Below are 49870 nucleotides of genomic sequence, written 5' to 3'. Positions count from 1 at the left end.
GCCCAGAGAAGACTGTGATTTAGTCAGGTTGTTCTGGGTCGTCAGCGACAGGGTGTTAGTATTAATAACAGCCATGATAGTTATCCTTAAGTAAGAAATTTATATTCCGGTAAGCGCCAGCGGCTTCATCACCGTCCAAGTAGTTATCGACGGGCCTTGCGAACTCTTTAGTTCTTTTTGCTTCTTTTTATCTTTTATTTTTCAGACAAATAAAAAGCGCCGACAAGCGGCGCTTTTTTGTACTGCGTAAGCGGTGATTAACGCAGCAGGGAGAGCATGGTCTGCGGAACCTGGTTGGCCTGGGCCAGCACGGAAGAACCGGCCTGCTGCAGGATCTGCGCGCGGGACATGTTCGACACTTCGGTCGCATAGTCGGAGTCCTGAATACGGCTGCGGGCAGACGACAGATTGCTCACGGTGTTGTTCAGGTTGGTGATGGTGGATTCAAAACGGTTCTGGGATGCACCCAGCAGGCTGCGCTGGGAGTCAACCGATTTGATCGCCGCATCGATATCCGCCAGCGGAGAGCCGTTGGTAGCGCCGCCGCTGCTTACGGTACCCTGAAGCACATCGAAGCCTTCGGCTGCGGTGCTACGGGCGTTGCCGTTGATGGTCTGGCCGGTAGTCTGTGCAGTGGCGCCGGTGGCGTTGTACAGGTTGTAGGCATTAGAGGAGCTCAGGCTGATAGAGATAGTTTCGTTATCTTTCGCGCCAACCTGGAAGCTGTAGCTGCTGGTGCCGGTACCGGTGTTCAGCACTTTGATGCCGTTGAAGTCGGTCTGGGTGGTCACGCGGTTGATCTCTTCCATACGCTGGTTAACTTCAGCCTGGATGGAGTCGACATCGGACGCGGAGTTGGAGCTGTTCTGTGCCTGAACGGTCAGGTCACGGATACGCTGCAGGTTGTTGTTGATTTCGCCCAGCGCGCCTTCAGCGGTCTGTGCCAGCGAGATACCGTCGTTGGCGTTACGCGCTGCGACGGACAGGCCATTGATGTTGGAAGTAAAGCGGTTGGCGATAGCCTGGCCCGCGGCATCATCTTTCGCACTGTTGATACGCAGACCGGAAGACAGGCGCTCAATAGCGGTGCCCAGAGAAGACTGAGATTTAGTCAGGTTGTTCTGGGTCATCAGCGACAGGGTGTTAGTATTAATAACAGCCATGATGTATTTCCTTCATAAAAAAAAGTTATCAGATTCAGGCATCTGCCTACGGCTTTCTCACCGTTAACCAGATTATCGACCGGACGAAAACAACCTTTAGAAAAAAAGATCATTTTTTTAAAGCGACAAACTGCCCCTGATTCACCCTCTTTATTTCGCCATTGCTTTAAAAAAAAGCTTCTAATCTTTTCACCATCGCTGCCGATACTCTCCACAGTGATTGTCTAAAACTGAAGGATGATGAAATGGCAACTATTAGTTCACTCGGCGCAGGCACCAGCCTGGATCTCAATACGTTGTATGACAATTTGCAGACGGCAGAGCAGACCAAGTTGACGCCTATTACGGCTCAGCAGTCCTCTTATAAAGCCAAGCTGACTGCCTGGGGCGTGGTGCAAACCTCCCTCAACAAACTGCAAACGGCGGCGGACGCACTGAAAAATACCTCGGCGATCGCAGGGACGAAAGTGTCGAGCACCAATACCGCGTTTACCGCCACGCTTTCCAATAGCGCGTCGGCGGGAACGTACTCTATTGAAGTGAGCGCGCTGGCGGCGTCGCAGTCGCTGCTGAGCCCGAAAGTGGCCAGTAAAGATACCGATTTAGGCGACCAGAGCCTGGATTCGCGCACAATTACCATCACGCAGCCGGGACAGAAAACCCCGATGACCGTGACGCTGGATAAAGATAAGACCAGCCTTGCGGATATGCGCGATGCGATTAACGCCAAACAGGGCAGCGTTACCGCCAGTATCATCAAAGCGGACGATAACAGTTACTACCTGTCGCTGACCTCGCGCGACAGCGGCACCACCAACCAGATGACCATCACCACTAATGATGCGGAACTGGCGAAATACGTTAGCTACGATTCAACGAATACCGGCAGTGCCAGCAATGTGATGACGCAGCAGGTGGCGGCTAACGATGCAAAAGTCAAAATCAACGGCATCGATATCACCCGTAGCAGCAACACCATCACCGATGCGCCGGAAGGCGTGACGCTGACGCTGAACAAGCTGACTACCGGTACGCCGGAAACCCTGTCGGTGACGAAAGATAACGCACCGATGACCGCAGCGATTCAGGCATATGTTGATGCGTATAACTCACTGCAAACCACCATTGGTAACCAGACCAAATATACCGCGGTGGATCAGGGCAGTAACACTCAGAACACCTCTAACGGCGATCTGCTGGGTGACGGTACGCTGCGTAACATTCAGACGCGTCTGCGCTCTCAGCTCTCTGCATCACAGTCTGGTAACGATAGTTTTGCCGTGCTGTCGCAGTTGGGCATTACTCAGGATGTGAACGGAAAACTGGCCGTTGACAGCACCAAGCTTGAAAAAGCGCTGAATGAAAAATCCGCCGATGTGGTGACCTTCCTCTCCGGCGATGGCAAAACAACGGGCTTTGCTACCCAGGCCAGCAATCTGCTGAAAGATATTCTGGGCAGTAACGGCAGCATCCAGAATGCGACCGACGGCATCAACAAAACCCTGAAGCGCCTGGATACACAATATAAAGCGGTGAGTGACCAGATTACGGCCACCATGGCGCGCTACAAAACGCAGTTCACCAGTTTGAGCCAGTTAGTCTCCTCCATGACATCGACAGGGAACTATCTGACCCAACAGTTTAATGCAATGAGTTAATAACCATTAGTTGAGGTTGGACATGTATACGAAATCGGGAATTCAGGCTTATGCTCAGGTCGGCGTCGAAAGCGCCGTGATGAGCGCGAGCCCGCATCAACTCGTGGTATTGCTTTTTGATGGCGCGCTAAGCGCCATGAAAAAAGCCGCGATCCTGATTGAGCAGGGAGATATCCCCGGTAAAGGACAGGCGCTTACAAAGGCAATTAATATCATTAACAACGGTTTGCGTGCAGGTCTCGACCATGAAGTCGGTGGCGAACTTACGGCAAACCTGGACAGTCTTTATGACTACATGACACGACGTCTTTTACAGGCAAATCTCCATAATGACCTCGCCGCTATTGATGAAGTCACCCTGTTGCTGAGCAATATTGCTGATGCCTGGAAAGAGATTGGCCCCACTCATCAAAACGCGCGGGACACTTACTAATGGAAGCAAATCTCGGGTTGCTCCACCACTATCAGCAACTGTTGGCCACCAGCCGTACCATGCTCAACCTTGCTAAGGAAGGGCGTTGGGACGAACTTATCAGCTACGAACTGGGGTACGTTACCTCGGTTGAGAAGCTGACGCAGTTCCAGGACTCGAGCGAAGCAGCGCCTCATGTGCAGGCGCAAATTCGTCCGATGCTTAAGCAAATCCTGGATAATGAAGTGTTATTGAAAACATTGTTAAACCAGCGAATGGACGAGCTGAGGACATTGGTTGGTCAAACTTCCCGACAACATAACCTGAATTCGACATATGGACGTCTTTCCGGAAATATTCTCTTCCCCAATGAGATGTAAATCTCATTAGCGGCGGGTGCTGTGGTTTCCCCCTCACCCGCCACGCTTTCCTCTTTTAAGCACGATCTAGCGTTTAATATCCAGACCCGCTTTCTCCAGCGCCTGTTGGCACTCGACGGTCGGTTTATCGGTACGCGACAGCGTCAGGCCATCAAACTCCAGCGTATTGCCTTCCTGATTTAAACGGTAAACGTCCAGCTTCTGCGTAACGTTATAGAAAGTACCGCCATCCAGCATCAGTTTGCCGGGAACCGCAATTACGCGCTGCCACTGGCGGCAATCAAGAGTATCGCCCTGCGGCGTCACAATCAGGCTGGCGATCGCCTCCGGGCTGACCAGGCTGCTCTGCGGCCCCGTTGATTGCCAGTAACCCGCTAATCCTGCGGGCGCCGGGTGTTTCACCACCGCCTGATAGTTATCCACCTGCACGCAGCCGCTCAGCAGCAGCATCGCGCCGAGAATCATACGCTTTTTCATTCTTCATCCTGCTCGTGAAAAAAAGCGATTGTGGCATTAAAGGCCGCGCCTCGCCACCCTTTCGCCGCGAGAGAACAACTTTGATCTGCGCCAGGTTTTTGCCCTATTGTGCAGCGTTTCAGGCGCGAAGACGTGTATCATCCCGCTTCTTTTGTACGACTTTTCTGTACGTCCCCATACCTTCTGAGTTCAGAGGCTTTTTACTATGTCATGGCAACACTTCAAAGACCGCTTCCTTATTAAGTTCTGGTCTCCTGTTCCGGCGGTGATCGCGACCGGTATTCTCTCTACCTACTATTTCGGCATTACCGGCACCTTCTGGGCGGTGACCGGCGAGTTTACCCGCTGGGGCGGTCAGTTATTGCAACTGGCCGGTGTGCACACCGAAGAGTGGGGCTACTTCAAAATTATCCACCTCGAGGGCACGCCGCTGACGCGCATCGACGGCATGATGATTATCGGCATGTTCGGCGGCTGTTTTGCCGCCGCGCTGTGGGCCAATAATGTGAAACTGCGTATGCCGCAGAACCGCATTCGTATCGCGCAGGCGATTGTTGGCGGCATTATTGCCGGGTTTGGCGCGCGCCTGGCGATGGGCTGTAACCTTGCGGCCTTCTTTACCGGGATCCCACAGTTCTCTCTCCACGCCTGGTTTTTCGCCATCGCCACGGCGATTGGCTCCTGGTTCGGCGCGCGCTTTACCCTGCTGCCGCTGTTCCGTATTCCGGTGAAGATGCAGAAAGTCTCTGCCGCCTCGCCGCTCACCCAGAAGCCGGATCAGGCGAAGCGCCGTTTTCGTCTCGGTATGCTGGTGTTTACTGGCATGCTCGGCTGGGCGCTGTTAACGGCGATGAATCAGCCGAAGCTGGGGCTGGCAATGCTCTTCGGCGTCGGTTTTGGTCTGCTGATTGAGCGGGCGCAAATCTGCTTTACCTCGGCGTTCCGCGATATGTGGATCACCGGGCGCACGATGATGGCGAAGGCGATCATCTTTGGCATGGCGGCGAGCGCCATCGGCATTTTCAGCTATGTGCAGCTGGGGCTGGAAGCGAAAATCATGTGGGCCGGCCCCAATGCGGTGCTCGGCGGCCTGCTGTTCGGTTTTGGTATTGTGCTGGCGGGCGGGTGTGAAACAGGCTGGATGTACCGTGCCGTCGAAGGCCAGGTGCACTACTGGTGGGTCGGGCTGGGTAACGTGATTGGCTCAACCATTCTTGCGTATTTCTGGGACGATCTCGCGCCGACGCTTGCCACCAGCTGGGACAAAATCAACCTGCTTAACACCTTCGGGTCGCTCGGCGGTCTGCTGGTCACCTATCTTCTGTTACTGGCCGCGTTTCTCTTTGTGGTCGGCTGGGAGAAACAGTTCTTCCGCCGCCAGAAACCTGCCGCCAACCCTGCGAAGGAGCCTGCATGAGCATTGTGCCTGATTACCGTCTCGATATGAGCGGCGAACCCTGCCCCTACCCGGCGGTAGCAACGCTTGAAGCGATGCCGCAGCTGAAAAAAGGGGAAATTCTTGAAGTGGTGAGTGATTGCCCGCAGTCGATTAACAACATTCCGCTGGATGCACGCAACCACGGCTACACGGTGCTGGATATTCAGCAGGATGGGCCAACCATCCGCTACCTGATCCAGAAGTAGCCCACTTTTGCGCCGCAGCCCGCGGCGCAAGCAATAAAAAAACCAGGCGGGAGTGTTCCGGCCTGGTTTTTTTTATCTCTGCGTCTGTGAACTACAGCTGCATATTCATGATGTCCTGGTAAGCAGAAACCAGTTTATTACGCACCTGGATGCCCATCTGCAGCGAGATCGAAGATTTCTGCAAATCGGTCATCACGTCATTCAGCGCCACGCCCGGCTCGCCAAGCGTAAATTTCTCCGCCTGTACACGTGCGGCGTTCTGCGTGTCGCTGATGCGATCCAGCGCCGCGTGCAGTTGCCCGGCGAAGCTGATAGACGGTTCGCTCTCCACGCTCTGAGCACGCGCAATACCTGCAGTTGCCTGCAGCTGACTGACGACGCTCTCAATGCCCTGTATAGCCATTGTTATTCCCCGGATGGATTGATACCTGACAAGGCTAACAGTTTGTCAATGAGATGATGGCGGTAAATAGCGTCAAAAAACCAGGTTATTTGAGGCATAGAAAAATCCATTTCATCAAATAATGACATCGCCATCTTAATGGTCATTTGTCGAGTTTGCCGACCCGGGAGTCCGATTTGTTTCTCAACTCACATAACAACATCCACCCAGAGTCACGAGGTGCACAATGAGTGCGACTGCAACAACTGCACCGCAGAATAAATCTCTTGAGTGGATCAACCGCTTACGCGCGAACCCAAAAATTCCGTTGATGGTGGCCGCGGCAGCAGCCTGCGCCATCATTGTCGCTATGGTGCTGTGGGCGAAATCGCCGGATTACCGCACCCTTTATAGCAACCTGTCCGATCAGGACGGCGGTGCCATCGTTACGCAGTTAACGCAGATGAATATCCCCTACCGCTTTGCTGACGGCAGCGGCGCGATTGAAGTGCCCGCTGACAAGGTGCACGAGCTGCGCCTGCGTCTCGCCCAGCAAGGTCTGCCGAAAGGCGGCGCGGCGGGTTTTGAACTGCTGGATCAAGAGAAGTTTGGTATCAGCCAGTTCAGCGAGCAGGTTAACTACCAGCGCGCGCTGGAAGGCGAACTGGCCCGCACTATCGAAACGCTCGGTCCGGTAAAAGGCGCGCGTATTCACCTGGCGATGCCAAAACCGTCGCTGTTCGTGCGTGAGCAGAAATCCCCTTCCGCGTCGGTCACGGTCAATTTACAACCGGGCCGTGCGCTGGATGATGGTCAGATCAGCGCTATCGTTCACCTGGTCTCCAGCGCCGTTGCGGGCTTGCCGCCGGGCAACGTGACCGTTGTCGATCAGAGCGGTCGCCTGCTGACGCAGTCTGGCGTTGCCGGTCGCGATCTGAATGACGCGCAGTTGAAATACACTGCCGATGTCGAAAACCGCGTTCAGCGTCGTATCGAAGCGATCCTCGGCCCTATCGTCGGTAACGGTAACGTTCACGCTCAGGTAACTGCCCAGCTGGACTTCGCCAGCAAAGAGCAGACTGAAGAGCAGTACGCACCGAACGGCGGCGACCCGGCACAAGCGGTGCTGCGTTCACGCCAGGTTAACAGCAGTGAGCAGATTGGTGGTCAGTATCCGGGCGGCGTGCCTGGCGCGCTCTCCAACCAGCCGGCTCCGGCTAACTCTGCGCCGATTACTACGCCGCAGAATGGTCAGAACGGTCAGCAGAATGCGCAGGGCCAGCAGCAGGGTCAGCAGACGACCTCGACCAATACCGCAGCAAGCGGCCCGCGTAACACGACGCATAATGAAACGAACAACTATGAAGTCGATCGCACCATTCGTCACACCAAGATGAATGTTGGCGATGTGCAGCGCCTCTCCGTCGCCGTGGTGGTGAACTACCGCACGCTGGCCGATGGCAAAACTGCCGCACTGACCGCCGATCAGCTGAAACAGATTGAAGATTTGACCCGCGAAGCGATGGGTTACACCGAGAAACGCGGTGACACGCTGAACGTCGTGAACTCACCGTTCAACATGACCGATGATGTCGGTGGTGAGCTTCCGTTCTGGCAACAGCAGTCGTTTATCGACCAGCTGATGACCGCAGGTCGCTGGTTACTGGTACTGATTGTCGCCTTCATCCTGTGGCGTAAAGCGGTCCGTCCGCAGCTGGTTCGCCGCCAGGAAGAAGCGAAAGCGGTGCAGGAAGCGGCACAAGCGCGCAATGAAATTGAAGAGTCCGTGGAAGTACGCCTCAGCAAAGATGAGCAACAGCAGCAGCGCCGCAGTAATCAGCGTCTGAGCGCCGAGGTCATGAGCCAGCGTATTCGCGAAATGTCAGATAACGATCCGCGCGTCGTGGCGCTGGTCATTCGCCAGTGGATGAGTAACGAACATGAGCAATAATCTTACCGGAACGGACAAGAGCGTCATTCTGCTGATGACCATTGGTGAAGATCGCGCGGCTGAGGTGTTCAAGCACCTCTCCGCCCGCGAAGTCCAGCACTTAAGTACCGCAATGGCCAGCGTGCGTCAGATCTCTAACAAACAGCTGATGGACGTACTACAGGAGTTTGAGAACGAAGCGGAACAGTTCGCGGCGCTGAACGTCAACGCCAACGACTACCTGCGCTCCGTCCTGGTAAAAGCGCTCGGCGAAGAGCGCGCCTCCAGCCTGCTGGAAGATATTCTCGAAACGCGCGATACCACCAGCGGCATCGAAACGCTCAACTTTATGGAGCCGCAGAGTGCCGCCGACCTTATCCGCGACGAGCACCCGCAGATTATCGCCACCATCCTTGTGCACCTCAAACGGTCGCAGGCGGCGGATATTCTTGCCCTGTTTGATGAGCGTATGCGTCACGATGTGATGCTGCGTATCGCCACCTTCGGCGGCGTACAGCCTGCCGCGCTGGCGGAGCTGACCGAAGTGCTGAACAACCTGCTCGACGGCCAGAACCTCAAGCGCAGCAAAATGGGCGGCGTGAGAACCGCAGCGGAAATCATCAACCTGATGAAGACGCAGCAGGAAGAAGCGGTTATTACCGCAGTACGCGAATTCGACGGCGAGCTGGCACAGAAGATCATCGACGAGATGTTCCTGTTCGAAAACCTGGTGGATGTCGACGACCGCTCTATCCAGCGCCTGCTGCAGGAAGTGGATTCCGAATCGCTGCTTATCGCCCTCAAAGGCGCCGAGCCGCCGTTGCGCGAGAAGTTCCTGCGCAACATGTCGCAGCGTGCGGCAGATATCCTGCGCGACGACCTGGCCAACCGCGGTCCGGTTCGCCTCTCGCAGGTGGAAAACGAACAGAAAGCTATCCTGCTCATCGTTCGCCGTCTGGCGGAAACCGGCGAGATGGTAATTGGCAGCGGCGAGGATACCTATGTCTAATGAATTGCCGTGGAAACGCTGGACGCCGGATGATCTGGCGTTCCCGCAGGCAGCTAAATTCGCTCCCCTGCTGAAGCAGGAAAAAACCACTTCGCTCTATGAGAGCGAAGAGACAGAGCAGGACGAACTGAGCGCCGAGCAGTTGCAACAGCAGCAGCTGGCGCAGATCCAGATGCAGGCGCACGAAAGCGGCTACAACGCCGGTCTCGCCGAAGGACGCAAAGCGGGTTATGACGCGGCGTTTCAGGAAGGGCTTGCCCAGGGTATGGAGCAGGGTCTTAACCAGGCTCGCCAGCAGCAGGCCCCGATCCACGCCCGCATGCAGCAGCTGGTGAGTGAATTCCAGTACACGCTGGATGCCCTCGATAGCGTGATCGCCTCCCGCCTGATGCAGATGGCGCTGGAAGCCGCGCGCCAGGTGCTCGGCCATGCGCCGGTGGTGGATAACAGCGCACTAATCAAACAGATCCAACTACTATTACAGCAGGAGCCGCTGTTTAGCGGCAAACCGCAGTTGCGCGTCCACCCGGACGATTTGCAGCGCGTTGAAGAGATGCTTGGCGCAACGCTCAGTCTGCACGGCTGGCGTCTGCGCGGCGACCCGACCCTGCATCAGGGCGGCTGCAAAGTTTCCGCCGATGAGGGCGATTTAGATGCCAGCGTCGCCACACGCTGGCAGGAACTGTGCCGCCTGGCGGCACCCGGAGTCGTGTAATGACCGCACGTTTAACCCGCTGGCTGACCACGCTGGATAATTTCGAACACAAAATGACGCAGCTCCCGTCGGTGCGTCGTTACGGTCGGCTGACCCGCGCCACCGGTCTGGTGCTGGAAGCAACCGGGTTACAGCTGCCGCTCGGCGCAACGTGCATTATTGAGCGTCAGGATGGTCTGGAGACCCGTGAAGTCGAGAGCGAAGTCGTCGGCTTTAACGGCCAGCGCCTGTTTCTGATGCCGTTAGAAGAAGTGGAAGGCATTCTGCCCGGCGCGCGTGTCTATGCCCGCAGCGCATTAGGCGATGGTTTACAAAGCAGCAAACAGCTGCCGCTCGGCCCTGCCCTGCTCGGCCGCGTACTCGACGGGGCCGGCAAACCTCTCGACAGCCTGCCCGCACCTGATACCGGTGAAACCGGTGCGCTGATCACGCAACCTTTTAACCCGCTGCAACGTACCCCGATTGAACATGTGCTTGATACCGGCGTGCGCGCCATCAATGCGCTGTTAACGGTCGGGCGCGGCCAGCGTATGGGTCTGTTCGCCGGTTCCGGCGTCGGTAAGAGCGTGCTGTTAGGCATGATGGCCCGTTACACCCAGGCAGACGTGATTGTCGTCGGTCTTATTGGTGAACGTGGCCGCGAAGTAAAAGACTTTATTGAGAACATCCTCGGCGCTGAAGGCCGTGCGCGTTCCGTGGTGATCGCCGCGCCTGCGGATGTCTCTCCTTTATTACGTATGCAGGGTGCGGCGTACGCCACGCGTATTGCGGAAGACTTCCGCGATCGCGGCCAGCATGTGTTGCTGATCATGGACTCCCTGACCCGTTATGCGATGGCGCAGCGTGAGATCGCCCTGGCGATTGGCGAGCCGCCGGCGACCAAAGGCTATCCGCCTTCGGTATTTGCCAAACTGCCGGCGCTGGTAGAGCGCGCGGGTAACGGTATTCACGGCGGCGGTTCCATCACCGCGTTTTACACCGTGCTTACCGAAGGGGATGACCAGCAGGATCCGATCGCCGACTCGGCGCGCGCCATCCTCGATGGCCACATTGTGTTATCCCGCCGACTGGCGGAAGCCGGACACTATCCGGCGATTGATATCGAAGCGTCCATCAGCCGTGCGATGACCGCTTTGATCTCTGAGCAACATTACGCGCGCGTGCGCAACTTTAAACAGTTGTTGTCAAGCTTCCAGCGTAACCGCGATCTGGTGAGCGTCGGCGCTTACGCGCGCGGCAGCGATCCGATGCTGGATAAAGCCATTTCACTGTGGCCGCAACTGGAAGCGTTTCTGCAACAGGGCATTTTCGAACGTGCCGGGTGGGAAGATTCAATGCAGGCTTTAGAGCTTATCTTCCCGGGTGTCTGAGGTAGTGGAGAGCTGACTTTATGACGCAAAACAGCGCATTAACGACGCTAAAGGATCTGGCGGAAAAAGAGGTCGACGACGCCGCACTGAAACTGGGTGAGATGCGACGCGCCTGCCAGCAGGCTGAAGAGCAGTTAAAAATGCTGATCGATTATCAGCACGAATATCGCAACAGCCTGAACAACACCATGAGCCAGGGGATAGATAACCAGCGCTGGCAAAACTACCAGCAGTTTATTCAGACGCTGGAGAAAGCCATTGAACAACATCGTCTGCAACTGAAGCACTGGAACGAAAAAGTCGATTTCGCGCTCGGCTGCTGGCGAGAGAAGAAACAGCGTTTACAAGCCTGGCAAACCCTGCAGGATCGCCAGAGCGCTGCGGCGTTACTGGCGGAAAACCGTCTTGATCAGAAAAAAATGGATGAGTTTGCACAACGAGCGTCATCGAGGAAAATAGAATGATCACTCTGCCAAAACTGGTAGTTACTCAAACCGACGATGTCGCAACCGGCGCATCAGCGGGTAAAGCAGGCGCTGATGGCGCACAAGATTTTCTCGGTCTGCTGACCGGTGCGCTTTCGGGTATGCAAAATCCAGGCAGCGATGCCCCGGTGACGCTGGCCGATCTGCAGGCGGCCGCCCTGAGCGGTAAGTTGCCAAAAGGTGCCCTCAACGCAACAGGCGTGGCGGCGGCTGGCGTTGACGCACGCGCGCAAACCCCGGCGCAGAAGCTGGCGGATCTGCTCGCGCGCCAGGATGCAAAAGCGGAGATTGTTGCCAGCGCTCAGAGCGATGAAGAGATTGCGAAACTCTTCTCCGGCCTGACACCCGCGGCAAAAACCGATGTGCTCGCCGCGTTAAGCAAAACGGCGAAAGCCAGCGATGTTAAAGCCGACAGCGACACGCCGAATGAAGATTTAGCCGGACTGAGCGCGCTGATGGCGATGCTGCCGCATCAACAAGCAGCGCAGCTCAGCACAGAGGCAAAACCGACGGCTATGACCACCGCCATTGATGCTGGCGCAAGCGCGAAAACCGCCCTTGCAGGCCGCACGCTGAGCGACGCCGTGGATAGCGATCAGCCGCGCGGCAACGGGAAAACCGATACCGCAGCAAACGGCGTACCGTTTAAAGCGGCGGATGACGGCCAGCAAAATGCGCCGATCGCCTCGACCTTTACCGTTAAACGCGAGCACGAAACCGCAGCGCTGCAAACTACCAACACCACCGCCAGCATGGCACCGGTGTCGAGCGCCGTCAGCGGCGCACAGGCCAGCGCCCCGGTGGCCGCGTCGGTTATCAGCGCCCCGTTGGGCAGCCACGAGTGGCAGCAGAATATTAGCCAGCACGTGACGCTCTTTACCCGCCAGGGCCAGCAGAGCGCCGAGTTGCATCTGCATCCGGAAGATCTGGGCCAGGTGCAGATCTCGATTAAGCTTGAAGATAACCAGGCGCAGCTGCAGATGGTTTCCGCGCACAGCCATGTGCGTCAGGCGCTGGAAGCGGCGCTGCCGATGCTGCGTACCTCCCTTGCGGAGAACGGTATCCAGCTTGGTCAGAGCTATATCAGTAGCGAAAGCTTTGCAGGCCAGCAGCAGCAGGCCTCTCAGCAGCAACAGCAGCCTTCCCGCACCGGTAATAATGGCGCGTTTGGCGGCGAAGAAGATGAAGCTATCGTTGCACCTGCAAGCCTGCAATCCGCCGCTCGCGGTACTGGCGCAGTCGATATCTTCGCCTAAACGCCAGAGGTAGCATGATTATCCCCGTCTTTTCCACCCTTTGACCGGAGCAGGACACGGGATAATCATCGCATAAGCTGTTAACAGGAAGCCCGTATCAGATGACTGACTCCGCTATCACAAAAAAACGCAAGCGCTCTATCTGGATCCCGCTGCTGGTTTTAATCACACTCGCGGCATGCGCCGCAGCTGGCTATAGTTACTGGCGTATGCAGCAAAAACCTGCGGCTGATGCCAAGGTAGAAGCGCCACCGCCGCCGGCACCGGTCTTTTTCGCACTCGACACCTTTACGGTGAACCTGGGTGATGCGGATCGCGTGCTTTACGTCGGCATTACGCTGCGTCTGAAAGATGACGCCACGCGTGCACGACTGAGCGAATATCTGCCGGAAGTACGTAGCCGCCTGCTGATGCTCTTCTCACGTCAGGATGCCGCACAACTTGCGACCAACGAAGGCAAGCAGAACCTTGCTAACGCGATTAAAGAGACAATCGCAACGCCACTAGTGCCAGGACAACCGAAGCAGGAAGTCACTGACGTTCTTTATACAGCTTTCATTTTGCGGTAAAGACATGGGCGATAGTATTCTTTCTCAGGCAGAAATCGATGCGCTACTCAACGGCGACAGCGATAACAGCGATGATCCGAAACCGGGTAAAACGGGCGATAGCGATATTCGCCCCTATGACCCGAATACCCAGCGCCGCGTCGTTCGTGAACGTCTGCAGGCGCTGGAGATCATCAACGAACGTTTCGCGCGCCAGTTCCGTATGGGGTTGTTCAACCTGCTGCGTCGTAGCCCGGACATCACCGTCGGCGCGATCCGCATTCAGCCCTATCATGAGTTTGCGCGTAACTTACCCGTACCGACTAACCTTAACTTGATCCACTTAAAACCCCTGCGCGGTACCGGCCTGTTTGTTTTCTCGCCGAGCCTGGTGTTTATCGCAGTGGATAACTTGTTTGGCGGCGACGGGCGTTTTCCGACTAAGGTAGAAGGCCGCGAATTTACGCACACCGAACAGCGCGTGATCAACCGCATGCTGAAGCTGGCGCTTGAAGGCTACAGCGACGCGTGGAAAGCGATTCACCCGCTGGATGTCGAGTATGTGCGTTCTGAGATGCAGGTGAAGTTTACCAACATCACCACGTCGCCCAACGATATCGTTGTGAATACGCCGTTCCATGTTGAGATCGGTAACCTGACAGGTGAGTTTAATATCTGTTTGCCGTTCAGCATGATTGAACCGCTGCGCGAAACGCTGGTGAACCCGCCGCTGGAGAACTCACGTAATGAGGACCAGAACTGGCGTGACAACCTGGTGCGCCAGGTTCAGCACTCTGAGCTGAATTTGATTGCCAATTTCGCCGACATTCCCCTGCGCCTGTCGCAGATACTTAAGCTCAAACCCGGCGATGTGCTGCCGATTGATAAACCCGATCGCATTATCGCTCATGTGGACGGCGTACCGGTGCTTACCAGCCAGTACGGCACGGTCAACGGACAATATGCGTTACGTGTAGAGCACTTGATAAACCCGATTTTGAATTCGCTGAATGAGGAACAGCCCAAATGAGTGATATGAACAATCCGTCCGATGACAACAACGGAGCACTGGACGATCTGTGGGCTGACGCGTTGAACGAACAAAAGAACCCGCCGGCAACCAAGAGCGCGGCAGATGCCGTGTTCCAGCAGCTGGGCGGTGGCGAAGTGGGCGGCAATCTGCAGGATATCGATCTGATTATGGATATCCCGGTGAAGCTGACCGTCGAACTGGGCCGTACGCGGATGACCATCAAAGAGCTGCTGCGCCTGACGCAGGGTTCGGTGGTTGCCCTTGACGGTCTGGCGGGCGAGCCGCTGGATATCCTGATTAACGGTTATTTGATTGCACAGGGTGAAGTGGTGGTGGTCGCCGATAAATATGGCGTGCGCATTACCGATATCATCACCCCGTCCGAGCGTATGCGTCGTTTGAGCCGCTGAGGCACGTATGAAGACACAGGCCACGGTTTCGCAACCGTCCGCCGTTTCCGGTTCGCCACTTATTCAGGTGAGTGGCGCACTGTTTGGCATCATCGCCGTGATTTTACTCGCGGCGTGGCTGGCCAAACGCTTCGGCTTTGGCGGCAAGACCGCCAGCAGCCGGGGGTTAAAAGTCACCGCCAGCGCCGCGGTCGGCACGCGTGAGCGCGTGGTGATCGTCGATGTTGAAGATGCACGTCTGGTTCTGGGCGTTACGCCCACCCACATCAATTTGTTGCACAAACTTCCTCCCGCCCCCGTCGACAGTGACACTGTGAACGAGAAAAACGTCGATTTTCAGGCCGTGATGAAGAATCTGCTTAAGCGTTCCGGGAGATCGTGATGCGCCGTTTGTTATCTATCGCCGCCGCCGGGTTGTGGCTGGCGGCGCCTGCCGCGTTTGCCCAACTGCCGGGCCTGATCAGCCAGCCGATGGCGGGTGGCGGTCAATCCTGGTCGCTGCCGGTGCAGACGCTGGTGTTTATCACCTCGCTCACCTTCCTGCCCGCCATTCTGCTGATGATGACCAGTTTTACCCGCATCATCATCGTGTTTGGCCTGCTGCGTAACGCCCTCGGCACGCCCTCCGCGCCGCCGAACCAGGTGCTGCTCGGGCTGGCGCTGTTTCTGACCTTTTTTATTATGTCGCCGGTGATCGATAAGATTTATGCCGACGCCTATCAGCCATTCAGCGAGAACAAAATCTCCGTGGATGTCGCGCTTGAGCGCGGTGCCCAGCCGCTGCGTGAATTTATGCTGCGCCAGACCCGTCAGGCTGACCTGGCGCTCTTCGCTCGTCTCGCTAACAGCGCGCCGATTGAAGGCCCGGAAGCGGTACCGATGCGTATTCTGCTGCCGGCGTACGTCACCAGCGAGCTGAAGACCGCGTTCCAGATTGGCTTTACCATCTTTATTCCGTTTTTGATTATCGACCTGGTGATCGCAAGCGTGCTGATGGCGCTCGGGATGATGATGGTGCCGCCCGCGACCATTGCGCTGCCGTTTAAATTAATGCTGTTTGTACTGGTGGATGGCTGGCAGTTGCTGGTCGGCTCGCTGGCGCAAAGCTTTTACAGTTAGGAGCGGCAATGACACCCGAATCGGTCATGATGATGGGCACCGAGGCGATGAAAGTCGCCCTTGCCCTCGCCTCTCCGCTGCTGCTGATTGCCCTGATCACGGGGCTTGTGATCAGCATTTTGCAGGCGGCGACACAGATCAACGAAATGACGCTGTCGTTTATTCCGAAGATTATCGCCGTGTTTGTCACCATCGTGGTAGCCGGGCCGTGGATGCTGAATCTGCTGCTTGATTACATGCGTACCCTGTTCAACAACATTCCTTACATCATCGGGTAATCCGGCCTATGTTGAACGTCACCAGCGACCAGTGGCTGCACTGGATCAGTATGTACTTCTGGCCGCTGCTGCGCGTAATGGCGCTGATCATGACCGCGCCGATCCTGAGCGAATCGCGCATTCCCCGCCGGATTAAAGTCGGGCTGGGGATTCTGATCACCATTGTTATTGCCCCGACGCTGCCGGACACGCCCGATATCGGTATTTTTGCGCCCGCCGCGCTGTGGGTGGGAATGCAACAGATTCTGATCGGCATTGCGCTCGGCTTCACCATGCAGTTTGCCTTTGCCACCATCCGTCTCGCCGGTGAGCTGATTGGCCTGCAAATGGGGCTGTCGTTCGCCACCTTTGTTGACCCGACCAGCCACTTAAACATGCCGGTGCTGGCGCGCATTCTCGATATGCTGGCGCTGCTGCTGTTTATGACTTTTAACGGCCATCTGTGGCTGATTTCGATGCTGGTCGACACCTTTCACACCCTGCCGATCGGCGGTAACCCGGTCAACAGTAATGCGTATCTGGCGCTGACGCGCGCGGCAGGAATGATTTTTATCAACGGCTTAATGCTGGCGCTGCCGATTATTACCCTGTTACTGACCATCAACCTCTCCCTTGGTTTGCTGAACCGTATGGCACCGCAGCTGTCGGTGTTTGTTATCGGTTTCCCTGTCACATTGAGCGTCGGTATTCTGCTCATCTCGGCAATGATGCCGCTGATTGCTCCCTTCTGCGAACGCCTCTTCAGTGAGATCTTCGATCTACTGGCGGATATCGTGAGCGAACTGCCGCAGAGATAGTACCCCTCCGCTTTACAGTGTCATCCTGAGGATAATCCTAAAGTGAAATTTTAAAAACAGCCACCAGGATAACCCTGACGCGGCTTATTTGTTTTTAGCATTCTCACAGAACGCAACATTTACTTTACTTTAAGATGATTCCTGGCAAATTATACGTAACTTTACGGGATAGTGGATTCGCCTGAGGTCTTCCCATGCACTTCAGTAATATATTCCTGTATGGCTTCTGAAGCTTCTGGCGGGTGGTGAATTATCGTTACGCATTGAGTGAGGGTATGCCATGTCAACGATTATTATGGATTTATGCAGTTATACCCGGTTGGGATTAACAGGGTATCTGACAAGCCGGGGAGTAAAAAAACGAGATATCAACGACGTGCAATCTGTTGATGAACTCGAATTAGCTTGCGCCACATTTCAACCTTCCGTGGTGTTTATTAATGAAGACTGCTTTATTCATGATCCAGACAGCAGTCAGCATATAAAGCAGGTCATTAATCAGCATCCCCGTACACTGTTTATCGTGTTTATGGCCATCGCCAATATCCATTTTGATGAGTACCTGTTAGTCCGTAAGAACTTGTTAATTAGCTCAAAATCGATAAAACCTGAGTCTCTGGACAATATTTTAGGCGATTATTTGAGCAAAGAGAAAAAAAGTATCGGTACTATTAATCTGCCAACGCTTTCACTGAGCCGGACAGAATCCAGCATGTTAAAAATGTGGATGTCAGGACAAGATACTATTCAAATATCCGATCAGATGAATATTAAAGCGAAAACGGTATCGTCACATAAAGGAAATATTAAAAGGAAAATTAAAACGCACAATAAACAAGTCATCTATCATGTAGTGCGGCTAACAGATAATGTTACTAACGGTATATTTGTGAATATGCGGTAAGACAAAATTCTTATATCTACCCTCCGCAATGGAGGGCGATAAATTATTCAGCCAGCTCGACAAATACTCCATCCGGGTGATCTTTTTCATTAAAGAACCAGATACCGAGCGGGTAATCTTCAAGAGAAACCAGGTACATTGTACCTTCATTGAATGCTTCAACAGCCAGCACAACACCCGGACGGCGTGGACCTCCGTCCGTTTTGACCGTAACCCGATCGTTAACCTTCATAATCACTCCTCCAGTCACATTTACGCCAGTGTAGATCAAAATGCGCAGGCTGGCAGCCCGTGACATAAGCGTCACCTTTTTTCTGGCGTCTATACTTAAGCTCAGCACGCAACCATGAGGTGATAGCATGAAAACGGTGAGAGAGTACGACGAGACGGCCAAGCGTGACGTGCAGGTTGATATCGATGCACTACTGGCGGCCATCAATGAGATCAGCGAAAGCGAAGTCCGCCGCATTGATGACGATGAAGGGCAGCGCGTAAGCGTCGACGGGCGTGAGTATCATACGTGGCGGGAACTGGCGGAGGCCTTTGAGCTGGATGTGCATGACTTCAGCATTACGGAAGCAAACCGCTAAAGAAATACCCCGGCCGGTTAACGACCGGGGAAACTTGCTTACGCAAGAAGCACTTACAAAATTCGCACATCAGGGGAATCTGATGTAGAGCCCACTCTATCGGCTATTATTTGCTCTGACAAGATATATCGATAAAACAGGCATTTAGCCCCAGAGCCCTCCCCTTTATTACGTATGCAGTGCCCTATTGATTCCAAGGAGCCCACGATGCCGAGCCTGGACGATCCGTTACTGATTTTTACCGACGTGGATGGCACCCTGATGGATAGCCATACCGGTGAGTGGCAGGCCGCCGCTGGCTGGCTGAGCCGCCTGCGTGAGCATGGCATTCCGGTCATTTTATGCAGCAGTAAAACCGCCGCCGAGATGGCCGCCCTGCAAAAGATATTGAGCCTGGAAGGTTTGCCGTTTATTGCGGAAAACGGGGCGGTCGTGCAGCTCGATGACTCCTGGCAGGATGATGAGCACTATCCGCGTTTGATGAGCGGTGCGCCCCATGAGGAGATTGCCCGCGTGCTGGAGGAGTTGCGTAACACCCACGGATGGAAATTTACCCCCTTTTCTGAGCTTGATGAGAGCGTACTGGCGGAAGTGACCGGCCTGCCGCCTGCGCAGGCGGCGCTGGCAAAGTTACAGGAAGCCTCTGAAACCTTAATCTGGCGCGACAGCGATGAAGAGATGGCGGCGTTTGACGATGCCTTATCTCAACTCGGTTTGCGTTTCGTGCAGGGAGCGCGTTTCTGGCATGTGCTGGATGAGCGCGGCGGCAAAGATCAGGCGGTGAACTGGCTGACACGGCGATATCACCATTACGCCGGGAAAAGTTTTACCACCGTCGGGCTGGGCGATGGCCCGAACGATGCGCCGCTGCTCGACAGCGTCGATTACGCGATTGTCGTGCGTGGCCTGAACCGTGAAGGGGTGACAGTGCGCCGTGATACGCCTGAGCGGGTCTACCACACCGAGCTTGAGGGCGCAGCGGGCTGGCGCGAGGGGCTTAATCAGCTGTTCGGCACCTCATCTTCGGCGCAGACCTGATTACGCCCCTGATGTTTCGCCCGGTAGAGCCGCCGGTCGGCAACGGATTGCAGGTATTCAAAATCGTAATTGCCCTCTTCCAGCGCATCGCTAACCCCCAGCGATGCGCTGATGCGAATCGTCGTATGCTTATGAATCAGGATCTCTTTGCTGGCGATACGCTGGCGAATGCGTTCGGCTATCGCGGCGGCCCCGGCCCGCGTGCAGCCCGGCAGAAGAATACAGAACTCCTCGCCGCCAACGCGCCCGGCAACCTGCTGCTCATCAAGGCTACTGCTGATTAATCCGGCGGTATGCGACAGCACCAAATCCCCCGCCTGATGACCAAAGCGGTCATTAACCTCTTTGAAGTGATCGAGATCGAGCTGGATCACCGCAAAGGGCAGCTTTTGCGTGCGCGCCAGCTGTGAGAGGGTTTTTGCCCGTTCAAACAGCACGCCGCGGTTGCAGAGCCTTGTTAGCGGATCGTACCAGGCCTGCCACTGCAATGTATTCTGCATGGCGTACATATTCTTCACCATCCGGCGAATCACACCCCAGGCCACCAGCAGCATGGTCATAAACAGCAGCCATAAAATGGCCATCGCAATGCTGATACGCCCAAAATCGCCGGTGATCCCTTCGCGCAAGGTGTGAATACGCACCAGCACGCCATCGAAATGCTTCAGCTTTTGCCAGCTAATGTAGCGCGCGCCGAGGCGCAGGCCGCCAAGGGTATCCCTCTCCATCTCCGCGCTGAGCCGCGCGCGCTCTTCAGCGTTAAAGGCGCGTCGCGCGTTATCGACGGGCGAAGTGCTGGTAATCAGCTTCAGGTGGCTGTCATAGAGCAGATACTCTCCCTTCTCTGTCTCCTCGCCGACCGGGCTGGCATGCATCAGCAGAGCGTGGATGGCATCAACGGAGAAACTGACCCCCAGCGCCCCCAGCCAGTCGCCCTGATAATCGAGCGGTACGCTGGCCGTGACATCGCCATGACGCTCGCTGCCCGGCGTCAGGTCGCTGAACCAGCGAACGCCGCGCCCGCGGTTCTCCTGCCTCTGCTGGCCGGTAAACCACGGGCGCATCAGCAGGCGGTAATAGGTGGGCACAATCGTCTCTTCGCTGGCCTGGGTATCGGTAGTAATAAAGAATCCGGCGCGGGAGATATACCAGGCGCGACGCGGCAGCATCTGCGCATGGGTTGAGAGACGAAACAGGTAACCCAACTCCATCGCCGCGGTCAGTTCATTGTGCAGGTTGGGATTGTCACGGGTCAGTAGCGCCGTTTGTTCAACAAAATAGTCCGAGACCCCATACACCGGCAGCGTGCGCTGGTTATCGCGGCCCACTTGCCACTGCGGCAAGGCGCGCTTACTGTCAAACTCACCGTGGCGTTTTCGCAGGATATTAAGGTCGAGCGGCGTTTGCAGCGCCGCCTCCATGGTGTGACGGAAGAAGAGCAGTCGTTCGACGCCGACCTGCATCTGCATATCGAGCGCATTGCTGACATTCTCCAGCGCGCTACGCTGGCTCGTGGCGTAGGCGTTCTCCAGCACCAGCACTTCGCGCCAGGTCAACACGGTCGAGCAGACCATGACGATCACAAAGCAGAGGTTCACCACCCAGGTGGGATCGAAATAGCGTCCGGCGTCGTGACTTTGCCCGGGAACATTATTAAAGGTGGAGTGGCGCACAGAGGCTCCCTGAAAAGTCTGGTTAACTGCTTTGTCGCGCGCCGGTTGCCAAGAAAAACGCCCAGCAGAGCCGGGCGTTTCCTTGGTTATGCTTCTTCGTGAATGCGCTGCCCTTCGCCGGGCATTAACTCATCTTCACGAAAGGCTTCCCGTTTGACCCCATAGCCGTCATACCACCGACACTCCACCATACCGCTGGCGTAGCCGGTGACAATCATGCGCGGACCACCCTTTTTAGCCTGAACCTCATCACTGATCATAAAGACCATACCTGCCTCCTGATTCAGAGTGAAACGTTTTCACCATAGACGAAGTTTTTAAGTTTTGCGTAATAGGTGCTGCTTATTTTGCGCCACGCAGGCGGCCGATCCCTTTAACCACCGCGATAACCACCGCGCCGATAGCGAAGCCAATCACCAGATTCGCCGCCATCGGCACAATCGCCTGCACCAGTGCATTTTGCGTGCTGGCGAAGTGCTCAATCGCGTGATGCAACGCCGGGATACCGTGAACCACAATGCCGCCGCCGACCAGGAACATCGCCAGCGTGCCCACCACCGACAGGATCTTCATCAGCCACGGTGCGACAAACAGCAGCCCTTTGCCCAGCCCCTGCGCCAGCACGCCTCTCTTCTCCACTAGCCAGTAGCCCATATCATCCAGCTTGACGATAATCCCCACCAGGCCATAAACACCGATGGTGACCAGCAGCGCAATACCGGAGAGGATCAGCACCTGGTTGAGCAGCGGCGCATCTGCCACGATACCCAATGTGATGGCGACGATCTCCGCCGAAAGGATAAAGTCAGTGCGCACGGCACCTTTGATTTTATCTTTCTCGAACTGCTGCGGGTTTTGTGCCGCCAGCGCTTCCAGCCGTTTTTGCCGCGCTTCCGGGCTCTCTTTATGTTTTCTCGCTTCGAAGGTATGCAGCACTTTCTCTACCCCTTCGAAACATAAATAGGCTCCGCCCAGCATCAGTAACGGCGTGATAGCCCACGGTATAAAGGCGCTGATCAGCAGCGCCAGCGGCACCAGGATCACTTTATTGAGCAGTGAACCGCGCGCTACGCCCCAGACAACCGGCAACTCACGATTGGCGCGCACGCCGGTAACCTGTTGTGCGTTAAGAGAGAGATCGTCCCCCAGCACGCCCGCGGTCTTCTTCGCCGCCAGTTTTCCCATTACCGAAATGTCGTCCAGCAAGGTGGCGATATCGTCGAGAAGGGTTAATAGACTACTTCCTGCCAAAATGTCTTCCTTTTTAATTAAGCTGCGCAAAGTGCTCAGCGAGTGTTGAACGCGTAACAGTATGCGGTAAAAGATAGCAGGCGAGAATAACCTTGGTGAATGAGCGAACATAATGTCAACAAATATTTAACACCAGAGGTGTGATTAACCCCTCGCCATGGAAATACTTTTATCGTTAACTATAAGCCTCTTATCCTTTCCCGTGGTGGGTTATGCGTTTCAGGCAGGTTTTACCGCTGATTGGCGCGCTTTTTGCGCTCTACATTATCTGGGGCTCCACATATTTTGTTATCCGCATCGGCGTTGAGAGCTGGCCGCCGTTTATGCTGGCCGGGACGCGCTTTTTCTGCGCCGGCACGCTGTTAACGGTGGTGCTGCTGCTGACCGGTCACAAGCTGCCGCCGCTGCGCCCAATGCTTAACGCAGCGTTGATTGGCGTGCTGCTGCTGGCGGTCGGCAATGGTTTTGTTACCGTTGCCGAGCACCAGAATGTTCCGTCCGGCATCGCGGCAGTGGTAGTGGCGACGGTTCCGCTCTTCACCCTCTACTTTAGCCGCTTTTTTGGTATTGCCACACGTAAACTGGAGTGGCTGGGCATCGCCATTGGCCTGGTCGGCATCGTGCTGCTAAACAGCGGCGGCAACTTGAGCGGCAATCCGTGGGGTGCCGGGCTGATTTTGATTGGCTCGCTCAGCTGGGCGTTTGGCTCCGTGTATGGATCGCGCATCGAACTGCCGGTCGGCATGATGGCAGGCGCGATTGAGATGCTGGCTGCCGGGATCGTACTGCTTGCGGCTTCCGCGCTCAGCGGCGAGCGCCTGACCGCCGTGCCGCCCATTGAGGGCTTCTTCGCCGTCGGCTATCTGGCGCTGTTTGGTTCAATTATTGCCATCAATGCTTACATGTATCTGATCCGCAACGTCACGCCCGCCGTTGCCACCAGTTATGCCTACGTCAACCCGGTGGTCGCGGTGCTGCTCGGCACGACCTTTGCGGGTGAGCACCTCTCCTCAATCGAGTGGCTGGCGCTGGGGGTAATTATCTTTGCGGTGGTGCTGGTCACGCTAGGCAAGTATCTTCTGCCTGCGCCCCCGGTGGTTAAGCGCTGTGAGGTGGAGAAGTAATTCCCTTCTCTTCGTCGCCATAAAAAAAGGAAGTATTACCCTGGTAAAAGAGAGTAATACTTCCTGTATTCACAACGACCAGCCCGTAATCCCGCCAGCGCGCTACTTTTCAAAAAATTGTATTATCAACTCCACACCGAAGCGGCTTGCGCCTAATACATCACAACTCAGCGAAACGTAGCCGTCAAAATCGGTCTCTTCATGATTATAAAGAAGGTTCAGACCCACCTTCATAATCATCAATCCATTGGTAAAGTTAGGCATACCATTCAAAAAATCATCTATTGAAATTTTGCCACGGATATAATCAGCCACTTTAAGTAAAAGCTCTTTAAGTTCACTGCTCATCTCCACGCTTTCCGTTGCACTTTTGTCGCCAAACAGTGAGCGTGTATGTTGCCAAAATTCATGGCTATGTCTTTGCTGGCGAGCCAGTAAAGCGAGTTCATCTGCAGATAAATCCTGGGGTAAAAAAGTCTTTGCCTCCGACAGGAATGCCTCTTTGCCCTGCAATTTAGAGCCATAAAATACCGGATAAGCCGTCACCTTTTTATTCAGGAGCCAGGCCAGCGCCTTACCGACAGGTAGCGTGCCAAACGCACCAAAGTGACTATAAAATTTAATTTCACTTATCCGGGATAAATCAACGGCAAAATTTTCGCTTCTTGCTAAACCGCGGATAGTATCTGCCAGCTCCTGCGCATCCATACTATTAACCGCACCAGGTCCTCCCATGGCTTTAATTGATAACGTGCTACCTTCTACAGAAAACGCTCCCCCCTCTCCCAGTAACGCCGACACACGCATTTTTTTCAGGGAAATTTCACCGGCAGAAATAACGTTGTAGCGCAATACTTCGGAAGGGATATCCCCGGCGTGAATAATGGTACTTTTATCGGCTAATGAAGCATCAAGCTTTGCAGGATTAATGATCACAAACTCACCCTTGCCGAGGCTGTACATGACATGGCCGGCATTTGATTTACCCATGCGCATAAAGGTAACAAGGTGCCCCTCCGGCACAGCCAGCATTTCCGCCTCATTTTTAATACGCACGGGTGAAGTGAGCACATCCTCTATGGAGCCTATTTGGCCATAAACAGGTGCGGGGTTGTTAATCACTGGCTGAAGCGCTCGCGCTAATCCCCGGGCCTGTTCGGGCGACAATTTACCGGACTGCGCCAGTAAATCGGTCAAACCGCTGACGCTGTCCGTGTCAGCAGGAAGAGCGCTGGCTAAGTTGCGTAAACCCGGTTTTTCCGCGAGGAGAAGTCCTCTCGGCCTGGCCGTAAAGATCTGCACTTTTTCTCCGTCTGCATTACGTTTGACCTGAGCGCCTGTAAAGTCACCGAGTTGCTCTGCCAGCAGAATGCGGGGGTCATTGGTAAGCGCCGCATCAAGAGTGCTGTTATTTATGCCCACAAAACGCCCATTACCGACGCTGACCATAACGTGAAAGGGGTGAGTAGAAGTTGCATTCGCCCTGAAGAAGAACAGCATTTCCCCTTTCTCCACGCACAGCAGCTCTTGCTGGGAGGTAATTAGCCGCGGTGTTTCGAGTAAGTCCGTGGCTTCGGTAATCGCTCTCCCTCCTTCCTCGACACTCTTCATGCTCTGGCGTAGTAGGTTCGCCGTTTCTTTATTTAGTAATTCACTATTTTCGAGCACATCCACGGCGTAATCCGCTGCATCTTCAGTGGTGACTGTTTGCCACTTGCTACGGCGCACCGATAACATGATCTCATTTCCTGCCGCGGCCCCGGGCACCGTAGTTTTCACAGCATCAGCACTTTTACCTGTTACCCAATCTGCCGCTAACGAATCGGGATAATACCATTCAGGGCGCCTGAGTATTTTCGCATTGGGAATAATAGCTTGAGGCCCATGACGGGTATAATCGCTGTATGTCCCAAATATCTCATCTGCTTTTACACGCGATTTATAATCAGCGTATTTAATCAGGCTAACACCGTTGATATTTGCATATTTTTGCGCCCACAACTCTTCCGGAAGAATAACAGGGCCATCAAACTCATCATATTTCCTTGAGAACGTTCCAGCCGTGAGATCAAAAACATAGTCGCGGTTATTTTTAGTACCGATAATAACAAAATGATTCACTGGCATTTTATCCACAGAATCTACAAAAACGGCCATCCCGCGATAGCGGATGTTTTCGAAACCTTTATCGATCATGAATTTGCTTACTGGAGCCATTAAATATTTGCTTCGCTCTGCAGGATTTGTCATCGCGAATCTGGTGGAATTGCGTCTGTAAAGCTCGTCAAGTAAGGCCTGCGCATCCACCCCTTCGGTTTCTTTTGCATGCTGGGTATTAAAGGGGATTTTTTTGTCTGGTAAGTCATTACGCAACCGCTGTATACCCATCTCAGGTTGAATTGCGGGGCCTTTAGCAACAGGGGCAACGACCCATTTGCTCTTTACAGGATGCATAATCTGCCCGGGATTTGCTGGATCCTTAGGATCAACAGTACGCCATGCTTTAGTTGTATGGCTCCAACGCACTTCAGAGACGCCGCTTGCAGTCTCTATATAATAAACGCGCAGTCTGGTTTTCGGAGAGATGCTTACATAAACCTCACCGCCACGCAAAGTCTGCTTATGCATATCCTTCAACGCCACATCCATACGAATAAACTCTTTACCCACTTCCAGAGCGGCAGATTTGCCAGGAACAATATTGTGAAAGATCATGTCAGCGCGAATTTTAGACATTATATAATTAGATAGATCGCGTAGCATTAATGCATCAACTAAATCAAATATCGCGTTGGCGCTTATTTTCCCCAATTCAATAGCGTTGATAATCCCCTGCTCTCCCATTTCACGAACCATATATTTATATAATCCTTTACCTGTTAACCCTCTTGCTACCCCTTCTCGAGCGATAGTTGCGATGCCCTTCGCATTATTTACCAGCGCGCCGATTTTTGTACCTACCTGTGCGGCAACACACACCACCGCAAAAATATCGGAAATGAGGGCAAAACCATCGGGTTGATACTCCTTATCAGTCAGAGAACCATATATATCGGAATAAAACGGGATAAAAATACACGCAATACGATGTAGCGCGGATGGCTTATAAAGATCGGATTTAAGTTTATTAGCCGAACGGTCAAGAGAACTTTTCATACTGATGTTCAGCGTAACGACAAGACTATTATCTAATTGCTTCTCATGTTTATAAACATTGTACTCCGTACCGCCAAAGTGAGCGTGTTCAAAAGGATTAGGGTATTCCGTTTCACCCTCTTTCTTATAAAGGATATTATTGATGAACTCCTCTTTTTCTTTCGCGGCACGTCGCGTGCCATCCCAATAAATTTTTTCATTTGCGTGACCAAACTGATTTTTAAAAAAGTCCTCGGTAAATACACTCTCCAGCCCATGACTATGAACTTTCCTTGGTTCAAGATTGGCAATGGTTTTCAGCCACGGGTTGCTTTGCATTTGCCCATCAGTGAAGCGTCGGCTAAACGTTGCATTTGGAAAAAGGGAGAAAAAGACCCAACCATTGCTTTCAAGCTGAACAAACAAAAGCTCTCCGGCATGGATATTTTTGACGTTATTTTTCTTCCTGACATCAAGCCGGATGCTTTTTTTCACAGTTGCTGTAATTTCATCGACCGTAAGACCTGAAACAATCAGCAACTCCTTGACCCGCTCGCTTGCTTCATAACTGCTATATTTATTTTTGTATTCAATAAATTGCTGATTGTAACACCATTTACTCGAAAAATATTCTCCACCCAACATTTCAGACAAGGAGATATATCCATCTGGAATATCTTTTTCAATCATTAAGGGATTTAATTGGTGACGGCTTTTTGCATAAGTATCAATGACGTCCTGCGCACGAAGATTTTTTAGCTGTGAAACACTCTTATTATTCTTCTGCAACCAGTGCAACATAGCGGGAAGAAGATCGCGTGCTGCAGCATTTTCTTCTCCAACAAAGATTTTCGGGTATATATCATCAGTAACTTTGTTCGCCCAAAAAATATCAGCATAAGTCTCCTCAGCGGCGGGTATGGTAATATTTATTGTCGTCAGAATTTCCGCCAGTTCGACATATGTTTGTTGTTGCACCAATATGGTTCTTACGGTTGCTCTGGCGATACGAAGCGTTTCAACCTGTTTGTGTTGCCATTCTCCACCACCGAAGAGAGGGTTTTGCCGGAGTTTCACCTCCTTCAATGCCAGCTCGGCTACAGCTTCTTTTGCAGCGGTAATAATACCTGCTTTATCGTGCTGCAATTTAAGGCGTCGGGTAAAGATTTTATCGCCAAGCGCCATTCCCTCCTCATATCGCTTGTATTTCTCCTTATACGACTGAATAAGTTGTTTGTAGGCATCTATTTTTTTCTGCATTCTGTTAACTATGGATTGTACAACGTTTTTTTCACCCTCTTTTTTCTTCAACTCGGTTGTATAATTCCGGCTATATCTTACATAGAAGCCCATAGCAAGAGAGGCGCTGAGATATTCTTTAGGATTAACCTCCTCATCCCATATTTTATCTTTAAGATCAGCGATATTAGCTTTAATTTTCGCCAGCCGTTTCTTTTCTTTGTCAAAAAAATTTTTATTAAGGTTATTAAATTTAACCTGCGCATCATCAGCCAGGATACGCGCATAACGCGCGGTGGCTAATATACTGACATCGGTAATATCAACATTAAACGCCTCCCAATAGTGAGACAGGAGCAGATGATCCCAGAATAAATTCGCACTCTCGTATGAACTACCATTAATATTTTTATTCGCCACACTCTGAGTATCAAGGATCATCTTTCTGAGCATCATTATTGTGATAAGGTTTTCATTTTCCGGATGCAAATAGAGCTTGTGAAACTCATCGTTGATAAGAGTGATTATTTTATTGATTAAGTCATTCCAGGATATAAAATTACCCGCAGTAAAACACTCATAAATCCTTTTTTTTGCTGCAGATTCGAGCTTAGATCCTGTAATGCTTTTTTGGATATCTAAAAAGGCGTTAAATTCTTCTACCTCTGTCTGATCCGCGTAATCCCAATAACCATCAACGTCACAGATAATCACGACTTTTTTCTTACCCCATGCGGTAACAAACACCCCGTATAAATCCGTACTTAATTCCTTGCAGGGCCAGAAGCGACCGGCAAGATAAATATATAAATGCCCATTATTCTCCCGGTAAACACCCCCCTCACGTGGCACGCCAGTGAGGGGAAGATTAGAAGCGCCCCGTACGTTCCAACCCCTGACATCCGATAACAGAGCAGCCGTTGCACCTTTATTACCCGGCTCGTCTTTTACTGCCCTAATCATAGATCCCGCATTGCAGTGAATCCTTATCGGCACCATTTCATCTGCGGAAGGTGATGTCTCTTTTCCTTCATTCTCATGCTGTAAATCAGTTGCCGTTTCCCCTCCGGGCGCAGGATAAAAACCTTTCGCGGAGGGTTCCTGAGGATACCCGGCAGCGCGTTTCGCCCGTCGTGGCGGTGCATTTATCTCCACTTCTGCGGATCGTGCCGTTATTTTTGGCGCAACTTCGGTTTGTATGGTCGATTCATGCATAAACTCCGCGACTTCCCGCGTCAGTGCCTGCTCAATGCAACTCCTGACTGCAGCATTAATCCCATCATGTGTTCCGACAAACCCTGCCGTCCAGACCAGCGCCTGCGGCAACGCAAGGAGCTGTTTTGTTCTCTCACCCTGCGGTTTATTAAGATGCGTTCCCGCGACGCTCATATCTCCTGCGGGAGACAGCGTCATCGTTAAACGAAACGCAACTTTCGATAACGCTTTATTGATAAAGCGATCGCGGCGGGAACTATTTATCCCGGTTTGTGCTTCCCTTAGCACGACTCGCACGGGTAGAGAAGATGGCCCGGTTGCCAGAATAAAACCTTCTCTGAGTACCGCGGACAGTGCGCCACTGATTAACTTGCTCTCAGCCCAGCGCTGGAGATCCTGCGGCAGGCTTCGCGCTCCGGCTAATATCGCCTCCGGCGTGGATGGGTAAACCGTGGTCTCTTCTGTAGCAAGCTGAAGCGCGAGTTTTAATCGGCTGAGGAAACCTTCAGCCTGCGGATCGGATTTTTTTGCGAAATGAATGCGGCTATCGGTAATGACTTCCAGCAACATTCGGCCAAATAAGATGGCTGCTTCAGCTTTTTCCTGCGGGTGGGCATCACGTAAGTACTCCTGACGCAACTCTGCCGCCCAGTCGCTTATGCCGCGTACCAGCATCCCACTGTGGTAGAAACTGCCCGGCAAGCGGCCAGTTATATCAGTAGCACTCTTTTTGACCCCGGCTTTCATCTGCTTTAACGCCAATAACCATTGCGCGATGTGGTTATTAAGTTCAACCCTGCCGCTGTGACCGAGTCTCGCCAGGCGAACAACTGCGCTCTGCATTTGCAGTGCCAGCTGGCTTAACCCTTCAGCGGTTTGACGGAGTGTTTGATCGAGTTTTTCGATCTCTTCTCTTCTGCGCGCATCGCGAAGCGCTTCACATAGAGCACTCTGGAATAACTCTGCCCACTCATCAGCTGTGCGTTTAGTCAGGGGATGAATAAGCGTTTCCAGCTGCTGCTGCGCATGATTGGCGACAGAGCGCCAGCGCGTTGCCTCCGCCTCTACCTCTTGTGTGAGCAGATGATTGAGCGCCGGCAACGCCTCATCACCTGGGCGAGATTCAGTCATTTGCAGATACTGCTCAACCGCCTCTGCTACTCTCCCTGCGGCGGCAGGTATCTGTTTAATTCGCCGTTCTGTCTGTTGAATCACGTCAAGCAGAAGCAATGCGCTATCTCTTACCGCACGGTTGAGAGCTTCGCTGTACCTTGCGCTCACTCTGGTAGGGGTATTGCGCCCGCCAGAGCCGGCCCGCTTTGCAAGTTGGGCGAGATTTCTGACCCGGCACCCGGCACGATGCCATAGCTTATCTGCCTCTTTTTTCTCATCGTCAGGCGCGACACGCTCTTTTACCTGCTTCAGCCTCGCAGCAAGGCTTCCAAGCATGTTGCCAATGTGCAGAATCTGGCGACACAGCCGGCTATCATCGGGCTCGTGCTCACTGGTGCCATTTGCCCCGGACATAGGCCACGCGAAGACCTGATACTCCTGCATCCAGTCTGCAAATTGCTCAGCACTCCCCAGCGCAGCGCGATCCGCTTGCCTGAGTAACATTTTCATCGCAAATTGCCGCGCATCACGGGCGTTATCCAGTATGACGTCGGCCTGCTGTTGCAGACATTCAGCCAGACGCTGACGGGTCAGCCGGGTTTCAGCCGTAAGCGACTGTTTCAGCTGAGCGAATCGCTGAGACTCTACGCTCAACGCATTGCTTGCGGACAGAAGTAAATCCGCAGCCTGTTGAGACTGGTTTAGTTCCTGTGGGAGTGCAGCGATCAATTTATGTCGATACTCATCCGCCGCTGCGCCAATGTGCGCGTCCCAGTCAAGATGCTCGACTTTTTCGGCGGCGGTGATGGCATCCAGCGCATCGGAGATCGCGTGCATTAAATCGAAGGCGTAATGATCTATTTCATTTGCGGCGGGATGGTTACATTGCTGGAGCAATAACAGGGTATCCAGAAAATGGTGAGCGGGGGCGAGGAGCGTATCCGGCACAATTTTACCCTGCACGGCCAGTAGCTTGTCCTGTACCCGGCGAATGGCGGCCGCATCAGGCTTAAACCTGTTATATCCCTGATGTCGATATTCTCTGAGGTGCGGCATCTTGCGGCCCAGGGCCTCAAGAAGGCTCGCTTTCAGGTGTTGTGCCTCTTCTTTTTGCCGCGATAAGCGCTCGCTACTCGCTCCAGGGAGATCTCGCGGTGGAATATCTATCGCAACCTCAATCATCTCCTCACAGAATAACGCCTCACCATCTTGAGCCTCTTCAGCGGCAGACGAAAAAGACGCCTTTTCATCATCAGTAAATAGAATATGAACTGTTTTAGATAAAACCTTGTGAGATGACATAAAACCTCCACAATAAAAAGAGTGATCTATTTCAATCCATTGGGGCGTCGCCTTATTCAGACGACAAAGCCCCTGTTGATCATCAGTAAATACAACATGTGTTGGTTTTAATAAAAGCGAGTCAGATGGCGTGCGCGCCACACAACAAAATACGGATTTGATTCAATCCGATAATTAAGCAGCGATGGGCTTTAATGCTTATAAGCAAGCTGAGAGCGTTGCCTTTTCACGGCAGTAATTAATGAAATGAGACAGGTTATTTTAATTTACTTATTAGAATTCAGCGTCTCACTCATCCTTATTTACCAGGGATCTTATTTTGGCTATGGCAAATTAAAACGCGCCATGAATTCCCTGAGTGTCGATCTGTGCGGTCTGTTGCCCCTCGCAGATCCACTCCTCCAGGCGAACGCTGAGCGCGTCGTCGCTCAGTTTCAGTTTGCCACGCAGCGCGCACTCCCACACCACCATCACCCGCCAGCCCTGCTCCAGCAGCAAAGCGCAGTCGCGGGCGTCGCGCGCCACGTTTTTGCCAATCTTCTCTAACCAGAAATCGGTGCGCGTGGCGGGGACTTTAAACAGATAGCAGTTGTGATGGTGCCAGAAACAGCCGTGGGTGAAGATAACGCAGCGGTAAGCATCAACGATAAAATCGGGGCGTCCGGGTAATGTGGCGTCCTGCACGCGAAACTCCAGCCCCAGCGCCTCCAGGCAGCCCGCCAGCCGTTTTTCAATGGCGGTATCGCGCGTGGCGATGGCGCGCATATTCTTGCTGCGCGTCGCTTTGTCATGCACATCTGCCATCGTTCCCTCTCCTCAGGATGGGCGCGCGCTGTAGCGGCGCAGCACCTCGTCATCAAGACGCTGAAAGTCGCCCTGCAACTCGGCGCTCAGTTTTGCCATAAAGTGTACCAGGAAATCGGCGTTATGCCCGGCCAGCTCGCGGCCTTTGGCGGTCTGCATGGTGGCAGGCAGTTTTAGCAACTTGCAGCGAAAGTGATCGAGGGCAAAACGTTTATCGTCGAGTTCGCGGCGGGAAGCAAAAGGATCGTCGCCGTCAAACAGCGCGCCCCCCATGCTGCCGGAGACGGCGAATACCCGCGCCAGACCAATCGCGCCAAGCGACTCCAGGCGGTCAGCATCCTGCACGATTTTTGCTTCAGGGGTTTGCGGGGTAATAGCGGCGCTGAAGCTGTGTGCTTCAATGGCGTGGCGCACCGCAGGGATGGCGGATTCGGGAAAGTCAGGAAAGTCGGTAGCAAGGATCGCGGCGGCTTTTTCCGCCGCCCGCTGCGAAGAGGTGTGACGCAGCGGATGGTTTTTGGCAAAGCTAACAATGTCATGGAAGTAGCAGGCGGTGAGCACCACCAGCGCGTCAGCCTCTTCGCCTTCCATCAAGGTTTGCGCTGTTTGCCATACGCGGCGAAAGTGCGCGAGATCGTGAGCAGCATCGGCGTGGGTAAAGTGCTGCGTCATCCAGCTGTCAAAGCGCTGCTGCCAGTCGAAAAGAGACATGCATCATCCTGTGAAAACGGTGAAGCCCTGACGTCACGCTTGCATATCACGTGGACGTGTATACCAGGCAATGGCGCCCAGTATCGCACCTACCGCACTTAATGCAACGATGCCAGACACCGTGTTTAATCCGCTTTCGACAGATCGCGCCGCGCCGCTGGCGAAGCCTGATGCAATATCAACAGGGCCGGCAAGCCAGAGATTACTCGCCAGAGACCAGCAAAAATAGAGGCAGAAAATCCAGAAGACCCATAGCGCGAGCTTTCCACCTGCGCTACGAACTGCGAAATCGTCCATAATCTCGTTTTCCTTTTTTCGTCGGGGATTGTTAATAAGAAACGTTCTCACTATTCAGAGTTCTCCGACATCATATCGTCAGAAAATATGAATTAAAGATATATCAACAATATTGATACTTTTAAGGCATAACGGCGGAAAAATTCGCATCGCTTGCAGTGTTAAGGATTTACTAAACAACTGATAAATAAAAGGACTGCAAAATCACTTATGAATATATGGTATTAACAAAGCCGAAAAAGGAATAAGCATGCACGCGCAGGATTCAGAAGGTCTGCCGGATGTTGGGTCTGTTAATAAAGGATAAGAGAGTTGATTGATAAGAATGAACCCTTCTGCAACCGCATGGTCCCAGAGCTGACCGTAACGGACTTTACAGCCTCCCTGCACTTCTATGCAGACGTGCCTGGCTTTAACATTATGATAAAGCGCAAAAATCCTGATTTTGCTCATATCTATCCTGGTGAAGCACAGCCATTACATCAAAGGCTATAACCTATAAAGCCCGCTTTGTAGAGCGGGCTTTTATTATCAGACTGCGCTGTTATATCCGGGAGCCTGGAGCAGCGTTTTACTCCCTTTCAGGGTAAAGAGGGAGACGATGGTAAAGCTCAGCGTAATGCTGCCCAGAATGAGATAAGCCTGGTGGAAGCCGACGGTGTCATACATCCTTCCGACCCATGCGGACAGGACAACACCTGAAAGCTGTTTCGATAAGTTAAAACCAATCAGGAACAGCGTTGCCGACAGTTTCGGGTTAAAGGCGGATGATATGTATTTGAAGGTGCCCACCAGCAAGAACGGAAGTTCAAACATATGCAGCATTTTTAAGATCACCACTTCGATAGCTGAAGAGGCAAAAGAAGAGCCCAGAATACGCGCTGACATAATAATACCGGCAGTGATCAGAGCGTTTTTCGCGCCAATCCGGTTCACGATGGCAGGGGCAAAGAACATAATCGTCGCGTTAAGTAATTCCCCTCCGGTGGTGACGAAGCCGAATACTTCTGTTCCTTGTTGCGGACTGGAGAAAAAGCCTTTAAAGAAGTTGGCAAACTGTTGATCAAATACGTCATATACGCTGGCGACGCCAACTACGTAGACAATAAATCCCCAGAAGCGTGGCATGCGTAATAGTTCCGCGGCGGTGCGCATCGAGAAGGCCTTACGGTTGGCTCCCAGCGCGTCGATGACCAGCTCACTATTGCTCCCTTCCGGACGTGACATCCACAGCAGTACTGCCAACACCAGCGCAAAACCTGAGGCAATCCAGAAGGTGATATTGGGATCGATGCCAAACAAAATACCGGTGATGGACGCGCACAGTGCCCAGCCAATACAGCCGGAAACGCGCACTTTTCCGTATTCAAAACGGTTCGCACGGCTGACGCGTTCAATATAGGCCTCTACCGCCCCGGAACCGCTGGAGAAGACAACTCCCAGATAAATACCGCCCGCTAGCGCACCGGCGAAGATATTCAACTGCAATAACGGCGACAGCACAAAAATAAAGAACGGCGCAAACAAGATCAGCAAGATCGTAATGGTCCACAGCAGGTGTTTGCGTAACCCCAGTTTGTCAGATATCAGGCCAAATACCGGCTGAAATATAATCGCGAACAGCGAGATTGAGGAGAAAACGATCCCCGTTTCTGTTTTGGTTAAATGATTTACTTCCGCCAGCCAGACCGGGAAAAAGGGAAAGTAGGCCGACATAATGAAGTAGTAGAAGAAAAAGAACAGCATAAAGTAGATGAAGTTATGCCGTTCTCTTGGCGCGAGTTCAGAGAGTTTCATTGTCTATATTCCATCCTGTGATACGCGTCATTATTAAAGCCGCTTTTATGTTGGTTTCGCGCTTTCGCCCCGGCCAGAGAGTTATCACCATCGAAGATAACCTGCGTCTGGCCACCAGCCCGCCAGTTTTCCTCCACGCTGAACGTCAGTGAGTAGCAGCCTGTCGGGTTTTGCCACTCCTCTCGCGCCAGCACGTCATAAAACAGGTGGCCCGGAGACGTCCGGGGATCGTGATAAAGCATAGGTATATTCGCCTGATAAATGAGAATGTCGTTCGCCAGACAAGATGGGTGAGTTATCAGATATTTTGTTTAAAGCCACAACACTGGCGAAAGTGAAACTCATACACGATCACGAAATACCACGGAAATGATGTTATTTTGTCGTCTTTAAGACATAAAATGTTAGCGGACGACATTGTTACGGATGTGTAAAGGAGTGACTTATGCAACGCCGTACGGCAACGTTAGAAGATGTAGCTCGCAAGGCCGGGGTGTCGCAGCAGACGGTTTCGCGTGTACTGAATAAACCCGGGGTTGTGTCTGAACGCACCCGCGACAAGGTTATCAGCGCGATGCAGGCGTTGCTCTATGTTCCGAACCGTTCGGCGCAATTGCTGGCGGGGAAGTCTGCGCCGTCGATTGGTTTGATTACCGCGTCGTTGACCCTGCATGCGCCCTCACAAATCGCCGCGGCAATAAAAAGTCACGCCAGCGTACGCCAGCTTGAGGTCGCTATTGCAATGCCCGCGATGGTGGATTACGCCTCACTTCAGGCACGGCTAAATGAGTTTCGCGCGCAGAATATCCGTGGTGCAATTATTAATCTGCCGCTGGAAGGCAGTGTTGCCGAAAAGCTGGTGAGTGAGAATCCGGATATTTGCTGTCTGTTTTTGGATATTTCGCCGGAGACCGATGTCTGCTGCGTGCGTTTTGACCATCTTGATGGTTGTAGCGCTTGCATCCGTCATCTCTGGGAACTGGGGCACCGGGATTTCGGTCTGCTTGCCGGACCTGAAAGTTCTGTTTCAGCGCGCATGCGTCTGAGCAGCTGGCGTGAGACGTTGCATCGACTTGGGGTAAGTAATGCGGTGACGGTTTTTGGCGACTGGAGTGCGGCCAGCGGCTGGCACAATGCTTTCAAACTGTTACATCAGTACCCGAAGATAAGTGCGATCGTTGTGGCGAACGATCAGATGGCACTCGGCGTGTTGAGCGCCCTGGCGCAGCTCAATCGCAGCGGGAGCCAGGCAGTCTCCGTCACGGGTTATGACGATACGGCAGATAGCCTTTACTTCCAGCCGCCGCTGACCACCGTGGCACAGGATTTCAACAAACTCGGTAAGCGGGCCGTGGAGTTGCTTATCCAGTTCATGGCCGACCCGCAAATCAGGATCCGTGAACTGCTGCCTACACGACTGGTTATTCGTCAGTCAACCTGGCCTGTAGCCGGTGACTCCGGGGAAGACAACGCGCAGCTAATTACGCAATTAAAAACACTGGTGAAGAAGCTGTAAGATCTACAGATTCTGTCTGCTACGAGAATCTACTTCCTCCTGCCGCAGGCCTGTTTTACGTAACCGGCTCACGCTTAACACCACTGATGCCGCAGAAGCGATGACAGCAATCCACAGAGCATAATGGACAGCCTGAAGCTCATTTATTGCCAGCAGTACCCCCATGACAGCAGCGCCGAGACATTGACCGAACGTCCGGACGATAGACAATACGCCTGATGCGTAGCTGGCATAGTCGCGGGATACGTTAGAGAGCATCTCCCGGTTATTAGGGCTCTGGAAACAACCAAATCCGATGCCGCACCACAGGCTGCGTAAACAGATATCCCATGCCGCAGGGCTGGCGGGTAGCGTGGCCAGCAAAATCAAACCCACCACAAAAAGCGCTAACCCAACGGTAGAAATCAGCGGCGCTGAAAGTGTGTCGGCCCAACGGCCCGCATGAGGCGCTATCAACACAATGCCGATCGGCCATGGCGTAAAGAGTAACGCCGAAATTACGGGGCTGTAGCCATACACGCTCTGAAACAGAAATGGCAGCGCAATAAAGGTGATTCCCTGGCTGACAAAACAGGCCAGCGAAGTTAAAGCAGCGAGGGTAAAGCGTCCATTTTTGAACATTACGGGGGGTAATAAAGGATGCTTTACCCGGCGGATCTGCCAGATAAATGTGATGGCGCTGAGCATCGCGAGCAGACTCCAGCTGATAGCCCCGACGCTGATGTGATGGTCTGAGGAGAAGCTGTTTGCCGCCATCACCATTGAGCCTAAAAGTAGTGCAGAAAGCAGAGCTCCTGGCGTATCGAACGGCGTGCTATCGGACGCCGGTTTTCGTGGCAGCGACCTGAATACCAGCAACAGTGAAACGGTGCCAGGCAGCACGTTTATGGCGAATAACCATTTCCAGCTCATTATGTCGAGCACTGTGCCGCCAAGTACAGGCGCTATGGCCGAGCTTGCAGCAATAAGCAAGGCGTGTAGCCCAAGAATACGGCCAAGCAATCGCCCGGGGAAAACAGAACGCAGTATCGCCGGGGCAATACTCAGGGTCGCTGCGCCGCCAATCCCCTGCATAATGCGCATTCCGATGAGCATCTGCGGAGTACTGGCCAGCGCACAACCCAGTGAAGCGAGCGTAAAGAGGGTAAGGCCTGAAAGAAATACTGGGCGGTAACCAACGCGTACTGCCAGCGCAGCGAAGATAGCCAACGTCATGGCGGCGGAGAGCAGGTAACCGTTGGCGAACCAGACCGAGATATTCGCCGGTACCTGCATCGCTTTTGCCATGGATGGCAGGGCGATGTTGATCATCGTGCCGTCAAAAACGCCCATCAGCGTCGTGGTCATTACGGCGGCCATCACGCGTGCACGCTCTTGTCCCGGCAGGCCCTCATCGCCCGGCTGATTTGAAAATAACGTTGTCATCTTTGATGCCTGTGAAGGGAAGGATGCGAAAACTATAATCAGCAGCGAATAAGGGCGGAAGATGCAGCATTTGCACTTTATAATTGCATTCGACGCCATATCTGAACTCTTACCAGGAACCACTATGTCCGACCCTGATTTTAACTTGCTGGTCGCGCTCGACGTTTTGCTGGCAGAAGCCAGCGTTGCGGGGGCGGCTCGACGCTTAAACCTGAGTACCTCAGCGATGAGCCGCACGCTCAGCAGGCTACGTGAGGTGACGGGGGATCCCATTCTGGTGCGAGCAGGTCGTAACATGGTGCTCACCCCCTGGGCTGAAGCAACCCGGGATCGTGCCAGAAGCGCGGTCTATGAGGCGAGAGCGGTACTTCAGCCCTCTTCCGGGACGCTCAAGGTGGAAAACCTCGAACGGCTGTTCACCATCAGGGCCAATGATGGCTTTGTCGTGGCATTTGGCCCACTACTTATTGCCACCGTGGCCGAAGCGGCCCCAGGTATTTGCATACGCTTTGCGCCGAAACCTGAAAAAACGTCTCGTTATCTTCGTGAGGGTTTGGTTGACCTCGAGATTGGTGTTCAGAGCAATATGGGGCCAGAAATTCGCGTGCAGAGGCTCTTTCAGGATCGCTTTATTGGAGCGGTGCGCAAGGAGCATCCGCTGGCGTCACGGCCGGAAATAAGCGTTGAAGATTATATTGCCTGGGGACATGTGGTGGCGTCACCTGACGGGGTGCTACATGGTTTTGTCGATGATGCCCTGGCGGCGTCAGGCGTCACGCGCAAAGTGGTGAGCGTGGTTCCAGGCTTTCCAACTGCGTTATCCGTCGCGCTGGCCTCCGACCTTATCGCCATGGTTCCTGCGCTGTACTTGCGCAACCAACGAATGACAGACAATTTACATCTCTTTGAATTGCCATTCAAAAACCGGAACATTGTGGTGTCGCAGATGTGGCATCCAAGAATGGAAAAGGATCCCGGGCACCGCTGGCTTCGGGAGAAAATTTTAGAGGTGTGTCGGGTACGGTAACGTATTCCGTCCCATGGTTGAATGAGATGTTCCCCTTCTATTCACACAACGTAACGCCAGCACTGTCCGCTTCTGGCATAAAGCGGACAAGCTAACTGAGCTTAATACCTGCTTTTAGCGAAAAGCGGAAGTCACAACGATGATGACAGGATTGCTCCGCCATATTGCGCATAGCAAACCTGTTATGTCCTGGTTACTGTGTCGTGACATATCGTGACACCCCCCATCAACGCATAGCGTGGCGGTATCCGTCGTCTGCGGGTAGTGGTTCTAATGCCAGCAACGCAAAACTCGCCAGCCAGTGCCCGCCGCTATAGTGGCTTCCTACCACATGATCAATGCTTGCATCCAGGTGCCGCGCAATGGCATCACGCAGCGCCTGCTTCACCGGATGTTTTTCCGGCAGTGCCCTGGCGATATGCTTCATGCACCAGGCACGACTGAGGTTTAACCCATCGAGATGAGCAATTTTAGGATCGGTTCGGTCGCTAACTTCTGCCGGATACATCAGCGCCGGGACCGAACACACATCTGGTAAAAACGTATCGAACCAGGCCGGGAAATTGTCGGCCACTTTGCTCATCAGCAGGGCCTCGGTGAGCGCGCCAGAAATGTATTCATCTCCGCCTGGCTCGAAATGCGCCGGATAACGCGTATCTGCCAGATAAAACCGATTAGCCGCAGACAGAATGCATTGCTCCAGCGAGCTATCCTGCACCATGCGGGCATAATCCAGCCCCAGAGTCAGCGCAAAGGCGGTGTTGTAGTGCGTACCCACGCGGATTGGATAGGTTAGCTTGCTGAGATAATCCATCAGCCTGTCGCGTATATATTGGGTTAATGGCTGCAGGGTCAGGTACCAGCGTGCGGCGTGGGGCAGCGAAGAGTGTTGAAGTTCCTGGGCCAGCGCCAGCAGCCAGCCATAGCCATAAGGACGCTCGAACGACGCGCGCATCGGCGCGGTAAAATAGGCCAGCTCTTTCGCCACCTTCTCGTCAGTAAGGTGTTCTTCGAACAGGGCGATAATCTCTTCACGACACGACAGCTCGGGGAAAAGACGCAGGCTGCGCAACAGTAACCAGTAACCGTGTACCGCAGAGTGCCAGTCAAAGCAGCCGTAGAAAATTGGATGTAATTCGCGAGGAGGCAAAACATCACCATCATCATTAAGCAGATGCATAATGTGATTCGGATATTCCTGGCGCAGATAGGTCAAAGGCATCCGGGCAAAAGCGTCAGCCTGTTGTTGCGTTAATTCCATAACAGCTCCTTAGCGAAACACGAGGAAATACATTAAGAACACGTTCACCACCAGCACGGCTAACGCGGTTGGGATCTGGATCTTTATGACCTGATATTTATCTTTTAGCTCCAGCAGTGCCGCCGGAACGATATTGAAGTTCGCGGCCATTGGCGTCATCAGGGTACCGCAGTAGCCAGCATACATACCGATTGCCAGCAGCGGTGCCGGGTCGCCGTGATGGACGTTGATCAGGAAGGGCAACGCAATACCCGCGCTAAGTACCGGGAAAGCCGCAAAGGCGTTGCCCATGATGATGGTAAACAGCGCCATCCCCACGCAGTAGATCACCACCAGCATGAAGCGGTTATCGGGATTAACAAACAGGCTTACCACCTTTTGTACTGACTGGCCGGTATTGGCAACGACAAAAACGCCGCCCAGCATAGCCAGCATCTGCGGCAGGATCACCGCCCAGCCAATCGTATCCACAAGGCGACGGGATTGACGCACGGCATGAAGTGGCGTGCCCTTCGTCAGCCACCAGCCGGTCAGGATAGCGGCGACACAGGCGACACAGAGCGCGGCCAGCGTAAGCTGCTTCTGGTCAAGAATATAAACGCTGTCAATCGAAACACCTTTCAGGAATAACGTGGCGATGACAGTCACCACGGGGATCATCAGCGCCGGCAGGAACAGCCAGTTTTTCAGTCGTTCTGACGAAGCGACGCGTGCCTCCTCGTCAGACATTTTATAGTGACCTTTCCCAACCAGCCCGAAGCCCGCCAGGAGGGCAATAGCGATAACGGCGCCCCCAATAATGCGGTACGCCAGTGATTCCCCCAGCTCCTGCACCATAAGGTCGCCCATCAGGAAGATCCCGCCGAAAAGAAACCAGAATAGCGCTGTGGTAAAACGTTTAGGGTTAGCGCGATCGCGCAGGGTCATAATCACCAGCAACATAACAACGAAGCCGATCAAGTAATAAACCCGGTTGATAGTGATTAAGGTCATCATTTTTTGGCCTCCGGCATTCCCTGCTCTGCTTTCCACGCCATCACGTCGCGGCGAATGCTGGCATCCAGACGCAGCAAGCGCGTCATATGAATAATCAATGCCGCAATGGCGGTCGGAATAGCCCACAGGCCAATGTGCAGCGGTTCGATCCCCTCGATGCCGTTCTCTTTCAGGAAAGCATCGATCAGAAGAACCGCTCCGAAAGCTATAAAGATATCTTCCCCGAAGAAGACAGCGATATTGTCGCATGCGGCAGCATGGGCTTTGATCTTGTCACGAACTTGCTGCGGCAGTTCACCATATTCATTCATTGCCGCTCCTTCAGCCATCGGTGCCAGCAGCGGACGCACCGTCTGGGCGTGGCCCCCAAGGGACATCAGCCCCAGTGCGGCGGTTCCCTCACGGGCCACGAAATAGAGCATCAGAATACGCGCAGAGGTAGCACTGGCGAACTTCGCCACCCAGGACTGGGCGCGCTCTTTGAGGCCGTAGTATTCCAGCAGGCCAATAACCGGCAAAATCAGAATGAAAGTGGCCAGTGAGCGACTGTTAAAGAACTTCTCGCCAAAGGTTTCCAGCAATATGCCGAAATCCATGCCCACCAGCAGACCCGTCGCAAGCCCCGCCACCACGACCACCAGTAGCGGGTTGAAGCGCAGAGCAAAACCAAAAACCACTACCGGTATCCCGATAAGCGGCAACAGTGTAGAACTGTCCATAACCATTTCCCCTATCCAAAGTGAGCGTTGCGCACCGACGGCTATTTTTTTAATACTTCGCATCAGGGCGAAGCGGTGCAATGCGGCGAGCGATGTTGTGTTTTGCGTCAGGCCCCGCAGAACCTGCATTCAAAAGCTATATCTGAAGCGAAAAAACATGTAAACAATTTATCAATAAAATGTTCTTATTTTGTCGATAACTTTATATTTATGTGCATATGTCACACTCCCGCAAGGAACGTTATGACTTCAAAAAAACAGGCAATTTCCCAGACAGACGGTATAACCGATGGCAAAATTGTTTCTTCACGCCATCTGGTCTCTGAGAGCTGCGCGGAACTGTCAGAGCTGGAGTACGCGCTGATAATGACCAGTAACGCATTCAATAAATGGATGGTGCGCTGTATGACAGCCGCAGGGGAGCCGGATATGGGCGCGTTTGATATATCGCTGCTGCATCACGTGAATCACCGCGACCGTAAAAAAAAGCTGGCCGATATCTGCTTCGTGCTGAACGTGGAAGACACTCACCTGGTGACTTATGCGATGAAAAAACTGGTAAAGGCAGGCTATGTGACGAGTGAAAAAGCCGGAAAAGAGCTCTTTTTTTCCACGACGGAGGAAGGCAAAGCTCTGTGTATGAAATATCGCAGTGTGCGTGAAACTTGCCTGATTAAAATCCACGCCGAGAGCGGTATTCCGGGGACGTCCATTGGTGAAACAGCGCAACTACTGCGCACCATCTCATCACTGTATGACACCGCTGCACGCGCTGCTGCATCGCTATAACATCAAGTCAGCGTCAGTGAATTAACTTCTGAAACGAGATGCACTACATACTTGAGGCTGGCATGAAATTGACTCAACCCAGTTCATAGTGTTCATTGCCAACGTTAAAACAGCGGGCGAACGCCAGCTTCGGGCGCGAAGCGAGCACTACTATTGGCATTCAGGTCCGCTATGAGCGAGAAGCGGAAGTAGTCACTTTTATGGTCTGCTCCCACAAAAGTGACTACAGAAACAGTCGCAATTTAATCCTATGGCAAATGGCGTTCATGCCGGAGATACGAATGATCTGTCACAGAAAGCTTCAGGCTCGCAAAATAAGATAGTTATGGAGAATCCGTATAGGTTTCAGCCATTTAATAGCGAAGTGTTGCGTGTGTTAGCGGATGATGGCAGCCCAATAGCTAAAGATAAGCTTAGAGAGTACACATTTAAAAGGAAGTGAAAAATGGAGAGATACTTATTAGATATAACCGATAGTTATGAGCGATTTATCTGTATGAGTAGTGATGTCGGATTACGGCATTATATTACCTTTCCCGAAATATCTTCATGGGGGGATGATAAATTTGTTGTAACTCTTGAGAATATCGAAATAAATATGTATGAAGATATTTGGTTTTCTCCAATTGTAGATCAGAATCCAAATAGCATAATAGCTTCGTTATTAAAAGAAGTCGATATTAGTCAACCGGAGTGCATATTCACTGTAGTACTAAAACGTGCAAGGGTGGTTATGGATAAAAAAAGTGTCTTTATGTTATTGCAAAATGGAGGAGAAAAACATTTTCACTCTGATGATCGTGGTTTTGATGTCGGTGATAAATACATTTTACTTGCTGGAAGAAGTGCAGATTACCATGATACCATGGTATGGTTAAGGATTATTGCCACAGGGAAATTATTTCTGGAGTTCTATGAGTTTGATATAATAGCTCAGTCCACCGAACTTAACAACAACATCTCCATTGAGTCTGCGAAAGCATTGAATAAAGCACAAGAGTTATTTATCGAACTCAAAAAAAGAGATTTTAATGTTTTGCGTTTAAATGGAGTGCAAAGTCCTTTTCATGATCATTCCTACCTTTCTCGCTTTTTTAATTATAGCGAAAATAATAATGTAGCGATTAAATCTTATTATGTAGATGGGTAAGTAAAAAGAGAACTATATAATTAAGAAAGAGTATTTAAACGTCTGCAAAACTGTTTTCCTGAATCCAAGTGCAAAGCACCGGAACCGATGCAGCAACCGATGAATGGGGTTGAATAATTTCTCTCGACGCCTGGGTATAAAAGATACCAATCATTTGAATGAGGATCAGAAGCAAACCATTTTAGCACTGGCGACGCTGGCATCGGGGCTTGCGGGTGCCTTGACAGGAGACAGCGGTGCAAATGCTGTTACAGCGGCACAGGCCGGGAAAACCACGGTTAAGAATAACTATTTAAGCCAGGATGAAGCACAGGCTTTCGATAAGGAAATGACAGCCTGTCATCAATCCGGAGGGGGATTTGGCAGCATCCAGAATAAATATACCGCAATTAGCGTTGATAACCGACTTGACCTACTCCCCATAAGCTAACATATCTCAATGTTATCAATGTCCGCCTCTGGCACAAAGCGGACTTTCCGGCTCGGGTACGGGCTGGCTCAATCGAATGTTTTGGCTTCCTGACGGCCGAGCATAATCTTCTCAATCTCGTTCATATGTGCACTTCCCCATGTGCATAGCGGGGCAAGGCTATCGGCAAGGCTGACGCCGAATTCGGTAAGCGAGTATTCGACTTTGGGCGGAATAGTCTGGTAGTCGATGCGCTGAACCACGCCATCGGCCTGCAACTCCTTCAACTGCTGAATAAGCATTTTGTCACTGACGCCAGCAACCGCGCGTTTCAGCTCGCCATAGCGCCGGGTGTCATGCGCCAGATGGTACAGAATCAAAGGCTTCCACTTACCGCCGATTACAGCCAGTGCTGCATCCAGACCACATGTAAATGAGGGTGTCATCGGGTTTCCTTAGGTACTTACCAAAAGGTGCATACTATACCAAAAGTAATTTCCCGTCTAAAGTGCAGCTGTCGGCAAATCACTTAAGGAAACGCTTATGTCCAGACTCACAGGCAAGACAGCATTGATTACAGGTGGAAGCACGGGAATCGGCCTGGCAAGCGCCATACGCTTCGCAGCAGAAGGCGCCCGCGTCTATATTGCAGGACGTCGCCAGGCCGAGATCGACAAGGCAATAGCCAAAATCGGTCATGGCGCGACGGGTATCCGATGTGATGTCTCCAGGCTGGAGGATCTCGACCATCTCTACGCGCAGATCAAGGCCGAAGCAGGCCAACTCGATATCCTGTTCGCTAACGCTGGCTTAGGAACGTTCGCCCCGCTTGGCGAGATCAGTGAAGCGGACTTCGACCACATGTTCGGCGTCAATGTGAAGGGCACGCTATTTACAGTTCAGAAGGCGCTTCCGCTCATGCGCTCTGGCGGTTCGATCATCCTGACCGGGTCAACCACAGGCTCAATGGGAACGCCCGCTTTCAGCATCTACAGCGCAACGAAGGCGGCAATCAGAAACTTCGCCAGAAGCTGGGCCCTCGATATGAAGGGAACCGGTATTCGCATCAATGTGCTCTCACCTGGCGGTACGGAAACCCCAGGGTTGCACGATCTGTTCGGGACAAGCGGAGAGTCGGAAGCATTGCTTGCTGGCCTGGCCGCACAAACTCCCCTTGGCCGTATCGGCCGCCCGGAAGAGACGGCCGCCGTGGCCTTGTTCCTGGCAAGCGATGAGAGCAGCTTTATGACGGGCAGCGAAGTTTTTGTGGATGGTGGCATGGCTCAGGTATGAGTAATCCTGGCGCTCCGGTAAGCGCCGGGGTGCCTGGAGGGCTGAATCGCAAGTGCTGGTTTACGACAGAAAGGTAAAGTGAGCGCGACTTTGAACCGCAAAAAGAGAGCTTTCAGGCTCGCTTTTTCTTAAAGGATTTTCTCATTGGGATCTGGATCGTTGAAAGCTGTGCGGGTAAATGCTTGAATAATGGCGGAGAGAGGGGGATTTGAACCCCCGGTAGAGTTGCCCCTACTCCGGTTTTCGAGACCGGTCCGTTCAGCCGCTCCGGCATCTCTCCGTTCAGATGGTTGCCATCATGCCAGGAAATTTGGCATTTTAACAGACCCAGTCCCGTTGATTTGGTTCAAGTGGCGAGTTTGCGAGCAAAACGATGATTAAGTGGCCCTGGAAAATCCGGGAATCTGCCGATGAAGCAGATCTTCCCTGGCAAGATGCGTTAAAAGTCCCCGTGTTAGCGAATTTATCGCCAGACGAGCAAAGCAAACTGATCCAGCTGGCCAGCCGTTTTTTGCAGCAAAAGCGCCTGGTGGCGCTGCAGGGATTCGATCTGGACGCGCTGAAAAGCGCGCGCATCAGCCTGCTATTTTGCCTGCCGGTGCTGGAACTGGGCCTCGAATGGCTCGATGGCTTTCACGAAGTGCTGATCTACCCTGCCCCTTTTATCGTCGATGATGAGTGGGAGGATGATTTTGGCCTCGTGCATAACCAGCGCATGGTTCACTCCGGGCAGAGCTGGCAGCAGGGTCCCATCGTGCTTAACTGGCTCGATATTCAGGACTCCTTTGACGCCTCCGGTTACAACCTGATTATTCATGAAGTGGCGCACAAGCTTGATATGCGCAACGGCGATCGCGCGAGCGGCATTCCACTCATTCCGCTGCGTGATGTAGCGGGCTGGGAGCACGATCTGCGCGCTGCCATGGAGAACATTCAGGATGAGATCGATCTGGTCGGCGAAAGCGCAGCCAGCATTGATGCCTATGCCGCCACCGATCCCGCCGAGTGTTTCGCGGTGCTGTCGGAGTATTTCTTCAGCGCGCCAGAGCTGTTTGCTCCGCGTTTCCCTGCCCTGTGGCAGCGCTTCTGCCACTTCTATCAGCAGGATCCTTTGAGCCGCCTGCGTGGTCAGCCAGGCAGCTACGGCGATGAGGCAAATCCGGTACATTAAACTGCCGTCTGGATGTTAATTAGCCAATTGAATCAGCATGTTAAATTTAGTGTTGACACTAAAGTACGCGGTCAGTAGTATTCGCCCCGTTCACACGATTCCTCTGTAGTTCAGTCGGTAGAACGGCGGACTGTTAATCCGTATGTCACTGGTTCGAGTCCAGTCAGAGGAGCCAAATTTAAGAAGCCCGCTTTTTAGCGGGCTTTTTGCTTTTTATTCTTTACCCTCTCCCAAACAAACACGTCTTATTAAACCGCTGTGCCTCTACCGTTATAAATTTGTAACAAAAGTTTTTTAGACTGCTCTCCATTGCGACGCAAGCCTATGGAAATCACAGGAAAACGATATGAGCAGACCCCTTAAATCGGTGTTCAAGCAAGAGCACAGCGATGAGATCAGTAACCCAAGCCAAAACGCCGCGTTTTCAGAGGTGGTCAGCGCGTTTATGTCACGCCGCCGCTTTCTGCAAATGGGGATGGTCGCCGGCGCTGCCGTCTCATTCCCCTCTTTACTGATGCCCGAAAATGCCTTCGCGGCGATGAGCAAACCGTCCGCCTTAGCGAAAGCGATGTCGCTCGGCTTCACCAGCATTCCCGTCTCGACCGCCGATAACGTCACGGTGCCGGAAGGCTACATCGCCCGCCCCTTCTATCGCTGGGGCGATGCCGTGGGCTTAAAGGGCAATCTGCCGGAATTTAAATTCGACGCCAGCAACACCACCGATGAGCAAGCGGCGCAGGCCGGTATGCACCATGACGGTATGGCGTGGTTTAGCCTGCCGCAGGGCGAAGAGAACCCGGCGCACGGTCTGCTGGCGCTCAATCATGAGTACATTGATAACGGCATGCTGTTTAAAGATGGGACCGCCAACTGGGATCTCGATAAGGCGCGTAAAGGGCAAAACGCCATGGGCGTGTCGGTTATCGAGGTGAAAAAAGCGGACGCCGGCTGGCAGGTGGTTCGCCCCTCCAGCTTTGCCCGCCGTATTACCGTCAATACGCCGATGCAGCTGAGCGGCCCGGCGCGCCACCAGCCGCTGATGAAAACCGCTGCCGATCCGCAGGGTGAACAGGTACTGGGCACCATGCAAAACTGCGCCAATGGTCGTACGCCCTGGGGCACCTACCTCACCTGCGAAGAGAACTGGTCAGATATTTTTGTTAAAAAAGCGCCGCTCAACGCGCTGGAGAAGCGCTACGGCATCAGCGACAGCGATGAGTCCTATCGCTGGAACGAAGTGGATGAGCGCTTCAGCGTCGACAAAACCCCCAACGAGCCAAACCGCTTCGGCTGGGTGGTGGAGATTGACCCTTACGATCCGACCTCGACGCCGCGCAAACATACCGCTTTGGGCCGCTTCAAGCATGAAGGCGCTGCGGTAACGCTGGCGGCGGATAACCGCGTAGTGGTCTATATGGGCGACGATCAGAAGTTTGAATATATCTATAAATTCATCTCTGATAACAAATATGACCCGAGCGATCGCAAGGCGAATATGAAGCTTCTGGAGTCGGGCACGCTCTACGTGGCGAAATTCAATGAAGATGGTTCCGGCGACTGGCTGCCGCTGATCTTCGGCGAAAACGGCCTTGATCAAAGCAACGGCTTCGACAACCAGGGCGACCTACTGATTAAAACCCGCCTTGCTGCCGATAAGGTCGGCGCAACCAAAATGGATCGCCCGGAGTGGATCGCCGTCGATACCCACGCGAAAGGCAGCGTCTACTGCACGCTCACCAATAACTCCGATCGCGGCAAAGAGGGCAAAGCGCCGGTGGATGCGGCCAACCCGCGCGCCAATAACCAGTTCGGCCACATCATGCACTGGAGCGAAGAGAGCGCCGATCCGGCGTCAGCCAAATTTAAGTGGGATATCCTGGTGCTCGCCGGGCGCACGGACAGTGATGACCCGAAAGTAAAAGGCTCAATGAAAGGCGCGGAGTTCGGCAGCCCGGACGGGCTCTCCTTCGATCATCGCGGCGTGCTCTGGATCCAGACTGATGTCTCCTCCAGCACCATCAATAAAAAAGCCTATGAAGGGATGGGCAATAACCAGATGGTGGCAACCATTCCGGGGAGCAATGATTATCGCCGCTTCCTGACCGGGCCGCGCGGGTGTGAAATTACCGGTATCGCCTTTACGCCGGACAACCGCACGCTGTTTATCAATATCCAGCACCCCGGTGAAGGCGGTGATGACATCACCGATCCCAATAATCCGCACGCCATCTCCAACTGGCCGGATTTTAAAGCCGATGGCCGACCGCGCTCCTCCACGGTGGTGATCACCAAATCCGACGGTGGCATTATCGGCACCTGATACCGTTAAAGAAAAAGCCCGCATAATGCGGGCTTTTTGCGTTTCTGAGCAGGAAAAACTGCGGATTATGCCGCGTTATTCGTTGCCCCACTCATTGAGGAAGTTGGCGATCTCATCAATGCGGCTCTCTTTGAGGCCAGCTTCGCGGGCCATCTCTTGCTGCGCCTCTTCGCTGATCTCTTCATTATTGGACAAGCGGGTCAGCAGCAACTGGAAGTAGTGCGCCACCGCGTCACGCTCGGACTCGCTCACCGGCGTCGCGGACTCCGTCGAATACTCATCGGCGATGTCATAAAACTTCAGCGGAATATCGTGGTTCATAAGGGATCCTTAAAAGCAGCAGATAACGTCAAACTTTAAGCAGTTTCACCGTCGCGTCGATATCGATCTCATCTTCCGTAAAGATAAGCGTTGAGCCCTGGAAGGTGGTGATCGCCAGCTTTTTCAGCGTGCGCATCTCCCCTGGCTTGATATCAGATTTTGGCCGGATGCTGCTCATCAGCACGCCGACTGAGAGCACCGGGCTCTCTTTATC

At 53.1% G+C, this 49870-nt stretch carries 51 protein-coding genes and 2 tRNA genes (1 of these 53 running past the window's edge); 32 read left to right on the top strand and 21 right to left on the bottom strand.

The window, feature by feature from the left end:
* Positions 1 to 257 precede the first annotated feature (257 nt).
* Positions 258 to 1163, bottom strand: coding sequence for a flagellin (locus N7V53_RS09400; protein ID WP_279793166.1), 906 nt, complete (start codon positions 1161 to 1163; stop codon positions 258 to 260).
* A 245-nt stretch (positions 1164 to 1408) separates the two neighbouring features.
* On the opposite strand from N7V53_RS09400, the gene fliD reads away from it, so the two are divergent.
* The 3 genes from fliD to fliT are packed head-to-tail and all read left to right on the top strand — an operon-like array spanning position 1409 to position 3613.
* Positions 1409 to 2821 (top strand): flagellar filament capping protein FliD, encoded by a 1413-nt coding sequence (fliD, locus tag N7V53_RS09395; protein ID WP_279793165.1) that lies wholly within the window; start codon positions 1409 to 1411, stop codon positions 2819 to 2821.
* 22 nt (positions 2822 to 2843) lie between these two features.
* Positions 2844 to 3254 carry a flagellar export chaperone FliS gene (gene fliS, locus N7V53_RS09390; protein ID WP_023479156.1) on the top strand — a complete coding sequence of 137 codons (411 nt, stop codon included), beginning with the start codon at positions 2844 to 2846 and terminating at the stop codon, positions 3252 to 3254.
* Complete coding sequence (gene fliT, locus N7V53_RS09385) at positions 3254 to 3613, top strand: flagella biosynthesis regulatory protein FliT (protein WP_023479115.1); 360 nt, start codon at positions 3254 to 3256, stop codon at positions 3611 to 3613. Before fliS ends, fliT begins: the two co-directional genes overlap by 1 nt.
* A gap of 66 nt (positions 3614 to 3679) precedes the next feature.
* Here the strand turns inward: fliT and yedD are convergent, their stop codons facing one another.
* Positions 3680 to 4090, bottom strand: a complete 411-nt coding sequence (gene yedD / locus N7V53_RS09380) for a lipoprotein YedD (RefSeq protein ID WP_124967945.1) — start codon at positions 4088 to 4090, stop codon at positions 3680 to 3682.
* A 205-nt stretch (positions 4091 to 4295) separates the two neighbouring features.
* Here yedD and yedE point away from each other — a divergent pair, with 205 nt between their 5' ends.
* Together yedE and yedF are read left to right on the top strand one after the other, a co-directional pair.
* Positions 4296 to 5507 (top strand): selenium metabolism membrane protein YedE/FdhT, encoded by a 1212-nt coding sequence (gene yedE, locus N7V53_RS09375; RefSeq protein WP_279793163.1) that lies wholly within the window; start codon positions 4296 to 4298, stop codon positions 5505 to 5507.
* Complete coding sequence (yedF, locus tag N7V53_RS09370; RefSeq protein ID WP_034812490.1) at positions 5504 to 5734, top strand: sulfurtransferase-like selenium metabolism protein YedF; 231 nt, start codon at positions 5504 to 5506, stop codon at positions 5732 to 5734. Before yedE ends, yedF begins: the two co-directional genes overlap by 4 nt.
* A gap of 91 nt (positions 5735 to 5825) precedes the next feature.
* On the opposite strand, the gene fliE is transcribed toward yedF, so the two are convergent.
* Entirely contained in the window at positions 5826 to 6137 is a 312-nt protein-coding gene (gene fliE / locus N7V53_RS09365; protein WP_023479201.1) for a flagellar hook-basal body complex protein FliE, read from the bottom strand.
* Between the two features lie 226 nt (positions 6138 to 6363).
* Here fliE and fliF point away from each other — a divergent pair, with 226 nt between their 5' ends.
* The 14 genes from fliF (at position 6364) to rcsA (ending at position 17970) form a co-directional block, all read left to right on the top strand.
* Positions 6364 to 8067 (top strand): flagellar basal-body MS-ring/collar protein FliF, encoded by a 1704-nt coding sequence (fliF, locus tag N7V53_RS09360; protein ID WP_023479094.1) that lies wholly within the window; start codon positions 6364 to 6366, stop codon positions 8065 to 8067.
* Positions 8057 to 9055, top strand: a complete 999-nt coding sequence (gene fliG / locus N7V53_RS09355) for a flagellar motor switch protein FliG (RefSeq protein ID WP_023479131.1) — start codon at positions 8057 to 8059, stop codon at positions 9053 to 9055. The genes fliF and fliG overlap by 11 nt, the downstream gene beginning before the upstream one ends.
* Positions 9048 to 9770 (top strand): flagellar assembly protein FliH, encoded by a 723-nt coding sequence (gene fliH, locus N7V53_RS09350; RefSeq protein WP_279793160.1) that lies wholly within the window; start codon positions 9048 to 9050, stop codon positions 9768 to 9770. The genes fliG and fliH overlap by 8 nt, the downstream gene beginning before the upstream one ends.
* Positions 9770 to 11140: a flagellar protein export ATPase FliI gene (gene fliI, locus N7V53_RS09345; RefSeq protein WP_023479135.1), complete on the top strand. Its 1371-nt coding sequence runs from the start codon at positions 9770 to 9772 to the stop codon at positions 11138 to 11140. The genes fliH and fliI overlap by 1 nt, the downstream gene beginning before the upstream one ends.
* 20 nt (positions 11141 to 11160) lie before the next feature.
* The gene (gene fliJ / locus N7V53_RS09340) at positions 11161 to 11604 is read left to right on the top strand and encodes a flagellar export protein FliJ (protein WP_023479175.1); all 444 of its coding nucleotides are present in this window, start codon (positions 11161 to 11163) and stop codon (positions 11602 to 11604) included.
* Positions 11601 to 12881, top strand: coding sequence for a flagellar hook length control protein FliK (fliK, locus tag N7V53_RS09335; RefSeq protein WP_279793159.1), 1281 nt, complete (start codon positions 11601 to 11603; stop codon positions 12879 to 12881). Before fliJ ends, fliK begins: the two co-directional genes overlap by 4 nt.
* 101 nt (positions 12882 to 12982) lie before the next feature.
* Positions 12983 to 13450 carry a flagellar basal body-associated protein FliL gene (fliL, locus tag N7V53_RS09330; protein WP_042712913.1) on the top strand — a complete coding sequence of 156 codons (468 nt, stop codon included), beginning with the start codon at positions 12983 to 12985 and terminating at the stop codon, positions 13448 to 13450.
* A 4-nt stretch (positions 13451 to 13454) separates the two neighbouring features.
* Positions 13455 to 14459, top strand: a complete 1005-nt coding sequence (gene fliM, locus N7V53_RS09325) for a flagellar motor switch protein FliM (protein WP_054803160.1) — start codon at positions 13455 to 13457, stop codon at positions 14457 to 14459.
* Positions 14456 to 14872 carry a flagellar motor switch protein FliN gene (fliN, locus tag N7V53_RS09320; protein ID WP_023479148.1) on the top strand — a complete coding sequence of 139 codons (417 nt, stop codon included), beginning with the start codon at positions 14456 to 14458 and terminating at the stop codon, positions 14870 to 14872. The genes fliM and fliN overlap by 4 nt, the downstream gene beginning before the upstream one ends.
* A gap of 7 nt (positions 14873 to 14879) precedes the next feature.
* On the top strand, positions 14880 to 15254 hold the full coding sequence (fliO, locus tag N7V53_RS09315; protein WP_124967939.1) for a flagellar biosynthetic protein FliO: 375 nt from the start codon (positions 14880 to 14882) through the stop codon (positions 15252 to 15254).
* The gene (gene fliP, locus N7V53_RS09310) at positions 15254 to 15991 is read left to right on the top strand and encodes a flagellar type III secretion system pore protein FliP (protein ID WP_023479117.1); all 738 of its coding nucleotides are present in this window, start codon (positions 15254 to 15256) and stop codon (positions 15989 to 15991) included. The genes fliO and fliP overlap by 1 nt, the downstream gene beginning before the upstream one ends.
* Before the next feature lie 8 nt (positions 15992 to 15999).
* The gene (gene fliQ, locus N7V53_RS09305) at positions 16000 to 16269 is read left to right on the top strand and encodes a flagellar biosynthesis protein FliQ (protein WP_023479157.1); all 270 of its coding nucleotides are present in this window, start codon (positions 16000 to 16002) and stop codon (positions 16267 to 16269) included.
* 8 nt (positions 16270 to 16277) lie between these two features.
* Positions 16278 to 17066 carry a flagellar biosynthetic protein FliR gene (gene fliR, locus N7V53_RS09300; RefSeq protein ID WP_023479183.1) on the top strand — a complete coding sequence of 263 codons (789 nt, stop codon included), beginning with the start codon at positions 16278 to 16280 and terminating at the stop codon, positions 17064 to 17066.
* 280 nt (positions 17067 to 17346) lie between these two features.
* Positions 17347 to 17970: a transcriptional regulator RcsA gene (gene rcsA, locus N7V53_RS09295; protein WP_023479186.1), complete on the top strand. Its 624-nt coding sequence runs from the start codon at positions 17347 to 17349 to the stop codon at positions 17968 to 17970.
* Positions 17971 to 18013: 43 nt separating this feature from the next.
* Here rcsA and dsrB read toward each other — a convergent pair whose 3' ends face one another.
* Positions 18014 to 18202, bottom strand: a complete 189-nt coding sequence (dsrB, locus tag N7V53_RS09290) for a protein DsrB (RefSeq protein ID WP_023479212.1) — start codon at positions 18200 to 18202, stop codon at positions 18014 to 18016.
* Positions 18203 to 18329: 127 nt separating this feature from the next.
* Here dsrB and yodD point away from each other — a divergent pair, with 127 nt between their 5' ends.
* Together yodD and N7V53_RS09280 are read left to right on the top strand one after the other, a co-directional pair.
* Entirely contained in the window at positions 18330 to 18560 is a 231-nt protein-coding gene (gene yodD, locus N7V53_RS09285; RefSeq protein ID WP_023479164.1) for a YodD family peroxide/acid resistance protein, read from the top strand.
* Positions 18561 to 18767: 207 nt separating this feature from the next.
* Positions 18768 to 19598, top strand: a complete 831-nt coding sequence (locus N7V53_RS09280; RefSeq protein ID WP_279793158.1) for a mannosyl-3-phosphoglycerate phosphatase-related protein — start codon at positions 18768 to 18770, stop codon at positions 19596 to 19598.
* Here N7V53_RS09280 and dgcQ read toward each other — a convergent pair.
* The 3 genes from dgcQ to N7V53_RS09265 all read right to left on the bottom strand — a co-directional run bounded on the left by dgcQ (position 19562) and on the right by N7V53_RS09265 (position 22522).
* Complete coding sequence (dgcQ, locus tag N7V53_RS09275; RefSeq protein WP_279793156.1) at positions 19562 to 21271, bottom strand: cellulose biosynthesis regulator diguanylate cyclase DgcQ; 1710 nt, start codon at positions 21269 to 21271, stop codon at positions 19562 to 19564. The genes N7V53_RS09280 and dgcQ overlap by 37 nt on opposite strands.
* A gap of 86 nt (positions 21272 to 21357) precedes the next feature.
* Complete coding sequence (locus tag N7V53_RS09270) at positions 21358 to 21540, bottom strand: DUF2158 domain-containing protein (RefSeq protein ID WP_023479215.1); 183 nt, start codon at positions 21538 to 21540, stop codon at positions 21358 to 21360.
* A 73-nt stretch (positions 21541 to 21613) separates the two neighbouring features.
* Entirely contained in the window at positions 21614 to 22522 is a 909-nt protein-coding gene (locus N7V53_RS09265) for a DUF808 domain-containing protein (protein ID WP_023479229.1), read from the bottom strand.
* A gap of 212 nt (positions 22523 to 22734) precedes the next feature.
* Between N7V53_RS09265 and yedA the strand changes: the two genes are divergently transcribed.
* The gene (yedA, locus tag N7V53_RS09260) at positions 22735 to 23646 is read left to right on the top strand and encodes a drug/metabolite exporter YedA (RefSeq protein WP_279793154.1); all 912 of its coding nucleotides are present in this window, start codon (positions 22735 to 22737) and stop codon (positions 23644 to 23646) included.
* A gap of 102 nt (positions 23647 to 23748) precedes the next feature.
* Here yedA and N7V53_RS09255 read toward each other — a convergent pair whose 3' ends face one another.
* From N7V53_RS09255 to drpB, 4 genes are all read right to left on the bottom strand, one after another.
* The gene (locus tag N7V53_RS09255; protein ID WP_279793153.1) at positions 23749 to 31650 is read right to left on the bottom strand and encodes a hypothetical protein; all 7902 of its coding nucleotides are present in this window, start codon (positions 31648 to 31650) and stop codon (positions 23749 to 23751) included.
* A gap of 333 nt (positions 31651 to 31983) precedes the next feature.
* Positions 31984 to 32454, bottom strand: a complete 471-nt coding sequence (locus N7V53_RS09250) for a very short patch repair endonuclease (protein WP_023479197.1) — start codon at positions 32452 to 32454, stop codon at positions 31984 to 31986.
* A 12-nt stretch (positions 32455 to 32466) separates the two neighbouring features.
* Positions 32467 to 33165 carry a phosphohydrolase gene (locus N7V53_RS09245; RefSeq protein WP_279793152.1) on the bottom strand — a complete coding sequence of 233 codons (699 nt, stop codon included), beginning with the start codon at positions 33163 to 33165 and terminating at the stop codon, positions 32467 to 32469.
* Between the two features lie 33 nt (positions 33166 to 33198).
* The gene (gene drpB / locus N7V53_RS09240) at positions 33199 to 33462 is read right to left on the bottom strand and encodes a cell division protein DrpB (protein ID WP_023479203.1); all 264 of its coding nucleotides are present in this window, start codon (positions 33460 to 33462) and stop codon (positions 33199 to 33201) included.
* 312 nt (positions 33463 to 33774) lie between these two features.
* On the opposite strand from drpB, the gene N7V53_RS09235 reads away from it, so the two are divergent.
* Complete coding sequence (locus tag N7V53_RS09235) at positions 33775 to 33957, top strand: hypothetical protein (RefSeq protein WP_279793151.1); 183 nt, start codon at positions 33775 to 33777, stop codon at positions 33955 to 33957.
* A gap of 36 nt (positions 33958 to 33993) precedes the next feature.
* On the opposite strand, the gene N7V53_RS09230 is transcribed toward N7V53_RS09235, so the two are convergent.
* Both N7V53_RS09230 and N7V53_RS09225 read right to left on the bottom strand, forming a co-directional pair.
* Positions 33994 to 35259: an MFS transporter gene (locus N7V53_RS09230; protein ID WP_279793150.1), complete on the bottom strand. Its 1266-nt coding sequence runs from the start codon at positions 35257 to 35259 to the stop codon at positions 33994 to 33996.
* A complete protein-coding gene (locus N7V53_RS09225) occupies positions 35256 to 35501 on the bottom strand; it encodes a hypothetical protein (RefSeq protein WP_023479214.1) in 246 nt (81 codons plus the stop codon). The genes N7V53_RS09230 and N7V53_RS09225 overlap by 4 nt, the downstream gene beginning before the upstream one ends.
* A gap of 203 nt (positions 35502 to 35704) precedes the next feature.
* Between N7V53_RS09225 and N7V53_RS09220 the strand changes: the two genes are divergently transcribed.
* On the top strand, positions 35705 to 36775 hold the full coding sequence (locus N7V53_RS09220; protein ID WP_279793149.1) for a LacI family DNA-binding transcriptional regulator: 1071 nt from the start codon (positions 35705 to 35707) through the stop codon (positions 36773 to 36775).
* Positions 36776 to 36778: 3 nt separating this feature from the next.
* On the opposite strand, the gene N7V53_RS09215 is transcribed toward N7V53_RS09220, so the two are convergent.
* Positions 36779 to 38200, bottom strand: coding sequence for an MFS transporter (locus N7V53_RS09215; RefSeq protein ID WP_279793148.1), 1422 nt, complete (start codon positions 38198 to 38200; stop codon positions 36779 to 36781).
* Positions 38201 to 38324: 124 nt separating this feature from the next.
* On the opposite strand from N7V53_RS09215, the gene N7V53_RS09210 reads away from it, so the two are divergent.
* Complete coding sequence (locus N7V53_RS09210) at positions 38325 to 39227, top strand: LysR family transcriptional regulator (RefSeq protein ID WP_279793147.1); 903 nt, start codon at positions 38325 to 38327, stop codon at positions 39225 to 39227.
* A gap of 226 nt (positions 39228 to 39453) precedes the next feature.
* Here the strand turns inward: N7V53_RS09210 and N7V53_RS09205 are convergent, their stop codons facing one another.
* The 3 genes from N7V53_RS09205 to N7V53_RS09195 are packed head-to-tail and all read right to left on the bottom strand — an operon-like array spanning position 39454 to position 42203.
* Positions 39454 to 40488, bottom strand: a complete 1035-nt coding sequence (locus N7V53_RS09205; protein WP_279793146.1) for a DUF2891 domain-containing protein — start codon at positions 40486 to 40488, stop codon at positions 39454 to 39456.
* Between the two features lie 9 nt (positions 40489 to 40497).
* Complete coding sequence (locus N7V53_RS09200; RefSeq protein ID WP_279793145.1) at positions 40498 to 41484, bottom strand: DUF979 domain-containing protein; 987 nt, start codon at positions 41482 to 41484, stop codon at positions 40498 to 40500.
* Complete coding sequence (locus tag N7V53_RS09195; RefSeq protein ID WP_279793144.1) at positions 41481 to 42203, bottom strand: DUF969 domain-containing protein; 723 nt, start codon at positions 42201 to 42203, stop codon at positions 41481 to 41483. Before N7V53_RS09195 ends, N7V53_RS09200 begins: the two co-directional genes overlap by 4 nt.
* Before the next feature lie 243 nt (positions 42204 to 42446).
* Here N7V53_RS09195 and N7V53_RS09190 point away from each other — a divergent pair, with 243 nt between their 5' ends.
* The 3 genes from N7V53_RS09190 (at position 42447) to N7V53_RS09180 (ending at position 44572) form a co-directional block, all read left to right on the top strand.
* Positions 42447 to 42992: a winged helix DNA-binding protein gene (locus tag N7V53_RS09190; RefSeq protein ID WP_023479169.1), complete on the top strand. Its 546-nt coding sequence runs from the start codon at positions 42447 to 42449 to the stop codon at positions 42990 to 42992.
* A gap of 445 nt (positions 42993 to 43437) precedes the next feature.
* On the top strand, positions 43438 to 44142 hold the full coding sequence (locus tag N7V53_RS09185; RefSeq protein WP_279793143.1) for a hypothetical protein: 705 nt from the start codon (positions 43438 to 43440) through the stop codon (positions 44140 to 44142).
* Between the two features lie 103 nt (positions 44143 to 44245).
* Positions 44246 to 44572, top strand: a complete 327-nt coding sequence (locus N7V53_RS09180) for a VENN motif pre-toxin domain-containing protein (RefSeq protein WP_279793142.1) — start codon at positions 44246 to 44248, stop codon at positions 44570 to 44572.
* 68 nt (positions 44573 to 44640) lie between these two features.
* On the opposite strand, the gene N7V53_RS09175 is transcribed toward N7V53_RS09180, so the two are convergent.
* Positions 44641 to 44997 carry a helix-turn-helix domain-containing protein gene (locus N7V53_RS09175; RefSeq protein WP_279793141.1) on the bottom strand — a complete coding sequence of 119 codons (357 nt, stop codon included), beginning with the start codon at positions 44995 to 44997 and terminating at the stop codon, positions 44641 to 44643.
* Between the two features lie 97 nt (positions 44998 to 45094).
* Here N7V53_RS09175 and N7V53_RS09170 point away from each other — a divergent pair, with 97 nt between their 5' ends.
* Entirely contained in the window at positions 45095 to 45844 is a 750-nt protein-coding gene (locus N7V53_RS09170; protein WP_279793140.1) for an SDR family oxidoreductase, read from the top strand.
* 190 nt (positions 45845 to 46034) lie between these two features.
* Here the strand turns inward: N7V53_RS09170 and N7V53_RS09165 are convergent.
* A tRNA-Ser gene (locus N7V53_RS09165) sits at positions 46035 to 46124 on the bottom strand.
* Positions 46125 to 46217: 93 nt separating this feature from the next.
* Between N7V53_RS09165 and mtfA the strand changes: the two genes are divergently transcribed.
* The 3 genes from mtfA (at position 46218) to N7V53_RS09150 (ending at position 49335) form a co-directional block, all read left to right on the top strand.
* Complete coding sequence (gene mtfA, locus N7V53_RS09160) at positions 46218 to 47015, top strand: DgsA anti-repressor MtfA (protein WP_279793138.1); 798 nt, start codon at positions 46218 to 46220, stop codon at positions 47013 to 47015.
* Positions 47016 to 47114: 99 nt separating this feature from the next.
* Positions 47115 to 47190: transfer RNA gene (locus N7V53_RS09155), tRNA-Asn, on the top strand.
* Positions 47191 to 47361: 171 nt separating this feature from the next.
* A complete protein-coding gene (locus N7V53_RS09150) occupies positions 47362 to 49335 on the top strand; it encodes a PhoX family phosphatase (RefSeq protein WP_279793136.1) in 1974 nt (657 codons plus the stop codon).
* A gap of 75 nt (positions 49336 to 49410) precedes the next feature.
* On the opposite strand, the gene N7V53_RS09145 is transcribed toward N7V53_RS09150, so the two are convergent.
* Positions 49411 to 49656 carry a DUF2543 family protein gene (locus N7V53_RS09145; protein ID WP_023479185.1) on the bottom strand — a complete coding sequence of 82 codons (246 nt, stop codon included), beginning with the start codon at positions 49654 to 49656 and terminating at the stop codon, positions 49411 to 49413.
* 28 nt (positions 49657 to 49684) lie between these two features.
* Positions 49685 to 49870, bottom strand: the final stretch of a protein-coding gene (locus tag N7V53_RS09140) for a cold shock domain-containing protein (RefSeq protein WP_023479132.1). It continues 291 nt past the right edge of the window; only the last 186 of its 477 coding nucleotides appear in the window; its start codon lies beyond the right edge, outside the window — the gene reads right to left on this strand; it ends in the stop codon at positions 49685 to 49687.

The sequence above is a fragment of the Kosakonia sp. HypNH10 genome, from assembly GCF_029850615.1.
GTDB lineage: Bacteria > Pseudomonadota > Gammaproteobacteria > Enterobacterales > Enterobacteriaceae > Kosakonia > Kosakonia cowanii.
The sequence above is the reverse complement of the archived record's forward strand: the minus strand, read 5'-3'. Positions and strand labels throughout refer to the sequence as shown.

What these genes read in the sequence shown, in the direction of transcription:
- N7V53_RS09400 (WP_279793166.1), bottom strand. Translation starts at nt 1,163, where the DNA reads ATGGCTGTTATTAATACTAACACCCTGTCGCTGATGACCCAGAACAAC.
- fliD (WP_279793165.1), top strand. Translation starts at nt 1,409, where the DNA reads ATGGCAACTATTAGTTCACTCGGCGCAGGCACCAGCCTGGATCTCAAT.
- fliS (WP_023479156.1), top strand. Translation starts at nt 2,844, where the DNA reads ATGTATACGAAATCGGGAATTCAGGCTTATGCTCAGGTCGGCGTCGAA.
- fliT (WP_023479115.1), top strand. Translation starts at nt 3,254, where the DNA reads ATGGAAGCAAATCTCGGGTTGCTCCACCACTATCAGCAACTGTTGGCC.
- yedD (WP_124967945.1), bottom strand. Translation starts at nt 4,090, where the DNA reads ATGAAAAAGCGTATGATTCTCGGCGCGATGCTGCTGCTGAGCGGCTGC.
- yedE (WP_279793163.1), top strand. Translation starts at nt 4,296, where the DNA reads ATGTCATGGCAACACTTCAAAGACCGCTTCCTTATTAAGTTCTGGTCT.
- yedF (WP_034812490.1), top strand. Translation starts at nt 5,504, where the DNA reads ATGAGCATTGTGCCTGATTACCGTCTCGATATGAGCGGCGAACCCTGC.
- fliE (WP_023479201.1), bottom strand. Translation starts at nt 6,137, where the DNA reads ATGGCTATACAGGGCATTGAGAGCGTCGTCAGTCAGCTGCAGGCAACT.
- fliF (WP_023479094.1), top strand. Translation starts at nt 6,364, where the DNA reads ATGAGTGCGACTGCAACAACTGCACCGCAGAATAAATCTCTTGAGTGG.
- fliG (WP_023479131.1), top strand. Translation starts at nt 8,057, where the DNA reads ATGAGCAATAATCTTACCGGAACGGACAAGAGCGTCATTCTGCTGATG.
- fliH (WP_279793160.1), top strand. Translation starts at nt 9,048, where the DNA reads ATGTCTAATGAATTGCCGTGGAAACGCTGGACGCCGGATGATCTGGCG.
- fliI (WP_023479135.1), top strand. Translation starts at nt 9,770, where the DNA reads ATGACCGCACGTTTAACCCGCTGGCTGACCACGCTGGATAATTTCGAA.
- fliJ (WP_023479175.1), top strand. Translation starts at nt 11,161, where the DNA reads ATGACGCAAAACAGCGCATTAACGACGCTAAAGGATCTGGCGGAAAAA.
- fliK (WP_279793159.1), top strand. Translation starts at nt 11,601, where the DNA reads ATGATCACTCTGCCAAAACTGGTAGTTACTCAAACCGACGATGTCGCA.
- fliL (WP_042712913.1), top strand. Translation starts at nt 12,983, where the DNA reads ATGACTGACTCCGCTATCACAAAAAAACGCAAGCGCTCTATCTGGATC.
- fliM (WP_054803160.1), top strand. Translation starts at nt 13,455, where the DNA reads ATGGGCGATAGTATTCTTTCTCAGGCAGAAATCGATGCGCTACTCAAC.
- fliN (WP_023479148.1), top strand. Translation starts at nt 14,456, where the DNA reads ATGAGTGATATGAACAATCCGTCCGATGACAACAACGGAGCACTGGAC.
- fliO (WP_124967939.1), top strand. Translation starts at nt 14,880, where the DNA reads ATGAAGACACAGGCCACGGTTTCGCAACCGTCCGCCGTTTCCGGTTCG.
- fliP (WP_023479117.1), top strand. Translation starts at nt 15,254, where the DNA reads ATGCGCCGTTTGTTATCTATCGCCGCCGCCGGGTTGTGGCTGGCGGCG.
- fliQ (WP_023479157.1), top strand. Translation starts at nt 16,000, where the DNA reads ATGACACCCGAATCGGTCATGATGATGGGCACCGAGGCGATGAAAGTC.
- fliR (WP_023479183.1), top strand. Translation starts at nt 16,278, where the DNA reads ATGTTGAACGTCACCAGCGACCAGTGGCTGCACTGGATCAGTATGTAC.
- rcsA (WP_023479186.1), top strand. Translation starts at nt 17,347, where the DNA reads ATGTCAACGATTATTATGGATTTATGCAGTTATACCCGGTTGGGATTA.
- dsrB (WP_023479212.1), bottom strand. Translation starts at nt 18,202, where the DNA reads ATGAAGGTTAACGATCGGGTTACGGTCAAAACGGACGGAGGTCCACGC.
- yodD (WP_023479164.1), top strand. Translation starts at nt 18,330, where the DNA reads ATGAAAACGGTGAGAGAGTACGACGAGACGGCCAAGCGTGACGTGCAG.
- N7V53_RS09280 (WP_279793158.1), top strand. Translation starts at nt 18,768, where the DNA reads ATGCCGAGCCTGGACGATCCGTTACTGATTTTTACCGACGTGGATGGC.
- N7V53_RS09270 (WP_023479215.1), bottom strand. Translation starts at nt 21,540, where the DNA reads ATGGTCTTTATGATCAGTGATGAGGTTCAGGCTAAAAAGGGTGGTCCG.
- yedA (WP_279793154.1), top strand. Translation starts at nt 22,735, where the DNA reads ATGCGTTTCAGGCAGGTTTTACCGCTGATTGGCGCGCTTTTTGCGCTC.
- N7V53_RS09255 (WP_279793153.1), bottom strand. Translation starts at nt 31,650, where the DNA reads ATGTCATCTCACAAGGTTTTATCTAAAACAGTTCATATTCTATTTACT.
- N7V53_RS09250 (WP_023479197.1), bottom strand. Translation starts at nt 32,454, where the DNA reads ATGGCAGATGTGCATGACAAAGCGACGCGCAGCAAGAATATGCGCGCC.
- N7V53_RS09245 (WP_279793152.1), bottom strand. Translation starts at nt 33,165, where the DNA reads ATGTCTCTTTTCGACTGGCAGCAGCGCTTTGACAGCTGGATGACGCAG.
- drpB (WP_023479203.1), bottom strand. Translation starts at nt 33,462, where the DNA reads ATGGACGATTTCGCAGTTCGTAGCGCAGGTGGAAAGCTCGCGCTATGG.
- N7V53_RS09230 (WP_279793150.1), bottom strand. Translation starts at nt 35,259, where the DNA reads ATGAAACTCTCTGAACTCGCGCCAAGAGAACGGCATAACTTCATCTAC.
- N7V53_RS09225 (WP_023479214.1), bottom strand. Translation starts at nt 35,501, where the DNA reads ATGCTTTATCACGATCCCCGGACGTCTCCGGGCCACCTGTTTTATGAC.
- N7V53_RS09220 (WP_279793149.1), top strand. Translation starts at nt 35,705, where the DNA reads ATGCAACGCCGTACGGCAACGTTAGAAGATGTAGCTCGCAAGGCCGGG.
- N7V53_RS09215 (WP_279793148.1), bottom strand. Translation starts at nt 38,200, where the DNA reads ATGACAACGTTATTTTCAAATCAGCCGGGCGATGAGGGCCTGCCGGGA.
- N7V53_RS09210 (WP_279793147.1), top strand. Translation starts at nt 38,325, where the DNA reads ATGTCCGACCCTGATTTTAACTTGCTGGTCGCGCTCGACGTTTTGCTG.
- N7V53_RS09205 (WP_279793146.1), bottom strand. Translation starts at nt 40,488, where the DNA reads ATGGAATTAACGCAACAACAGGCTGACGCTTTTGCCCGGATGCCTTTG.
- N7V53_RS09200 (WP_279793145.1), bottom strand. Translation starts at nt 41,484, where the DNA reads ATGATGACCTTAATCACTATCAACCGGGTTTATTACTTGATCGGCTTC.
- N7V53_RS09195 (WP_279793144.1), bottom strand. Translation starts at nt 42,203, where the DNA reads ATGGACAGTTCTACACTGTTGCCGCTTATCGGGATACCGGTAGTGGTT.
- N7V53_RS09190 (WP_023479169.1), top strand. Translation starts at nt 42,447, where the DNA reads ATGACTTCAAAAAAACAGGCAATTTCCCAGACAGACGGTATAACCGAT.
- N7V53_RS09185 (WP_279793143.1), top strand. Translation starts at nt 43,438, where the DNA reads ATGGAGAGATACTTATTAGATATAACCGATAGTTATGAGCGATTTATC.
- N7V53_RS09180 (WP_279793142.1), top strand. Translation starts at nt 44,246, where the DNA reads ATGGGGTTGAATAATTTCTCTCGACGCCTGGGTATAAAAGATACCAAT.
- N7V53_RS09175 (WP_279793141.1), bottom strand. Translation starts at nt 44,997, where the DNA reads ATGACACCCTCATTTACATGTGGTCTGGATGCAGCACTGGCTGTAATC.
- N7V53_RS09170 (WP_279793140.1), top strand. Translation starts at nt 45,095, where the DNA reads ATGTCCAGACTCACAGGCAAGACAGCATTGATTACAGGTGGAAGCACG.
- mtfA (WP_279793138.1), top strand. Translation starts at nt 46,218, where the DNA reads ATGATTAAGTGGCCCTGGAAAATCCGGGAATCTGCCGATGAAGCAGAT.
- N7V53_RS09150 (WP_279793136.1), top strand. Translation starts at nt 47,362, where the DNA reads ATGAGCAGACCCCTTAAATCGGTGTTCAAGCAAGAGCACAGCGATGAG.
- N7V53_RS09145 (WP_023479185.1), bottom strand. Translation starts at nt 49,656, where the DNA reads ATGAACCACGATATTCCGCTGAAGTTTTATGACATCGCCGATGAGTAT.